This is a genomic window from Pseudomonas sp. JUb52 (assembly GCF_004341115.1).
Classification (GTDB): Bacteria; Pseudomonadota; Gammaproteobacteria; order Pseudomonadales; family Pseudomonadaceae; genus Chryseomonas; species Chryseomonas oryzihabitans.
In genome coordinates, this window is record NZ_SLYS01000017.1 from 1 (window position 1) to 56,087 (window position 56,087).

The 56,087-nt window shown below is 62.3% G+C and carries 57 protein-coding genes and 6 pseudogenes; 35 read left to right on the top strand and 28 right to left on the bottom strand.

Annotated features, from left to right (window positions below):
- The 18 genes and pseudogenes from EC839_RS21510 to EC839_RS21595 form a co-directional block, all read left to right on the top strand.
- Positions 1-162 (top strand): annotated as a pseudogene (locus EC839_RS21510) (IS3 family transposase); the annotation flags it as partial.
- A gap of 7 nt (positions 163-169) precedes the next feature.
- A pseudogene (locus EC839_RS21515) lies at positions 170-697 on the top strand (amidase family protein); the annotation flags it as partial.
- A 234-nt stretch (positions 698-931) separates the two neighbouring features.
- Positions 932-1,636 (top strand): annotated as a pseudogene (locus EC839_RS21520) (DeoR/GlpR family DNA-binding transcription regulator); the annotation flags it as partial.
- Positions 1,627-2,376 (top strand): annotated as a pseudogene (locus EC839_RS21525) (phosphotransferase); the annotation flags it as partial. The pseudogenes EC839_RS21520 and EC839_RS21525, both read left to right, overlap by 10 nt.
- Before the next feature lie 226 nt (positions 2,377-2,602).
- On the top strand, positions 2,603-2,848 hold the full coding sequence (locus tag EC839_RS21530; protein WP_017638722.1) for a hypothetical protein: 246 nt from the start codon (positions 2,603-2,605) through the stop codon (positions 2,846-2,848).
- Positions 2,845-4,383, top strand: coding sequence for a sodium:solute symporter (locus EC839_RS21535; RefSeq protein WP_017638721.1), 1,539 nt, complete (start codon positions 2,845-2,847; stop codon positions 4,381-4,383). Before EC839_RS21530 ends, EC839_RS21535 begins: the two co-directional genes overlap by 4 nt.
- Positions 4,384-4,449: 66 nt before the next feature.
- Complete coding sequence (locus tag EC839_RS21540) at positions 4,450-5,109, top strand: HAD family phosphatase (RefSeq protein WP_017638720.1); 660 nt, start codon at positions 4,450-4,452, stop codon at positions 5,107-5,109.
- 212 nt (positions 5,110-5,321) lie between these two features.
- Positions 5,322-7,109: an allophanate hydrolase gene (gene atzF, locus EC839_RS21545; protein WP_007162797.1), complete on the top strand. Its 1,788-nt coding sequence runs from the start codon at positions 5,322-5,324 to the stop codon at positions 7,107-7,109.
- 26 nt (positions 7,110-7,135) lie between these two features.
- Positions 7,136-8,245: a BMP family ABC transporter substrate-binding protein gene (locus EC839_RS21550; protein WP_007162798.1), complete on the top strand. Its 1,110-nt coding sequence runs from the start codon at positions 7,136-7,138 to the stop codon at positions 8,243-8,245.
- A 7-nt stretch (positions 8,246-8,252) separates the two neighbouring features.
- Positions 8,253-9,365: an ABC transporter permease gene (locus EC839_RS21555; RefSeq protein WP_007162799.1), complete on the top strand. Its 1,113-nt coding sequence runs from the start codon at positions 8,253-8,255 to the stop codon at positions 9,363-9,365.
- Positions 9,358-10,278 carry an ABC transporter permease gene (locus EC839_RS21560; protein WP_007162800.1) on the top strand — a complete coding sequence of 307 codons (921 nt, stop codon included), beginning with the start codon at positions 9,358-9,360 and terminating at the stop codon, positions 10,276-10,278. Before EC839_RS21555 ends, EC839_RS21560 begins: the two co-directional genes overlap by 8 nt.
- Before the next feature lie 12 nt (positions 10,279-10,290).
- A complete protein-coding gene (locus EC839_RS21565) occupies positions 10,291-11,298 on the top strand; it encodes a formamidase (RefSeq protein WP_007162801.1) in 1,008 nt (335 codons plus the stop codon).
- Positions 11,299-11,301: 3 nt separating this feature from the next.
- The gene (locus tag EC839_RS21570; RefSeq protein WP_007162802.1) at positions 11,302-11,991 is read left to right on the top strand and encodes a cysteine hydrolase family protein; all 690 of its coding nucleotides are present in this window, start codon (positions 11,302-11,304) and stop codon (positions 11,989-11,991) included.
- 3 nt (positions 11,992-11,994) lie between these two features.
- Positions 11,995-13,527 (top strand): ABC transporter ATP-binding protein, encoded by a 1,533-nt coding sequence (locus EC839_RS21575; RefSeq protein ID WP_007162803.1) that lies wholly within the window; start codon positions 11,995-11,997, stop codon positions 13,525-13,527.
- Positions 13,524-14,198: a cysteine hydrolase family protein gene (locus tag EC839_RS21580; protein WP_007162804.1), complete on the top strand. Its 675-nt coding sequence runs from the start codon at positions 13,524-13,526 to the stop codon at positions 14,196-14,198. Before EC839_RS21575 ends, EC839_RS21580 begins: the two co-directional genes overlap by 4 nt.
- Complete coding sequence (gene hpxZ / locus EC839_RS21585) at positions 14,195-14,608, top strand: oxalurate catabolism protein HpxZ (protein WP_007162805.1); 414 nt, start codon at positions 14,195-14,197, stop codon at positions 14,606-14,608. The genes EC839_RS21580 and hpxZ overlap by 4 nt, the downstream gene beginning before the upstream one ends.
- Complete coding sequence (locus EC839_RS21590; RefSeq protein WP_007162806.1) at positions 14,605-15,309, top strand: GntR family transcriptional regulator; 705 nt, start codon at positions 14,605-14,607, stop codon at positions 15,307-15,309. The genes hpxZ and EC839_RS21590 overlap by 4 nt, the downstream gene beginning before the upstream one ends.
- A 646-nt stretch (positions 15,310-15,955) precedes the next feature.
- Positions 15,956-16,801 (top strand): HipA domain-containing protein, encoded by an 846-nt coding sequence (locus tag EC839_RS21595; RefSeq protein WP_007162807.1) that lies wholly within the window; start codon positions 15,956-15,958, stop codon positions 16,799-16,801.
- Between the two features lie 132 nt (positions 16,802-16,933).
- Here the strand turns inward: EC839_RS21595 and EC839_RS21600 are convergent, their stop codons facing one another.
- The 4 genes and pseudogenes from EC839_RS21600 to EC839_RS21615 form a co-directional block, all read right to left on the bottom strand.
- Positions 16,934-17,515 carry a hypothetical protein gene (locus tag EC839_RS21600; protein WP_007162808.1) on the bottom strand — a complete coding sequence of 194 codons (582 nt, stop codon included), beginning with the start codon at positions 17,513-17,515 and terminating at the stop codon, positions 16,934-16,936.
- Between the two features lie 555 nt (positions 17,516-18,070).
- Positions 18,071-19,048: a trans-acting enoyl reductase family protein gene (locus tag EC839_RS21605; RefSeq protein ID WP_017638719.1), complete on the bottom strand. Its 978-nt coding sequence runs from the start codon at positions 19,046-19,048 to the stop codon at positions 18,071-18,073.
- Complete coding sequence (locus tag EC839_RS21610; RefSeq protein WP_007162811.1) at positions 19,045-19,446, bottom strand: VOC family protein; 402 nt, start codon at positions 19,444-19,446, stop codon at positions 19,045-19,047. Before EC839_RS21610 ends, EC839_RS21605 begins: the two co-directional genes overlap by 4 nt.
- Before the next feature lie 18 nt (positions 19,447-19,464).
- A pseudogene (locus tag EC839_RS21615) lies at positions 19,465-20,208 on the bottom strand (SDR family NAD(P)-dependent oxidoreductase).
- 138 nt (positions 20,209-20,346) lie between these two features.
- On the opposite strand from EC839_RS21615, the gene EC839_RS21620 reads away from it, so the two are divergent.
- From EC839_RS21620 to EC839_RS21630, 4 genes are all read left to right on the top strand, one after another.
- The gene (locus tag EC839_RS21620) at positions 20,347-21,237 is read left to right on the top strand and encodes an AraC family transcriptional regulator (protein ID WP_026083558.1); all 891 of its coding nucleotides are present in this window, start codon (positions 20,347-20,349) and stop codon (positions 21,235-21,237) included.
- 213 nt (positions 21,238-21,450) lie between these two features.
- Complete coding sequence (locus EC839_RS21625) at positions 21,451-22,590, top strand: hypothetical protein (RefSeq protein WP_007162813.1); 1,140 nt, start codon at positions 21,451-21,453, stop codon at positions 22,588-22,590.
- A gap of 111 nt (positions 22,591-22,701) precedes the next feature.
- Complete coding sequence (locus EC839_RS24260; RefSeq protein ID WP_007162814.1) at positions 22,702-22,878, top strand: hypothetical protein; 177 nt, start codon at positions 22,702-22,704, stop codon at positions 22,876-22,878.
- A 6-nt stretch (positions 22,879-22,884) separates the two neighbouring features.
- Positions 22,885-23,226, top strand: coding sequence for a hypothetical protein (locus EC839_RS21630; protein WP_007162815.1), 342 nt, complete (start codon positions 22,885-22,887; stop codon positions 23,224-23,226).
- A 45-nt stretch (positions 23,227-23,271) separates the two neighbouring features.
- Here the strand turns inward: EC839_RS21630 and EC839_RS21635 are convergent, their stop codons facing one another.
- From EC839_RS21635 to sppA, 4 genes are all read right to left on the bottom strand, one after another.
- Positions 23,272-24,465: an ATP-binding protein gene (locus EC839_RS21635; RefSeq protein ID WP_026083557.1), complete on the bottom strand. Its 1,194-nt coding sequence runs from the start codon at positions 24,463-24,465 to the stop codon at positions 23,272-23,274.
- A 330-nt stretch (positions 24,466-24,795) separates the two neighbouring features.
- Positions 24,796-24,957: a hypothetical protein gene (locus tag EC839_RS24265; protein ID WP_017638716.1), complete on the bottom strand. Its 162-nt coding sequence runs from the start codon at positions 24,955-24,957 to the stop codon at positions 24,796-24,798.
- Between the two features lie 244 nt (positions 24,958-25,201).
- Entirely contained in the window at positions 25,202-25,771 is a 570-nt protein-coding gene (locus EC839_RS21645) for an HNH endonuclease (RefSeq protein WP_177416780.1), read from the bottom strand.
- A gap of 23 nt (positions 25,772-25,794) precedes the next feature.
- Positions 25,795-26,739 (bottom strand): signal peptide peptidase SppA, encoded by a 945-nt coding sequence (gene sppA, locus EC839_RS21650; protein ID WP_017638714.1) that lies wholly within the window; start codon positions 26,737-26,739, stop codon positions 25,795-25,797.
- A 181-nt stretch (positions 26,740-26,920) separates the two neighbouring features.
- Here sppA and EC839_RS21655 point away from each other — a divergent pair, with 181 nt between their 5' ends.
- From EC839_RS21655 to EC839_RS21665, 3 genes are all read left to right on the top strand, one after another.
- A complete protein-coding gene (locus EC839_RS21655) occupies positions 26,921-27,514 on the top strand; it encodes a hypothetical protein (protein ID WP_017638713.1) in 594 nt (197 codons plus the stop codon).
- Positions 27,515-27,949: 435 nt separating this feature from the next.
- The gene (locus EC839_RS21660; protein ID WP_017638712.1) at positions 27,950-28,267 is read left to right on the top strand and encodes a hypothetical protein; all 318 of its coding nucleotides are present in this window, start codon (positions 27,950-27,952) and stop codon (positions 28,265-28,267) included.
- A 26-nt stretch (positions 28,268-28,293) separates the two neighbouring features.
- The gene (locus EC839_RS21665) at positions 28,294-28,935 is read left to right on the top strand and encodes a DUF6012 family protein (RefSeq protein WP_017638711.1); all 642 of its coding nucleotides are present in this window, start codon (positions 28,294-28,296) and stop codon (positions 28,933-28,935) included.
- Positions 28,936-29,063: 128 nt separating this feature from the next.
- On the opposite strand, the gene EC839_RS21670 is transcribed toward EC839_RS21665, so the two are convergent.
- The 11 genes and pseudogenes from EC839_RS21670 to EC839_RS21725 all read right to left on the bottom strand — a co-directional run bounded on the left by EC839_RS21670 (position 29,064) and on the right by EC839_RS21725 (position 38,552).
- On the bottom strand, positions 29,064-29,627 hold the full coding sequence (locus tag EC839_RS21670) for a hypothetical protein (RefSeq protein ID WP_007162819.1): 564 nt from the start codon (positions 29,625-29,627) through the stop codon (positions 29,064-29,066).
- A 161-nt stretch (positions 29,628-29,788) separates the two neighbouring features.
- Entirely contained in the window at positions 29,789-30,046 is a 258-nt protein-coding gene (locus EC839_RS21675; RefSeq protein ID WP_178121687.1) for a hypothetical protein, read from the bottom strand.
- Entirely contained in the window at positions 30,036-30,290 is a 255-nt protein-coding gene (locus EC839_RS21680) for a hypothetical protein (protein ID WP_017638710.1), read from the bottom strand. Before EC839_RS21680 ends, EC839_RS21675 begins: the two co-directional genes overlap by 11 nt.
- A 173-nt stretch (positions 30,291-30,463) precedes the next feature.
- Positions 30,464-31,066 (bottom strand): annotated as a pseudogene (locus tag EC839_RS21685) (DNA cytosine methyltransferase); the annotation flags it as partial.
- 715 nt (positions 31,067-31,781) lie between these two features.
- A complete protein-coding gene (locus EC839_RS21695) occupies positions 31,782-32,426 on the bottom strand; it encodes an RraA family protein (protein WP_007162830.1) in 645 nt (214 codons plus the stop codon).
- Positions 32,423-32,800, bottom strand: coding sequence for a RidA family protein (locus tag EC839_RS21700; protein ID WP_007162831.1), 378 nt, complete (start codon positions 32,798-32,800; stop codon positions 32,423-32,425). The genes EC839_RS21695 and EC839_RS21700 overlap by 4 nt, the downstream gene beginning before the upstream one ends.
- 41 nt (positions 32,801-32,841) lie before the next feature.
- Positions 32,842-34,107, bottom strand: coding sequence for an MFS transporter (locus EC839_RS21705; protein WP_017638709.1), 1,266 nt, complete (start codon positions 34,105-34,107; stop codon positions 32,842-32,844).
- A gap of 180 nt (positions 34,108-34,287) precedes the next feature.
- On the bottom strand, positions 34,288-35,511 hold the full coding sequence (locus EC839_RS21710; RefSeq protein WP_007162833.1) for a Zn-dependent hydrolase: 1,224 nt from the start codon (positions 35,509-35,511) through the stop codon (positions 34,288-34,290).
- A gap of 27 nt (positions 35,512-35,538) precedes the next feature.
- The gene (locus tag EC839_RS21715; RefSeq protein WP_007162834.1) at positions 35,539-36,468 is read right to left on the bottom strand and encodes a glyoxylate/hydroxypyruvate reductase A; all 930 of its coding nucleotides are present in this window, start codon (positions 36,466-36,468) and stop codon (positions 35,539-35,541) included.
- Positions 36,465-37,220: a class II aldolase/adducin family protein gene (locus tag EC839_RS21720; protein ID WP_007162835.1), complete on the bottom strand. Its 756-nt coding sequence runs from the start codon at positions 37,218-37,220 to the stop codon at positions 36,465-36,467. Before EC839_RS21720 ends, EC839_RS21715 begins: the two co-directional genes overlap by 4 nt.
- A 33-nt stretch (positions 37,221-37,253) precedes the next feature.
- Entirely contained in the window at positions 37,254-38,552 is a 1,299-nt protein-coding gene (locus tag EC839_RS21725) for an MFS transporter (RefSeq protein WP_007162836.1), read from the bottom strand.
- A gap of 190 nt (positions 38,553-38,742) precedes the next feature.
- On the opposite strand from EC839_RS21725, the gene EC839_RS21730 reads away from it, so the two are divergent.
- The 10 genes from EC839_RS21730 (at position 38,743) to EC839_RS21775 (ending at position 46,415) form a co-directional block, all read left to right on the top strand.
- Positions 38,743-39,705 carry a LysR family transcriptional regulator gene (locus tag EC839_RS21730; protein ID WP_007162837.1) on the top strand — a complete coding sequence of 321 codons (963 nt, stop codon included), beginning with the start codon at positions 38,743-38,745 and terminating at the stop codon, positions 39,703-39,705.
- A gap of 186 nt (positions 39,706-39,891) precedes the next feature.
- Positions 39,892-40,260, top strand: a complete 369-nt coding sequence (locus tag EC839_RS24350) for a hypothetical protein (RefSeq protein WP_177416782.1) — start codon at positions 39,892-39,894, stop codon at positions 40,258-40,260.
- A gap of 299 nt (positions 40,261-40,559) precedes the next feature.
- The gene (locus EC839_RS21740; RefSeq protein WP_231893056.1) at positions 40,560-40,802 is read left to right on the top strand and encodes a DUF1654 domain-containing protein; all 243 of its coding nucleotides are present in this window, start codon (positions 40,560-40,562) and stop codon (positions 40,800-40,802) included.
- A 111-nt stretch (positions 40,803-40,913) separates the two neighbouring features.
- Entirely contained in the window at positions 40,914-41,642 is a 729-nt protein-coding gene (locus EC839_RS21745; protein WP_231893055.1) for a hypothetical protein, read from the top strand.
- Positions 41,643-41,649: 7 nt separating this feature from the next.
- Positions 41,650-42,066 carry a hypothetical protein gene (locus tag EC839_RS21750; RefSeq protein ID WP_007162841.1) on the top strand — a complete coding sequence of 139 codons (417 nt, stop codon included), beginning with the start codon at positions 41,650-41,652 and terminating at the stop codon, positions 42,064-42,066.
- Positions 42,067-42,366: 300 nt separating this feature from the next.
- Positions 42,367-42,999, top strand: coding sequence for an SOS response-associated peptidase (locus tag EC839_RS21755; RefSeq protein WP_007162842.1), 633 nt, complete (start codon positions 42,367-42,369; stop codon positions 42,997-42,999).
- A gap of 480 nt (positions 43,000-43,479) precedes the next feature.
- The gene (locus EC839_RS21760) at positions 43,480-44,124 is read left to right on the top strand and encodes a hypothetical protein (protein WP_007162843.1); all 645 of its coding nucleotides are present in this window, start codon (positions 43,480-43,482) and stop codon (positions 44,122-44,124) included.
- Positions 44,121-44,828 (top strand): nucleotidyl transferase AbiEii/AbiGii toxin family protein, encoded by a 708-nt coding sequence (locus EC839_RS21765; RefSeq protein ID WP_007162844.1) that lies wholly within the window; start codon positions 44,121-44,123, stop codon positions 44,826-44,828. Before EC839_RS21760 ends, EC839_RS21765 begins: the two co-directional genes overlap by 4 nt.
- Positions 44,828-45,514, top strand: coding sequence for a PP2C family serine/threonine-protein phosphatase (locus tag EC839_RS21770; protein ID WP_132833155.1), 687 nt, complete (start codon positions 44,828-44,830; stop codon positions 45,512-45,514). The genes EC839_RS21765 and EC839_RS21770 overlap by 1 nt, the downstream gene beginning before the upstream one ends.
- Positions 45,515-45,866: 352 nt before the next feature.
- A complete protein-coding gene (locus tag EC839_RS21775) occupies positions 45,867-46,415 on the top strand; it encodes a hypothetical protein (protein WP_169854969.1) in 549 nt (182 codons plus the stop codon).
- 534 nt (positions 46,416-46,949) lie between these two features.
- Here the strand turns inward: EC839_RS21775 and EC839_RS21780 are convergent.
- The 9 genes from EC839_RS21780 to EC839_RS21820 form a co-directional block, all read right to left on the bottom strand.
- A complete protein-coding gene (locus EC839_RS21780) occupies positions 46,950-47,279 on the bottom strand; it encodes a four-helix bundle copper-binding protein (RefSeq protein WP_007162846.1) in 330 nt (109 codons plus the stop codon).
- Between the two features lie 226 nt (positions 47,280-47,505).
- A complete protein-coding gene (locus tag EC839_RS21785) occupies positions 47,506-48,885 on the bottom strand; it encodes a heavy metal sensor histidine kinase (protein WP_017641151.1) in 1,380 nt (459 codons plus the stop codon).
- Positions 48,882-49,568 (bottom strand): heavy metal response regulator transcription factor, encoded by a 687-nt coding sequence (locus tag EC839_RS21790; protein ID WP_007163124.1) that lies wholly within the window; start codon positions 49,566-49,568, stop codon positions 48,882-48,884. The genes EC839_RS21785 and EC839_RS21790 overlap by 4 nt, the downstream gene beginning before the upstream one ends.
- Positions 49,569-49,623: 55 nt before the next feature.
- Positions 49,624-50,556, bottom strand: a complete 933-nt coding sequence (copD, locus tag EC839_RS21795) for a copper homeostasis membrane protein CopD (RefSeq protein WP_017641152.1) — start codon at positions 50,554-50,556, stop codon at positions 49,624-49,626.
- Between the two features lie 2 nt (positions 50,557-50,558).
- Positions 50,559-50,936: a copper resistance system chaperone CopC gene (copC, locus tag EC839_RS21800; RefSeq protein ID WP_007163121.1), complete on the bottom strand. Its 378-nt coding sequence runs from the start codon at positions 50,934-50,936 to the stop codon at positions 50,559-50,561.
- 53 nt (positions 50,937-50,989) lie between these two features.
- Positions 50,990-52,000, bottom strand: a complete 1,011-nt coding sequence (locus tag EC839_RS21805) for a copper resistance protein B (RefSeq protein WP_017641153.1) — start codon at positions 51,998-52,000, stop codon at positions 50,990-50,992.
- A 5-nt stretch (positions 52,001-52,005) separates the two neighbouring features.
- Entirely contained in the window at positions 52,006-53,850 is a 1,845-nt protein-coding gene (locus tag EC839_RS21810) for a copper resistance system multicopper oxidase (protein ID WP_017641154.1), read from the bottom strand.
- Between the two features lie 94 nt (positions 53,851-53,944).
- Entirely contained in the window at positions 53,945-54,172 is a 228-nt protein-coding gene (locus tag EC839_RS21815; protein WP_064308076.1) for a co-regulatory protein PtrA N-terminal domain-containing protein, read from the bottom strand.
- Positions 54,173-54,488: 316 nt separating this feature from the next.
- On the bottom strand, positions 54,489-55,895 hold the full coding sequence (locus EC839_RS21820; RefSeq protein WP_064308075.1) for an ISNCY family transposase: 1,407 nt from the start codon (positions 55,893-55,895) through the stop codon (positions 54,489-54,491).
- Positions 55,896-56,087: the final 192 nt, after the last annotated feature.

Consider the following 56,087-nt stretch of genomic DNA (forward strand, 5'->3'; position numbering starts at 1 on the left):
CGGGAGCGCGTTGCCCATCAGTCGTATCGAACTCGTGATGAAGCACGGGCGGATTTATTCGACTACATCGAGCGGTTTCATAACCCACGAATGCGTCGTAGAGTCGCCCGGCAAGATCTGAAGTTTTCAGCCCTTTTCAAACCGTCCGTGGAAACGAGGTAGAACCCGTCTGACCCTGGACTGGCGCGATCCGCTGACGACCTTCGAGACGCTCTGGGTAGCAGGGCGCGGCATCGCCTATGGCAAGACCTTGGGCGGCCGACTGGGCGAGCTCGATCCCGGCTTCGCCACCTTGATCGAGAAGGCGCGTCAGTACGATCTCGCCGACTATCTTGCGGCTTCCCAGCAGCGCGCGATGTTTGCCAACCAGGTCCACGCGTTGTTCGAGTCCTACGATCTATTGCTGCTGCCGACCTTGCCGATTTTGCCTTTTCCCGCCCACCTGACCGGGCCGGAGGAGGGCTACGAGGCAGCCGGCAGCGGCACCCCTTGGGCGCGCTGGACCCCCTTTACCTATCCCTTCAACCTGTCGGGAAATCCTGCGGCGAGCCTGCCCTGTGCCTGGAGTGCCGACGAGTTGCCCATTGGCCTGCAGGTGGTGGGGCCCCGGCATGCGGATGCCGCGGTCCTGCAGTTCTGCGCCGCCGTCGAGGCCCTGCTGCCTTGGGCTCATAGAGTACCACCCCTGCTGCGTTGACCTGATCCACACGGCGCTCGCCCGCTAAAGAGGCTGGCCCGTTGCACCACCTTTCCAACCTGCCTTTCACCGCTCCATCCGTGAAAGGAACGTTCCATGGCTTCATCCGTCCCGCTATCGCCTCGCCTGTTCTCGCCGCCCAAGGTCGCGGCGAGGCTGCACGCACGCCGCGCGAAATCAGCCGGAGCAGCCCGTTACACTGAGCGCTTCTCTCTGTTGCGGACGACTCCTGCCATGCTGAACCAGCCTCGCCTTGACGAAATCTTGCGTCTCATCAACCTGCAGCAGCGCGTCAAGGCCGCAGACCTGGCGCAAGCCATGCAGGTATCGGAAGAGACGATCCGGCGTGATCTCAAGCACCTTGAGGAGGCCGGCAAGCTGCGTCGGATCCATGGCGGTGCGGTGCTGCCCAAGCCCAACGAAGAGCAACCCCTGCAGGTGCGTAGCCGCATCCAGACGCGCGCCAAGACCCGTCTGGCGGCCTGTGCGGCGGAACTGGTCCAGGACGGCATGGCGCTGTTCCTGGACACCGGTACGACGACCCTGGCGCTCGCGCAGCAGCTCACCCGGTTCAAAGCCCTGCGGGTGGTGACCAACTCCCTGGATATTGGCCTGCTGCTCACACAGCACAGCGCCAATCAGGTGCTGATGACCCCTGGGGATATCCGCCGCAACGATAACGCCCTGATCGGCCCGCATACCCTGGCGTTCGCCGCGGGCTTTCACTACGACATCGCCTTCATGGGGATCGGCGCGGTGGATGCCGAGCTGGGGCTCATGGACTACGAGGAACCCGAGGCGCATCTGCGTCGCACGCTGACGGTGAACTGTCGCCGCAGCGTCATCCTGGCGGACGACGCCAAGTTCGGTCACCGCACCTTCATCAACACCCTGCCGCTCTCGGCGGTGGATACGCTGGTCAGCAACAGGGCACGGAGCTCTTCATCGACCGGCGTACCGCCCACGATGCCAGCCTCAAGGCCGCGGCCACCGGTTATGGCGCCCCGGTGGTGGCCTTTCTCGAGGCACACGGCGTGGAGGTCTTCGAGTTCATGGAGGGCTGGCGCGCCTCGTCCAATCGTGACTTCCTCGATCGCGACGTCCGCCACCGGGCGCTGCGTGCACTCAAGGCCTTCAACGACCAGCCGTTGCTGATCCAGACCAAGACGGCCTTCGACATGATCGACGAGCACCAGCGCCAGGTGCATGAGCTGGGCGGGCAATGGCCCGATGACCATGCCTGGCTCGACCGCCAGTATCGCCGTGCCCGGCAGGCACTGGAGGCGTCCGGGGTCGATCTGGCGCCCTGCATGAACGACACCCTGGCCGGTAATTTCATGCTCAACGCCGCGGCCGAGGTGCGGCTGGTGGACTTCGAATATGCCTCCAACAATGATCGCCACTATGAACTGGCGCTCTGGTTCGGCGAGATGTTCTTCGCCCCGGACATGGAATTGGCCTTGCTCGAAGACTATTTCGGCGCCGTGACCCCTCAGACGCTGGCGCGGGTGTACGTCAACAAGGCGCTGGCCGACCTCAAGTGGTCCACCTGGGCCATGGTGCAACACGCCGTCTCGCAGATCGACTTCGACTTCTACAAATACGGCGCGCTCAAGCACAGCCGCGCCCGCAGCGTCATCCACGATTCCCGCTGGGAGACCTGGCTCAGGCAGGTCTGACGGATCCCCGAGCCACTTCGCAGAAGGTGGCCGACAACGATAGGAAACACCGGCGTCCCCCTGCAGATGACCTGTTCATCGCGCAGGCGCGCCCCTCGACTGCCTCGCGAAGCCTCTTTCGATCAACCGTCGGCCTGCCACAGGAACCAGCCCTCGTGAACAGTCTCATTTCCCCTCGTGTACCTTCCGCAGCGCTGCTCTGCGGCGTCCGGAAGGGGGTGTCGTCATGACGTCCTCCCGTCCTTTCTCGCTCAAGACCTGCGGTTTCGGTCTGTACTTCTGCGCCCTGCTGCTGATGGCGGTCTTCCCGCCGTTCTATCTCAGCGTGAGCGGCAGCACTCAAGTGGTACTGGGCATTCCCTTGCCGATCTTCTACTGGATCCTCATCGCCGTACTGCTCGGCGTCGGCGTAGCGGCGCTCTATCTCGTCGAATCCGCCAATGGCGACATCCCCAAGGAGACCCAGCCATGATCCCTGCCGGTAGCTCCTTCGATATGCTCATCAGCTTCGGCGTCATCGGCCTGTTCCTGGCCGGGATGATCGCCGTGCTCTATCTCACCAACAAGCAGAGCCATGACTTCGCCGACTACGCGGTCGGCGGTCGTTCCTACGGGCCCTGGTACATCGCCATGTGCTACACCAACTCCTGGTGGCCGGGCGCTACCTTCACGGCGTTCTTCTCGTTGTCGGTGGGCGGGGCCCTCGGCTTCTACGGCATGGTCTATTCGACCCTCGGCGTGACCGCCATGTACCTCATGGCCAATCGCGCCTGGACCTGGGGCCAGAGATTCAACCTCACCACCCAGCCTGACCTGCTGGGCATGAGATTCGACAGCCCGGCGGTCAAGCGACTGGCCTCCATCATCGGCATCATCTCGGTATTCCCCTGGGTGGTCATGGGCATCCAGGCACTGGCCATGCTGTTCCAGTTCGCCAGCTTCGGCAGCTGGGGCATCACCGCCTGCCTGACCGCGGGCGTGCTGGTGGTGCTGATCCGCCAATACTGGACGGTGAGCATGGGCATGCGTGGCCTGATCATGACCGACATGTACCAGGGCCTGATCGCCTACGTCCTGGCCGCGGCGCTCTGCGTCTTCCTGCTGGGGGGCAGTGAAAACGCCTCCTTCGCCAACCTGGCCGAACTGCCGGCCAAGATGCTGCTGATTCCCGGAGACACCGGCACCGGCTATGGCGCCTGGTACATGTTCAGCCTGATCTTCACCGGGGTGATCGGCTCCATGTGCTGGCCCATGAGCTTCCAGCGCATCTACACCGCCAGCGGCGTCCGCTCGGTAAAGAAGGGCACGGTCTATACCATCCTGCTGGTGGGCGGCTTCTACGGCATCCTCATGCTGTTCGCCGCCGCGGTCAGCCAGGACCCGAACGTGGCGGCCCATCCGCAGCAGGGCTGGTTCCTGTCCCTGTTCGATATCGGCGGGCCGTGGCTGTTGGCGCTGGCCATCGCCATCGTCCTGGCCGCGAGCATCGGTCACGTCGACGGCTGCGTGCAGGTCTGCGGTGTGCAGTTCGCTAATGATCTCGCGACCTGGACCACGCCCCGGACCGACCGCCAGCTCACCGCGCTGGCCAAGGGCGGAATGATCGTCTTCATCGCCGCCGCCGCCGTGGTGGCCTACCTGACGTTCAACTACTCACGCCTGCAGCTGCTGGCCCAGATCTCCTACCAGGGGATCATCCAGCTGGCCGTGCCGCTGTTCTTCGGCATCTTCACCCGCTGGGGCAACAAGCAGGGCGCCATCCTGGGGATGCTCACCGGCATTCTCATCGCCATCGTCCTGACGGTGCTCTACCCGGACGACATCGCTGCCCTGGGTTCGCTCACCAGCGGGATCGTCGGCGTGATCTTCAATGCCCTGGTGTTTGTGGGTTGCGCTCTGGCCATCAAGCCCAGTGAGGCGGAAAGCCGGCGGGTCGCCGATCTGTTCGAGCTCGGCGTGGCCCCGCGTCCGGCCGCCAAAGGTGCGGTAGCGCCGGCAATGGGCTGAGCCGTCCCTCCCGGCCGCCAGCGCGCTGTTGGCGGCCGCGTCTCTTCAACACGCTGGAAAATTCCCATGGCTCTTGCTTTGTTCGACCTCGACGAAACCCTCATCCACGGCGATTGCGCCAGCCTCTGGAGTGCCTGGATGGCACGCATCGGCTGGGTAGACGCCGAGGACTTCCCGCGCCGCGACCAGGTGCTCATGGCCCTGTACGGCCAGGGGCAACTGGCCATGGAAGACTACATGGCGTTCAGCCTCGAACCGCTGGTTGGCCGGACGCCCAAGGAGGTGGCCGAGGTGGTGCACGGTTACCTCGATACGGTCATCGCACCGCGCTTCTATCCCGACGCCCGCAGCACCGTGGAGGCCCACCGCCAGGCGGGCGACCGTCTGCTGGTAATTTCGGCCTCGGCGGCCTTCCTGGTCCAACCCATCGCGGCCTGCCTCGGTATCGACGAGGTGCTGGCGATAGACGTGGAGGTCGTCGCAGGTCGGTATACGGGGCGCACCTCGGGCGTGCTCACCTACCGTGAGGGCAAGGTGATCCGTCTCGAGCAGTGGCTTCAGGAGCAGCACGAGTCCCTGGCGGGCGCCAGTTTCTACTCAGACTCCCGTAACGACCTGCCCCTGTTGAGCAAGGTCGAGCACCCGGTGGCGGTCAACCCCGACGAGGTACTGCTGGCTCAGGCCCAGGCCGCAGGATGGAAGGTGCTCGACTGGCGGCCGGCGTAACCGCCCAAGCGGCGCCAACCAAAGCGGTGCGTGCATCAGCCGACTGCACGCTACCGGTGCACGGGGCGCACATTGGGCCGTCACCTCCGTTCTTTTAGCTGGTGTCTGAAGGCTCAAGGACGGGGAATAGAAGCCGCCCTTGGACACCAAGCACAACTTGGCACAGAGCATGCAAATCTTGAATTCACACTTGTATACAGGAATGGATGCTCATGAATCCGTACCCCATCAGTACCCTGACCCAGCGCTATGCCGCAGGTGATCTGACGCCCAGCCAGACCGTACAGACCTTGCTCGAGATGCTGGAGCTCAGTGATCGACCGGAGGTATGGATTCACCGTCTGCCGCAGGCGGCCCTGCAGGCGCGGGCCCGGGAGTTGGAGCAGCAGGCCAACGAGCTCGGCGGCGCGCTGCAGGAGCGGTTTCCACTCTTTGGCATTCCCTTCGCGGTCAAGGACAACATCGATGTGGCAGGACTCCCCACCACGGTGGCCTGTCCGGAGTTCGCCTACGTGGCCCGGGAAAACGCCTACGTCGTCCAGCGTCTGCTGGATGCCGGCGCCATCCTGGTCGGCAAGACCAACCTCGATCAGTTCGCCACGGGCCTGGTGGGCGTCCGCTCGCCCTATGGCGCCGTGCGCAACGCGGTCGATGAGCGCTACGTGTCCGGTGGCTCCAGCTCCGGCTCGGCCGTCGCCGTCGCCCTGGGCTATGTCGCCTTCGCCCTGGGGACGGATACGGCCGGCTCCGGGCGGGTGCCCGCCGGATTCAATGGGATCGTCGGGCTCAAGCCGAGCCTGGGACTGCTGAGCAGCCGCGGCGTCGTGCCGGCCTGCCGGAGCGTCGATACCCTGTCCATCTTCGCCGCGGATGCCGCCAGTGCCTGGCAGGTCATGCAGGTGGCGGCCCACTACGATGCCGAGGACGCCTATGCGCGCCAACCCCTGACCCGGCCCGTGCAGCGCCGGCGGCGTAGGGTGGCGGTACCGGCGCAGCCGGAATTCTTCGGCGACGGCCAGGCCGCGCAAGCCTACGCGCAGAGCCTGGCGCGGTTGCGCCAGGATCCCAGCGTCACGATCGACGAAATACCCTATGCCGTCCTGGCCGAAGCAGCCGCACTGCTTTATCAGGGACCCTGGGTGGCCGAAAGACGGGCTGCCGTAGGGCAGTTCTATGCTGAACGACCGGCTGCCCTCCATCCCGTGGTCAAGGGCATCCTGGCTGGCGCGGATCGTTTTACCGCGGTCGATACCTTTGAGGCGCAATACCGGCTGCAAGCCCTGACCCGGGACGCCGAGCGACTGCTGGCGGGCTTCGACCTGCTGGTGGTGCCCACGGCGCCGTGCATGCCCACCATCGCCGAGGTCATGGCGGATCCCGTCCAGAGCAATGCGCGCCTGGGCTACTACACCAATTTCGTCAATTTGATGAACATGGCGGCCTTTGCTTTGCCAGGGGTACCCCGGGGCGATGGTCTGCCGGCAGGTATCACCCTGATCGGCCGGGCTGGTTCGGACCAGTACCTGGCCGAGACCGCCGCCCGCTGGCAATCGCTATTCGGAGGCGAAGACCAAGGCGACGCCATCGCCCTCGCGCCGCTGGACGCCGGTGAACCCCAGGTGGAAGTGGCCGTCGTGGGCGCGCATCTCTGGGGCCAGCCGCTGAACTGGCAACTGCTCGAAAGCGGTGCCCGGCGCCTGTCCAGCACCACCACCAGTGACCACTACCGACTCTATGCCCTGGCCAATACCCAGCCGGCCAAGCCTGGCCTGGTCAGGGTGGCGGAGGAGGGCGCGGCGATCGACCTCGAGGTCTGGACCATGCCACTGCGCCTCTTCGGCGCCTTCGTCGCCGCGATTCCCGCGCCGCTCGGCATCGGCTCGGTCGAGTTGGCCGATGGACGCTGGGTCAAGGGCTTCATCTGTGAGCCTGCCGGCCTCGATGGCGCCCAAGACATCACCCGCTTTGGAGGCTGGCGCGCCTATCGCGCTTCGCTCTGATCCCGACACCCACCGAGGACCTTGACATGAATCCTATCGACCGTCGCAATTTCATCAAGCTGGCAGGGCTGATCGGCGCCAGTGCCGCACTCCCGTTCAGCCTGGCCCGGGCTGCCGACAAGCCCCTCGTCGTCGGCTTCATCTATGTCGGCGCCCGCGATGATTTCGGCTACAACCAGGCCCATGCGCAGGCCGCTGCGATCATCAAGACCCTGCCCAACGTCAAGGTGATCGAAGAGGAGAATGTCCCGGAGACGGTGGCGGTGCAGAAATCCATGGAGGCGATGATCCGCCAGGATGGCGCCACCCTGATCTTCCCCACCTCCTTTGGCTACTTCGACCCCCATGTGCTCAAGATGGCGAAGAAGTATCCGGATGTCCGCTTCGCCCACTGCGGTGGCCTCTGGCAGGAGGGTAAGGATCCGCTCAATGCGGGCAGTTTCTTCGGCTACATCGATGAGGGTCAGTACCTCAACGGCGTGGTGGCGGGCCATATGAGCCAGTCGAAGAAGCTCGGCTTCATCGCGGCCAAGCCCGTGCCCCAGGTGCTGCGCAACCTCAATGCCTTCACCCTCGGTGCGCGCTCGGTCGATCCGAGCATCACCGTCACGGTGATCTTCACCGGTGACTGGTCGCTGCCGGTCAAGGAAGCCGAGGCGGCCAACAGCCTGATCGACCGCGGCTGCGACGTCCTGACCTGTCACGTGGATGGTCCCAAGGTGATCGTCGAAACCGCCGAAAAGCGGGGCGTCATGACCTGCGGCTACCACGCTAGCCAGGCGGCCCTGGCGCCTGAGGGCTATCTCACCGGTGCCGAGTGGAATTGGGAAACCCCTTATCGCGCCCATGTCGAGGCCGCCCAGGCCGGCAAGCCGATGATCAACTTCATGCGTGGCGGGCTCAAGGACGGCTTCGTGAAGACCTCGGCCTACGGCCCGAAGGTGAGCGACGCGGCCAAGCAGCAGGCCGACGCCATCAAGGCCCAGATGCTCGCGGGCAGCTTCGTCATCTTCAAGGGCCCGATCAAGGACAACAAGGGCACTGTCGTCATCGCGGAAGGTACCAGCCAGCCGCAGACCGACGTGGTGCTGGAGCGGATGAACTACCTGGTCGAAGGCGTCCAGGGCCAGATCTGAGGGTGGCATGAATAGCCTCGAACACAAGCTGCAACGGCTGGCGGCCAGGGCGCTGCCCGGACTGCCCACGCTGCTCGCCGTGCTGTCCTCGGGCGCACTGTTTCTGCTCTTCCTCGCCGTGCAGAACAAGCCGGCGCTGGCGGCGGGCGCCTTGGTCTTCGAAGGCGCCTTCAGCTCTTCCTTCGCCTGGGAAAATACCCTCCAGCGCGCCGCGCCCCTGATGCTGACCGCCCTGTGCGTCGCGCTGCCAGCCCGGGCCGGGCTGATCATCATCGGCGGGGAAGGGGCCCTGGTACTGGGCGGTCTGGCCGCCGCGGTGCTGCCCCTGTGGCTACCCGCGCTTCCCGGGCCTTTGATGCTGGTACTGATGGGCCTGGCGGCCATGCTGGTCGGCGGTCTGTGGATCGGGCTGGCGGGCTGGATGCGGCAGAGCCGCGGCCTCAACGAGACGATCGGCAGCCTGCTGCTCTCCTACATCGGCATCGCGCTGTTTCGGCAATTGGTCGAAGGCCCGCTGCGCGATCCGGCGAGTCTGAACAAGCCCTCGACCGTACCGCTCGAGGATACCTATCTCATCGGTACCGTGAGCGACGCCTTTGCCGTGCACTGGGGATTGGTGGCGGGCGTCATCGCCTGCCTGCTGGCCTATGTCCTGTTGCGCCATAGTGTCAGCGGCTTCGCCCTGGGCATCGTCGGCGGCAACGTGCGAACCGCGCGGATGCTGGGACTTTCCGTCAATCGCCTGGTACTGATGACCTGCCTGCTCGGCGGGGCGGCGGCGGGGCTCGCCGGGATGTTCGAGGTCGCGGCGGTGCAGGGCAGTGCGAACGCGGCGCTGATCGCCGGCTATAGCACCAGCGGCATTCTGGTGGCCTTCGCCGCCCGGCATAACCCCCTGGCCATCATCCTCTGCGCCACGCTGCTGGGCGGGGTAGAGGCCAGCGGCAGCCTGTTGCAGCGGCGCCTGGACCTGCCCGATGCGACGACGCTGATCCTCGAGGGCATCCTGTTCACCAATCTGCTGGCCTGGGAAGCCCTGAGCCCACGCCTCACGGCCTGGCGTCTGCGGCTGTTGGCGAAGGCGGCAACCCCGGTCGGAGGCGTTCCCGAACATGGCTAACCTCGATTGGCTGACCTTCTTCCTGGCGCTGCTGGCCGGCGCGGTGCGGGTGGGTACGCCCTTTCTGTTCGTCAGTCTGGGCGAGTGCCTCACCGAGAAAGGCGGACGCATCAACCTGGGCCTGGAAGGCATCCTAGTCGCGGGGGCCATGACCGGCTATGCCGCGTCCTACCTGTCCGGCTCACCCTGGCTGGGCGTGCTCGCGGCAGGCTGTACCGGCCTGCTGTTGGGGTTGCTGCATGGCATCGTCTGCTCGCTACCCAAGGTCAACGACATCGCCTTCGGTATCGCCCTGATCCTGCTGGGAACGGGCCTGGCGTTCTTTCTCGGCAAGGCCTTCATCCAGCCGCAGGCACCCATGCTGCCGTCGTTTTCGCTGGGGCACTGGTCCGCGGATGAGCGGGTGCGCTCGGCACTGAACATCAATGTGCTGTTCTTCCTGGGTGTAGCCCTGGCCATCCTGCTGCACTGGGGGCTGCGCAGCACCCGCTGGGGCCTGATGCTGCGCCTGGTCGGTGATCATGCCGAATCGGCCCAGGCCCTGGGCTATCACCCGATCAGGGTACGCATCTGGGCGACGTCGGTCGGCGGCTTTCTCGCCGGCGTCGGCGGCGCCTATCTCTCGCTGTATTACCCCGGCAGCTGGAACGAGGGGCTTTCCAGTGGCCAGGGGTTGATGGCCGTGGCCCTGGTGATCTTCGCGCGCTGGCAACCGCTGAATTGCCTGTGGGCCTCCTTGTTGTTCGGCGCGGCCGGCGCCATTGGCCCCGCCCTGCAGGCAGTGGGTATCAGTACGGGTTACTACCTGTTCGCCGCCGCGCCCTATGCCCTGACGCTGCTGGTGATGTTCGTCACCTGCCGGCCAAATCGAACCCTGACTGGCGCTCCCGGCGAGCTCAGTCTCACCCGCTAGAGGTAAAAGCTCATGTCCAGTGGTCTTGGTGGTTTGAACAAGTCGCCCAATGGCGTCGTGATCGGTCTGGCGCAGCTGTCGCTGCCGGATCCCCATACCCGGGAGGCCCTGTGGGCGCAGACCCAGAGGGTGGTGGAAATGGTCGGCAAGGCCCGGCGGGGCATGCCGAGCCTGGATCTGATCGTCTTCCCGGAATACTCGCTGCACGGGCTGTCCATGGATACCTCACCGGAGATCCTCTGCTCCCTGGAAGGGCCGGAAGTGGCGGCGCTACGCCAGGCCTGCGTCGATAACCGCATCTGGGGTTGCTTCTCCATCATGGAGGCCAATCCAGCGGGCAACCCTTTCAACAGTGGTCTCATCGTCGACGATACCGGCGAGATCCGCCTGTACTACCGCAAGATGCACCCTTGGGTGCCGGTCGAGCCCTGGGAGCCGGGCGACCAGGGCATTCCAGTCTGTGACGGTCCGCGTGGCAGCAAGCTGGCATTGATCATCTGTCACGATGGCATGTTCCCGGAAATGGCGCGCGAGTGCGCCTACAAGGGTGCCGAGATCATGATTCGTACCGCGGGCTATACCGCCCCGATCCGTCATGCCTGGCAGATCACCAACCAGGCCAATGCCTTCTGCAATCTGATGCAGACCGCGAGCGTCTGCATGTGTGGGTCCGATGGCACCTTCGACTCGATGGGCGAAGCCATGTTCGTCGATTTCGACGGTAGCGTGATGAACCAGGGCGGCGGTCGTGCCGACGAGATCGTCTGCTGTGAAATGCGTCCGGACCTGGTGCGTGAAGCGCGAGTGCACTGGGGCGTGGAGAACAACATCTACCAATTCGGCCACCGTGGCTATTCCGCCGTCAAGGGCGGCGCCCAGGATTGCCCCTACACCTACATGCATGACCTGGCGGCGGGTCGCTATCGGCTGCCGTGGGAGGACCAGGTGGTCCACACCGATGGCACCTCCTGCGGAATGCCCGCACCGGAGCGCCCGTTCACGCCCTCAGCTCAGGAGTGACCCATGAGTCCACGTCTGCTCGCCTCAGCGCCTTACCCCTGGCCCTATGACGGTCGGCTCGATCCGGCCAACACCGCCCTGGTGATCATCGACATGCAGACCGACTTCTGTGGCGTCGGCGGCTATGTCGATGCCATGGGCTACGACCTGTCGCTGACCCGCGCGCCCATCGAGCCAATAAGGTCGGTGCTCGAGGTCATGCGGGCCCAGGGATTTCCCATCATCCATACCCGGGAGGGCCATCGTCCCGACCTGTCCGACTTGCCGGCCAACAAGCGCTGGCGCTCGCGGAACATCGGCGCCGGCATTGGCGATGACGGTCCCTGCGGTCGCATCCTGATCCGGGGTGAGCCGGGGTGGGAGATCATTCCGGAGCTGGCGCCGCTACCCGGCGAGATCGTCATCGACAAGCCCGGCAAGGGGTCGTTCTACGCCACGGATCTTGAACTCATCCTGCGCACCCGCGGCATCGCCAACCTGATCCTCACCGGGATCACCACGGATGTCTGTGTCCATACCACCATGCGCGAGGGCAACGACCGCGGCTTCGAATGCATCCTGCTCGAAGACTGCTGCGGCGCCACGGACCACGGCAACCACTTGGCCGCGCTCAACATGGTCAAGATGCAGGGTGGGGTCTTTGGTGCGGTGGGCGACTCGTCCATGCTGCTCGCCGTGCTGGCAGGGGACTGAGCCATGCGCGCCCTGGATCTGGAGATCATCGGTGCCGGCAAGACCTTCGGCAGCTTTCGCGCCCTGGCTGAGGTCTCCCTGAAGGTCAGGGCCGGGACCGTGCACGCTTTACTGGGCGAAAACGGGGCGGGCAAGAGCACCCTGGTTAAGGGCATCGTCGGCTATGGCCCGCTCGACGAAGGCGCGATCCTGGTGAACGATCGCGAGCGACAGATCCGCACGCCGAGGGACGCCCACGCCCTCGGAATCGGCATGGTCTATCAGCACTTCACCGTGGCACCGGGGCTCAGCGTCGCGGAAAACCTGGTGCTGTCGCGCGGCGACCTGGCCTGGCGTATCGACTGGTCGCAAGAGCGCGAGCGGCTGGCCGCTTTCATGGCGGGCATGCCGTTCCGCCTGGACCTGGAGCGTCCCGTGAGCAGCCTGGCGGCGGGTGAAAAACAGAAGCTCGAGATCCTCAAGCAGCTGTACCTGGAAAGGCACCTCATCATCCTTGATGAGCCGACCTCGGTCCTGACGCCCCAGGAGGCCGATGAAGTCTTGGGGTTGATGCAGCAGATGGCCCATCGAGGAGATATCTCGGTGCTGATGATCACCCATAAGTTTCGTGAAGTGACCGCCTTCGCCGATGACGTCACGGTCCTGCGCAAGGGCCGGCTGGTTGGTAGCACAGCCGTTGCAGACACTTCGCCCGAATTCCTGGCCAGCTGGATGATGGGCGAGGCGGGCGCCGCCGCGGCCAAGCTCGAGCGGTCCGGCGTGATCGAGGCGGCACCTCGCCTGGAGGTGGTTAAGCTGGATGTGCCAGGCGACAAGGGGACGCTGGCGGTCAGCGGGCTGTCGCTGGCCGTACGCCCCGGCGAGATCGTGGGTATCGCCGGGATTTCCGGTAACGGCCAGCGTGAGCTCACCGAGGCCCTGCTGGGGCAGCGCAAGGCCGGTGCCGGCGAGATCCGGGTGAACGGCCAGCGCTATCACGCCACCCGCCGCGAGATGCAGCACCTGCGCCTCTACAGCCTGCCGGAGGAGCCGCTGCGCAATGCCTGCATCGCCAGCCTGAGCGTGGCGGAGAACCTGGCCTTGCGCAATTTCGACCAGGCACCGCTGTGCCGCCAGGGCTGGCGCCTTGATCGCCGAGCCATCCGTACTCAGGCGCGCGACCTTATCGCGCGCTTCCAGGTGACGCCGGCCGATCCGGAGCGGCCCATCGGTACCCTGTCGGGGGGGAACGTCCAGCGTGCCGTCCTGGCGCGGGAGTTGACCGAGGGGGTCGCGGTACTGATCGTCTCCAATCCGGTGTTCGGACTGGACTTCGCGTCGGCGGCGCTCATTCACCAACGGATCGTCGCGGCCAGGAATTCCGGTGCGGCGGTGCTGCTGTTGAGCGAAGACCTGGATGAACTGCTGGAACTGGCCGACCGCATTCTGGTGATGCATGACGGCCATATCGGCTTCGAGACCGCCATCGCCCAGGCCGACCGGGCCGTGCTGGGTCACCATATGGCGGGCGGTGCGACGCAGGCGGAGGCCGTATGATCCAGGTGAGCGCCCGTCCCGACACCTTCGCCTTCGAGCCGGCCAGTACGGCGCTCGTGGTGATCGACATGCAGCGGGATTTCATCGAACCTGGCGGCTTCGGCGCGGCGCTGGGCAACGATGTGACGCCGCTGAAAGCCATCATCCCAGCCGTGCAGCGGCTGCTGGCGTTGGCCCGTCAGCACCGGGTGCTGGTGGTCCATACCCGCGAATCCCACCTTCCCGACCTGTCCGATTGCCCCCCTGCCAAACACGCCCACGGACTGCCCGGACTGCGGATCGGCGACCCCGGGCCGATGGGGCGCATCCTGGTTCGTGGCGAACCCGGCAACCAGCTCCTCGCCGAGGTCGCCCCGATAGAGGGCGAGTGGGTGATCGACAAACCGGGCAAGGGCATGTTCCATGCGACCGGTCTGCACGAGCGACTGCAAGCCGAGGGCGTCAGTCACCTGGTGTTCGCCGGCGTCACCACCGAGGTCTGCGTGCAGACCAGCATGCGGGAAGCCAATGATCGCGGCTATCGTTGTCTGCTGATCGAGGACGCCACGGAAAGCTATTTCCCGGCGTTCAAACGCGCGACACTGGACATGATCGTCGCCCAGGGCGGCATCGTCGGCCGGACGGCCTCTTTGGCGGCTCTGGAAGCCGCTCTGCACAAGGACCTGCCATGACTTCGGTTTCCGCAATCAATCTTCCCGAGGTAGTGGCCGCGGTAACGGCGGCCTTTCGCGATTACGAGCGGGCGCTGATCGCCAACGAGCTGGAAACGCTCGACGGGTACTTCTGGTCGTCGCCCCACACGGTGCGCTTCGGGGTGGCGGAAAATCTCTATGGCAGCGAGGCCATCGCCGCGTATCGACGGCTCTGCCAACCGGTCGGGGCGGGCAGACGTCTGCACCACACGGTGATCACCACCTTCGGCGAGGACTGCGCCACCGTCAGCACCGAATTCAGCGATGGCGTTACCGCACGGGTCGGACGCCAGATGCAGACCTGGCTGTGTCTGGAAGGGGAGTGGAAGGTCGTCGCCGCCCACGTCAGTATCGACCTGGACACCTTGGACACCCGGGATAACCCATGACCCAGTTCCAGACCAACGCCCTGGGCGAGCAGATCTACCTGAGAATCAAGCAGGAAATCTTCGATTTCTATCTGCTGCCTCATGACCGCTTCACAGAGACGCAGATCGCCGAGCGCTACCAGGTGTCCCGTACGCCGGTCCGCGACGCCCTCTATCGCTTACAGCGCGAAGGCTATCTGGAGGTGGAGTTCCGCCGCGGCTGGATGGTCAAGCCGCTCGACTTCGCCCGTATCGACGAGCTCTACGACCTGCGCATTGTGCTCGAGTCCGCCGCCGTGGATCGGCTGTGCGGGCTGGTCGACCTGCCGGAAATGCTGGAAGCCCTGTGCCAGGTCTGGATCGTGCCGCAGGAACAGCGCCACACCGACATGCAAACCGTTGCCGAACTGGACGAAGCCTTTCACAGCGGGCTGGTGGCCGCGACGGGGAACCGGGAGATGCTGCGGGTGCACCGCGAGGTGACGGAGCACATCCGCATCGTCCGGCGTCTGGACTTCTCCCAGCGCGCCCGCATCGAAGAGACCTACAACGAGCACGTGAGCATCCTCAAGGCACTGCGCCTGCGCAAGCGCGATGACACCCTGCTGATGCTGAGGGCCCATATCGAGCAGAGCAAGATCGAGGTCCGCAAGCTCAGCCTATCGATGCTGTCCGAGGCGCGTCGCCGGTTCGAGCGTCCACCGGTAGCGTCCGACGCGTGAGGGCCGCACGAGTTCCTAAAAGAGATCGGCCACCACTGCGACGTACTCCCTCATAAATAGGTGATAAGCATTCATGTAAGTGCATAAGCGAATAAGTGCTTAAGTAAGCACGTAGTGGCTAGAAGTTGTTACGCATTGCCCGGCTTGCTGAGGTTTCTTGCTCCAGTACCGCTGCCATCGATAGGTGGCTGGCCTAGTAGCGTTTAGGAGCGCCGCAAGAAATTTTAGCGCTTCCAACGAGTCATCACGAGAGCTCGGGCGTGCGCTCCAAAAATAGATAGTGGGTACTCGCCTGACGTTAGACAGAGTCCTACCCGTGCTCCCGGCAGCTACAGCGCCACAAACACTTAGACGGCTGATTATGCTTTGTCGTATGCATACGACAAAACGGTCAATCGCTTCGCTGAGCTGACCACGTCCGCGCTCGACGCACAGGATCTGTCGTATGCATACGACAAAATCGTCATGGCTTCCGACCTGCACCAGGTGTCCGATCAGGTTGCTTCGGATTTGTCGTATGCATACAAACTGGATGGCCTTGCTTATAGCGAGTTGTGCCACCGGCAATTGAGGCTAACCACGATTGGCCTCCATCGCCAATCAGCGGGCTATGCGTCCGCTCCGCCCCTGTCCGCAAGGTGTCCCCTTGGGAAGCGCCACCGGCGCCGGAGGCAATGCGCCAAAGCTGCTGCTGACCGAGGGTAATCAGGGCGAGCTTCGCCTGGACGGAACGCTTGCTGATGACTTGGCCGCTCGGCACTGGCTCGTCAAATTTCCCCGCAACCAGGGGCGCGCTTCTGACCAAAACGTGCTTCGTAGCGAATACCGCTACTACCTGGCGCTCGATAGCCTGGGGCTGGAGACGATCCCCGTTAATGGGCTTGCGCTTGAGGAGGGTAGGCAGACGAGCCTATGGTTGCCGCGCTTCGACCGCCGGCCAGGTGCCGCGGGTCTTGAGCGGGTCGCTGTCGAGTCAATCTATTCGTTGACGGACACGCTGGTGCCCGGGAGCTACCTAGGGTACCTCGACGCTATTGAGGCGCTGGTAAGGGTGTGGCGGGCTTCCGGCCAGGAAGCGGCCATTCCAGGCCTACTTGATGAGTACCTTTTGCGAGACCTTCTGAATCAGGTGGTCGGCAACACGGACAACCACGGCCGCAATACCGCCATCCTGCGCGACGGAGAGGGCGTACGGCTGGCGCCGATCTACGACCTGGCGCCAATGGTGATGGATGAGCAGGGTGTAACCCGGGCGACAAAGTGGCCGGCGCCGGTGGAGCAGGCCGGCACCATCAACTGGCGGGAGGTCTGCCAGCTTTTGGCGGTATGGGACGACCCGGAGAGGCTATGGCTGGCGTTGAGGGAAAACGCCGAGCGACTGCGTGCGCTGCCTGACCTCCTCCAGCCGGTGCTGCCGAGGGGTACCTGGGAGCATCCTCGGATCCCGCTGCGGTGGCTAGAGGGTTACCTGCAGAACGCGGATCTGCGATAGCGAGACCCGGCACCGTACGATGGTAGGTAGGTGCGAGACAACTCGCCGGGTGTGCCGGCGAGAGGGTAAGCAAGAGGACAGGCACGTGCGACAAGGGCCTGCTGAGGCGGGGGCTAGGGTCGGTCGGAATGGCTAGCTGGCGAATGCCGCGGCGAGGGCTGTTGCGTGAGCTGACACCTTCAGCTGGCGCAGCTCGGCGTTTTCGATGGCGAGAGCGCAGATGAGCCCCTCAGCCAGCTGGTCGGCAGTGCTCAGATCCGCCTGGTCGAAGTCCAACTCAAGCTCTTTGTACTTGCTATAGGCGCTGACCTTCGAAGCGACCGCCTGGATGGCGAGAGGCCCGTATGCATCCGGATCCTCGTGATAGAACGCGAAGTCGCCGACGGCCAGGTCACCCGCTTGGCTGTGCGCTCCATAGGCCTCAGCCAAGGTACGAGCGTAGGCCGCCAACTGGTCAGCGCTCGCCGGTGTCGCCGCTTTGCCGGCGAGATCAATGATGACTTCGGCCAGCTGCGCGGCAGTGAGGAGCGCCTCCGGCTCAAACGGTAGGATCTGGTGCTGCTTCATCGAGAGGCCCTTCACCAGGCCATCCTGACTCATTACTTCAATGGCACCGAAGCGGGACGGCTCGTCGCGATGAAAGACCAGGCGGCCCGGTACGACGGTGCTCTGTGCCGTATCGGTGGTAGAGGAGGGGAGGGTTTCGCTTTTCATGGTAAGGCTCCTGGTTGATATCTGGCCTCCACCCTGACACAGCTTTTCAGAACGCAAGCAGGCGGCTACCCAGCGCCTTGCGACAATTTCCAGGATTGCCGCGACATTCTGAAGCTACCCAAACCTGAAATAGCCACTGACAGCAATCGACCCAAAGCGGACGGTTTCGGCAGGCTGTTTACGGCCAAAATCTGCCTTTGACGAGCGCCTAAATACTTCGCGGGCAGATCAATGATTCAAAAAAAGCCATTCGGCAGTAGCGGTATCCGAGCCAAACCTGTCCGTAGAAATTTGGTAAAAGCCGTTCAAGTCGGACGCGCTTCTGTATGTCCCAAGTGAGACAAGGGAACAGCATGTTGATCAAGCGCCGCTCGATGTATCGCTCGTCAGGAAGAGCGCGGCCTGACCGATCTCATATGCCTGGCTGATCCGACCGAGCGTGCTCCCCCTCGCTGAGGGCATCAATCACCTCCTAGGCACGCTCACCTAGAACGTTGCGCAGGGACGGGGTGTTCACGGGGCCAGGGCTGAGCAGATTGATGCGTACTAAGGAAGTCAGCGATCAGTGATGATCGTTCCGGCAATACTCTCGGCAAATTCACCGCCGAAAATGCGAGCTGGCGTTTCAAAACCAGGCTTGCGCTCGCCGCTTAACACCCGGCGCGCAGCTTCAATGGCGGCCAGCGGCGTGTAGGAATATCCGTTTACCGTTTCGATCATGGATATGGCAACGCTGCCATCCGCCCCGGTGACTTCTGCAACCGCGCAAGCCCGGTGGGTGTCCCGCTCATGGGCGCTGGGACCATCAGGCAGTTGTGATAAGTCACCCTTGGGAAAAGCCTCGCCCGAGATATGCACGAACATCGCGATGTTGGGGATGCCTGTCGAATGCCACCCCGTCACTAGATCACCGAAAGATAACGGCTGGCACGTCACCGGCCCGTCGCCAAAATCAAACTGGCGTGACTGCGCATCAGGCGTTACCACGAGTTCCCCGTCGACCCTTGCGAGCAACCCTGCGCCGATAATTTCGCTGACGCTCATCGCCGAACCCCGCGACATGGACCCGGGAACCTGCAGCGCAATGTTCAGCGCATGAGGGTCCGCAACCCGCTGGGCCACATGCATGGCTAGGCAGTCCGTGGGGACAACGTCCCAGCCGACGCCAGGCAGAAGCATCACGCCCGCCTCGCCAGCTTGAGCACCCAGCCGCTCCGCGAGCCTGTAGACATTGATCTCGGCCGTGATGTCTAGGTAGTCGACACCAGCCTGCATACACGCCCGCATCAACGCCTCAGCCGTTTGCGCGAAAGGCCCTGCGAAGTCCAACAGGACGTCTATACCATCCAGCGCCTCTGCCGCCTGAGCATCTGCTCCGAACACGCGGTAAGAAACATCCAGTTGCGCGGCAAGATCTTCAAGTCGATCAACAGTACGTCCCGCTATTTCGAAAGTTAGACCTAGTGCTTTCGCTCGCTCAGCGGCCATGCGCCCGGTGTAACCCGTCGCGCCGTAAATCAGTAGTGTCTTCATTGCGCGTGCTGCCAGTTTTTGTAGACGAATTCCACACTGTAGCCATCCGGGTCTAGCACGTTCGCGGCGTAATAATTCGGGTCGTAATGCAGCCGGGCACCAGGCGCGCCATTGTCAACGGCCCCATGGCTCATAGCGGCGGCATAGGCAGCCTTGACCTCGGCCTTGCTGCTCGCGACAAATCCGACGTGAGCAGCCCGTCCCTCGACCACACCCTCGCGCAGCCAGAAGAACACTCGGCCATTGGCGCCGAAGCCTTTGAGATCCGGATGACCTGGCGGGCCGTTCTTGCCGTCATAGTCCAGACGTGCGTTGATGCCAAGCGGCGACAGTGCCGCTTCGTAAAAACGAATGGAGCGTTCGATGTCGCTAACCGATAGGAAAACATGATCCAGCACGTCATAGTCCTCGCTTGTTCAGATGTTGTAGCCGCCTGCCACTTCGATGGTCTGGGCATTGATCCAGGCGCCGTCTTCGGACAACAGCATGGTAATGACCTGCGCTACATCTTCAGGCTCACCCACCCTGCCCAGAGCGGTTTGCCCAGCCAGCATCGCCTCGAACTCGTCGTTGAGCCCGCCTCCCAACTCAGTTCGAATCGCTCCAGGTGAAACCGCATTCGCCCGTATACGCCGATCACCGAACTCCTTGGCCATATAGCGCGTGAGCACTTCCAGCCCACCTTTAAAAGCCGCATAAGGCGCCACCCCGGCCGTGGCGACGCGGGTGGTGGCGCTGGTCAGGTTGACGATGCTGGCGTTTTCTTCCAGCAATGGAAGAAGTGCCTTGGTCAGGAAGAACGGACCTTTCAAGTGAACATTGAACAAGCCGTCGAACTGGGCTTCGCTGACAGTCTGCAGCGGGTTGAATAGGCCATACCCCGCATTGTTGACCAAGCCAGTGAGCGTGCTGATGTTCCAGACGTCTCTTAAGGTCATCACGACCGCTTCTCGAAACGCTTCGAAACTGCCCGCGTTGCCAACATCGAGTTTGAGCGCAACGGCTTTACCGCCGGCCTATTCGATACTCCCTACGACCTCCGCCGCTGCTTGGGGATTGTTGTTGTAAGTCAGGATGACACCCGTGCCACGCTGGGCAATGTGCCGTGCCGTACTGGCACCGATACCACGGCTGCCGCCGGTAATGACGATCACGCTCATATGGTGCTCCGCTGTTGATGTAATGAGTCACCACAGTAGCGACACACCGCTTCGCCGACGCAGCCTTTCCTACTCCAAACTTGCCTGTTTCTGCTTTTTTCTTGTACGGCGCGTCGGTCTCCAGTCAACATCCCTTCCATGAAAAATCAACTGAATGAGCTACGCATTTTGGCCGCCAAGGCCGAAAATCGCCGCACCGAGACGGGCATTCCGCGCGTCGCCATGGTTCAGGGCGATATCCCCGAGCACATGCTCGCTGCCGTCTACGACCCGATGATCAACCTGATCCTGCAAGGCAGCAAAACGATGACGGTGGGCGACCGCACCCTTCGGTATGACCCTGCGACGTATTTTGTGATGTCCATCGAGCTGCCCGCGGTAGGGGCTGTCCACCCTGCGGAGACAGGCGAGCCCTACCTAGCCGTTAGCCTGACCCTCGATCCGACAGTGCTCGCTACATTGCTGGCTGACCTTCCGAAACCTATGGGGCGGTACGAAAGCGACCCCGGCTTTTCGGTTGCTGCCATCACGCCAGAGTTGATGGACGCCTGGGTGCGCATGCTTCGACTCATGGGCAACCCTGATGCTATTGCCGCGCTCGCCCCAGCGTACGAGCGCGAGATATTGTTTCGCGTTCTACAAGGCCCGCATGGCTGGATGTTGCGAGAGATCGCCGCACCAGACACTGCCATGGCCCGCGTGAGCCTGGCCATTCAGTGGATTCGGCGGGACTTTGCTGAACCGATCAGAGTAGAAAGCCTGGCGCAAAAGGCGGCCATGAGCGTCTCAGCGTTTCACCGGCATTTCAAAGCCGTCACTACGCTGAGCCCATTGCAGTACCAGAAACGGGTTCGCCTGCTACAGGCCCGAACCCTCATGGTCGCCAGCGCCAAAAGCGTCACGGCCGCCGCGTTCGAGGTGGGCTATGAAAGCGCCACGCAATTCACGCGGGATTATGCACGGGTGTTCGGCCTGCCTCCTGCGCGGGATGCTGCGAGAATCTTGAGCGAAACGAGAGCCGATTTGTGACCTTAGCGAGATCCGACGCCGATCAGCGTGCTGCCGATAGCGGTGGTCATTATCGGAGTTGACCGTCCTCCACGAGCCCGGCTTAACTTGTTTGCGAGCTACTACTATTGGCCGGTACTTGCCCTACTTCAACGTCCGCTTTGGGTCGAAAGCTGACAACTTGCGTTCTATCGATTCTCCGTACGCTGGCTGCATCAACTGCAGGAAGCCAAGATGAGATCTATAGAACCCCTCGGCCCGGAACGGGCATCCTTCCCCCTCGAGCACTACCGCCAGGCGATCCTGTGCAAGGAGGCCTATCCCTGGGCGCGGCGGTACCTCGCCTCCCTGCAGTCGGGAGGTGTTCGCGATGTACTGGGCGCGGTGTCCTTTAACCTGCAGCAGCCCGTCCAGCTCATAGCCGAAGCTGTCCAGTGTGGTTGGTTCGTAGTGCCGAACGGCAAGAACGGGACGTTCAGCGCTCGCCACTTTGCCGAGCGCGGCCGGATGGCCGCAGCGCTGCCGTGGCTGCCGGACATCCTGCAGCGGGCGCTACAGGCCGAATCACGGGCGCGGCACCACCGCCCCGCGGAACGCTACACCTTCGGCGTTCGGCGGCTGCCCGGGTTCGTGGATCTGGCCCTGGCCCTGCCTCACCGCCTGTCTCGGCTCCCGCTCGATCACCAGGTTGGCGCCACCACGGGGGAGCTGTGGTTCGAGGTACTGGCTGACGTGCACGCTGTGACCGCCGCGCTCGCGGCGCAGATCGAGTGCTTTGCGCCGGCGTGGATGTGGGCTCCGGCCGCCTCACTTGAACACCAGGTTGAGCGCCTGCGGCAGCATGGGTGCGCGAACCTGCTGATTGCCTACGTGTCGCAGACCCGAGACCGCTGGATCGATAGTCCTGAGCAAAAGAAGCTCGAGGATGTGTTGTACCGAGGGTTACCGGTGGTGGAGTACGAACGGTGGTACCTGGAGAGGGCTGCGCGAGCGCGAGCAGATGAGGAGGGACGCTGGCGCGCGCCCTTCGCCCGGATCCGTGAGCTCGCCGGAATCTTCGATGACGCTCGCAGCTTTGCGCGGATACCGCTGGGGCGGCTGATCCGCGAGCTTTCGGGCGGCCGCTTCACACTGCAGCGCGAGGCAGATTCAAATCCCGGGCTGGTCGTCGAAGTCGCGCCAAACTACCTGGTCGGCGGGGGAGAGGGGATAGACGAGCCCTTCGCGCTCGCAAACTTTTGCCAGGCGCTTGCCGATGCGCTGGCCGATGTTCCGTGTTCCTTTCCTGGGTGCCTTGAGGCGTGCCGCCAGGCGCGCGCCTCGCTCATCGCGTTCCAATCCGACACGGCTGCGCCCTGCGAGCGTGCCGGCTAGCGCCTGAGACGAGCTAACTGCAGGTTCACACCCCTGGCCGGCGTGAACCTCGCCCGCGGCAGTACTGAGCTATGCGAGGATGACGGTCATCTGGCCTATAGGAGACCAATGATGAAGGTACGCATTGAGGTAACGACGGACGAGCTCGAGGACATGGGGTGCGACTCGGTCGACGAGCTTGCAGCCCGCCTGCGTGAGCAGCTGGATAGCGGCATTGTGGGCGAGGCCGGTGAGGCGGTTAGCGATTGGCTCGTTTCCTACGAGCTGACGGCTAAGCTCGCGGGGTAGTGGAACATGGAAATCGTTCCTGCCTTCGGCGCCGACGTCATGTATGCACTGATGTGGCTCTGCGTGATAGCCAGCGTCTGCAGCGCCGGTTCGTGGCTGTGGAAGCTCCTCATCAACCTAGATATCCGGCAGGACTACGCTCCGGCCCTGTGGGCGATAGGCCTGGCGTTGGGCGCCTTGTTGCTGTGGCGGGGCCAGGGCGCGCTTGGCAGTGAAGCGCCGCGCTATGAACGAGGCGAGGCGTCGTTCATCACCTTCTGGATGTTGCTTTCAGCCTTCTGCCTCTTTGGCCCTTTCGCGCTCCTATTCCATCGCTCGCCGGATTCACCCAAAGGGCCCAGTGCCTAGCCCTTCAGCCAGCCTCTTGCTGGACGCCCGCCCAGGCGGTTCGTGTCACGTGGCATCCCACTCATCCCCCGGCATAATCCGCTTCATGAACTCGTCAAAGAGCGGCACGGTGAACGCAGTATCACCATGGTTAGGGCTCCAGATCATGCCTTTGGCAATCAGGCTATTGCGGGTCGGCCCAAGGGCTGTCACACGTCGCCCGAGCTTTTCTGCAATATCCCCTGACCTATGCGGCCCTGCACCAAGCTCAGCCATGGCGCGGAGGTACTTTTTCTCAGCTGGTGTGAGCCGATCAAAACGAACCCGGAAGAAGCTCTCATCAAGAGCGGCTACGGCCTCGCCAGTGGCGCGCTCTACGTCCATCTTCGTGATGGGGCTCTGCTCTGCCACATCCCACGCATGCTTACCCCACTCCTGAAGGAAATAGGGATAGCCCCTGGTCTGATCCACAACAAGCCCCACAGCCTCGGCTTCGAACTTGACACCCTCGTCATCAGCCGGCTTTACGATAGCTATTGCCGCTTCAGCCTGGCTCAGCGGGCCAATTTCCGGGTAGTCGAAAAGCCGCTCTGCATAGGACTTTGCGTTACCAGCTCGCCCGCGCAGTTGAGGCAGGCCAGCACCTACCACAGTCACTGGCAGCCGGCTCTGAGCGCACCGATGGAGAGCAGAGATTAATGCGGCAAGCTCACCTTCACCCACGTACTGAAGTTCGTCGATAAAGATGACCAGCGCGGTATCGCCTTGCCGAGCGGCTGAGCCTGCTTGCTCAAGCAAGGCAGCCAAATCGCTTTCGAGATCACCGTTGTCGGCAAGGCCTGGCTCAGGGTCGAAGTCCAGCCCTACCTCAATGTCGTTGTAGGTCACCTTCAAGGCCTTGGCGAAGCCTGCCAAGGCGCGCAGGCCACGCTGAGCCATGTCTTTCGCTGCCTCAACCCGGCTTAACCGAAGTAATGCGAGGCGCAATTGGGGGGCCAGCAGCGCTGGCAGGGAGCGACCTTCAGGTGCCTCGATACGGATCGTATGAACCCCTGCGGCCTCGGCATCTGTACGCATTTGGTCGAGCAACACGGTCTTGCCCACGCCGCGCAACCCGACCATCAAAACGCTTTTGGCCGGGTTTCCTCGGCGCAATCTTGCAATGCCAATCCTCACGCGCTCACGAAGTTCACCTCGGCCAGCCAACTCGGGTGGCGGCGTGCCGGCCCCCGGAGAATAAGGATTACTGATAGGGTCCATAGCTATACAAACCTTTGGAGGTTTATCGGATTTAGATAAATCTACATAAATTCGCTACAAGCTGCAAGGTGAGTGACTTCGAACAGCCAACTCGAATGCCCGGCGAATCGTCGCCAGATCTACCGTCAAATAAGGCTTTGAGTGGTTGAGGTGCTGGTGGCCCACGATCGTCTGCACCATCTCCCGTCGCCGGCCGCGAGTACGCGAGCAGCCAGGGAGCGCCGCCCACTAACCGACACGTAGCGCGGCAAGGTCCTCGGGCTCGCCTTTAGCATCAAGCTCACGAGCCGATGCAGCAGGTTCACGGCCCATGAGTCGTTTTGCCTGGATTCAGTAACCGAGCCAGATAAGCACATCGCAGGCTTTGTACTCGGGGTGGTCGCCCAGCTCTGCGAACATTTCAGACGGATCGAGCGTGTGCTTCCGGCATTCACGTTCCGCGTCTTCACGGGTCACCATTCTTTCCTCATCCATCGCTTCATCGAGCGTCATTATGCTTGCTACCTGTTTGGGTTATTCGGCCACGCTTTGAAACTTGGCCGCCTAAGAGGCCCCCTTCCAGGGGATATTTACCTGGGGCTGCTGATCTCATGCCATGCCTTGTAATGCGGTGTAGCGCATCTGTATGGGGGGGACGATTAGGTCATTAGCCAGGGCAAGCATTTCGAATTGCCCATTCAGATTCTCCACGCCGTCGACGATCACGCCGTCTTCGATTGTCGCGTCCGGGTACCCGTCAGTTCTCCACCGGCATGATCTTCAGCTGCTGCAGAAGGCGATGGGTAAAGTCAGGGCCGGCAGTGAGCAGAATGCGGGCGAGGTTGCGTTCTCGTACGCGGACTTTCTCCGCAATGCGGAGATGCCCGACCGCCTTGTTGCACCGCGCGTGGGCGAGCACAAGATTTTCATTGCGGTCAGATCCGCCCGTATGTGAAGCGAGCAAATGCTCGCGCGTCATTTCCTCGCGCGTCATCTCATTCAGGCAGTAGAAGCACAGATCCCCATCGCGTTTACGCAGTGTGGCTACGTTATGTCGACGGGCCCTCGCCGACTTCGTTTCTCCCATCTGGTCCTGGGTAGGATCGACCTGCGCAACGATCATGAACGGTACGTAGGTCAGTTGGAGTGCGGAAAGCTCGCCTTCGCCCCGACCTGGCATCCATTCGGCTCGATTGCTGAGCACCAGCTCTTCAGCACGCTGCCAAGAGGTGCTGGGGTATTGAGTGCCCATCGGATCGAATACCTGAACCAGACGTACTTCATTTGCCGGGGCTAGCGCTGGTGCGATAGAGGCCTGAAGCAGCATTGGGGACATCTTCACCATGTGACTCATCGGAGCGATACGCCACTGAAGCCGAGCGCCATCGACAGCTGCTGCGCGGCGGAGGCGCCCAGGCGCTTCGCGAAGCGATCGAAGGCATTGTCCTTGACGGTGAAGTCGACCTGGCTGGTGGCGCCCACCAGGTCCCGGGCGACATAGTCGACATCCCCCAGCTTATCGATCAGGCCCAGCTGCTTGGCCTGCTCGCCGGTCCAGATCAGGCCGGAGAACAGCTCCGGATGATCGGCATCCTTCAGGCGATCGCCGCGGCCGGTCTTCACCGACTGGATGAACTGCTGGTGTGTCTGCTTGAGCACGTCATTCCAGAAGACGGTCTCTTCGGGGTTTTTCGGCTGGAACGGATCCAGGAACGCCTTGTGCGCGCCGGAGGTGTAGGCCCGGCGTTCCACCCCGACGCGGTTCATCAGGTCGACGAAGCCGAACGACGCCGCCGTCACGCCGATGGAGCCGACCAGCGAGGCTTTATCGGCCACGATCTCGTCGGCGGCCGCGGCGATGTAGTAGGCACCTGAGGCGCCCAGGTCCTCGATGACGGCGTAGACCGGCACCTTCGGATGCAGGCCGCGCTGGCGCTTGATCTCGTCGAACACCTGGCCGGCCTGTACCGGGCTGCCGCCGGGCGAGTTGATCTTGAGAACCACGGCTTTGGCGCGCTCGTCATCGAACGCGCGTCCGATGGCCTTCTTCAGCGCGGCGGCGTTTGCCTCGGCGCCGTCGGCGATCTCGCCCCGCACCTGGATGACGGCCGTGATCTGCTTGGCTTCATCCACCTCGTCGAGTTGCAGGTGCTCGACCAGTACCGCGCCTGCAATCAGCAGCAGGCCGGTACCCCAGAAGGAATACTTGAGCAGCTTCAGCCGGCGGGAAGCGCGCCGCTCTTTGATGAGGTCGCGGATGAGTTCGGGAAGCAGCGTGGTGTCGTGTTCGGACATTGGAACCTCGTGGCGGGTATCAGACCGCCAGTGTCGCGAGAGCAACGCCGAAAAAGTCGCGAGTTTGCCCCTCTAAAGGGCGTGTACCGGCCCGGTTCCCGCCCAGGACGGGCGTGAATCACCAGCCCAGAGAGTAGTAGCGCGATGATACTGATCCCTTCTTCCAGTCGGGATTCCAGGCATGAAATACGCGCTCGAGCACAGGGGCGGTCGCACCCTGCCAGTCGATCCGGCCATTTATCTCAAGGCCATCAAGGCCCGCCTGGCTTGCGCCCAGGCGCAAGGTGCCAGGAGCATCTGGATCGACCACCGCGACGGGCTGTGGCATGGCAAGGCGACCCATACTGCGCTGATCAGCGCCCTGGAGCAGCTTGCTGCAGAAGGGTACGGATTGAGTTGGGACGAGATGCGCGGCATCCAGATGCTTCGGTTGGACGTCGATCCGAAAGTATCTCTGGCGCCGGCGGCCGTCCGCAGCGCGCTGGGCCTGGTCGAGACCTGGGACACCACTCCCTTTAAAGCCCCGGAGCCAGTGGCTCCGCCGGTGAGCCATGGCAGCCAGATGGGCGACTACCTTCTTTTCCTCGCGCTGATTGCATCCCTGGCCGGCGCCCCCTTCGGGTTGGCACGTATGCTCGACGCGCCTACACCGGGCCCCTGGCTACTCGCCTTCTACTACGGGGTGTTTGGACAGACCCTCTACACCTGGGGCTCGGTTCTGGTGAAGGGCTTCCTGGCTGCGGAACGTTCGCGCCGGCACACGCCGCCGGCCTGATACGCCCCCGGCGCCTGTCGAAGGCGCCCGGTGCCGGCGGCTGGCTAGATGTCCTCTTGACGTCGCGTGCTACCGGAATGACAGTCAGCGGCCCACGTTTCGGAGGGTGAACATGACTCAACCTCGTGCACGGGCATTGGGCCCAACAATCGATGGGCCAGCGCGCGCTCGGTCGGCGCCGACGGCGGATCACGATGCGCACGCGTTGGCCCGGCAGCTCCTGGCAGAGCTCACCGGCACGCCTGGTGAGCTCCAGGCCGAGCTCGATGCAGCATCTCGGGCAACCCCCGAATCCCCTACCAAGAAGGGCGTGAATCGCCGCTTGCGCTAAGGGCGCCAGCTGCACACTAGGCCGACCGCCCGGGTCGACGCCTTTGCTGCCAAGTGGGAAAGCGCGTTGATCTGGGACGGACCACTTCTATCGAGGACGGCCCCATGCTCGACCTGTACAACATGATCGGTGCACTGATCCCCACGGCTGGCCCCACCAAGGCCCATCCAGATGACGCTTACCGTGAAGGCTATGCCGCCGCGATTGACGACGCGTTGAAGAAAGTCGACCAGGCACCTGACGCATCCACGGCCGCGATCGCTTTCGCGCTGGAGACCGACGAGGGCATGACTTTCCTGCGGTGCTGGAATGAAGGCGACTTCGACGCCATCCGCCGCGAGTGGCCGGAAGCGCCGGATGACGTCTTTGAGGGCGCCGATCCGCTGTTCAAGCGAACGAGCTCCCAACTGCCGGCCGGCTAGCACCCCGACGCACGAGGCAGCCGCTAATGCTCATTCATCTGGTACCGCGGTTCCTGACCTGTCCGGTTTCGGGGCCGCACGTCCAACTGATCGACCTGCGGATCGACTCCATCGGCCTGCTCCTGCGTGATCGGGTGGACCTGGCCACGCGCCGGCCGATGCCGAACAAGCGCATGGCGATCGGCTGCAGCAAGCGTGGCCGCCTGGCGCGGGTAGGTCTGCTGATCGATACGCTCCGGCCGGCCCAGCCATTCACCGTGGTGTATCGCTGGGCGGTAGCGGCGGAGCAGCTGATCGTGCATCGCGTGCACTATGAGCTGCTGGGCGAGCCCGACGCCTACCAAGTCGTCTCAGACAAGATGGCGACCTGGCCGCAGCGGCCGATGGAGTACCAGGATTCGATCCCAACCTTTTTGCAGCCGCGGCTGGAGGCGACGTGCCTGACGCCCCGCGACAAGGTCGTCAACCAGCAAGTAGGAAGCAACGGGCTGCTGCTCGAGCGCGAGGAGTCGTTCCAGGTCCCGCTGCTGGACTGCGGTGATTGGTTCAAGCGGCTGAACGAGTCCCTGGGTGATCGGGCGCCGCGCCTCGCGGACGTCGTGGCCTGTCCGCTCGATACCGCTGACCAAGGGATCGATCCCTATCCCCTTGCTGGTGGTGAGGACTAGGCCAGAGAGCCGGCGAAAGATTCTTTCGCTCCCTGGATACCGCCTGGCCGGACCTCTGCTGCCGCTACGCCTTTGTAAGATTCTTACACGGCGAAACCGCCTATAGCGTGCCACCGTGCATAGGTGGCCTAGGCCTCGGCCGCCTGGCGCAACCGCGCGAAATTGCCACTGGACCGCACCAGCTGCCTGAAGCGTCTTTTGAATGCCAGCCGCGTGAAGGCCGGCGCCCAGGGCACTATCTGGTTGGGAAGCGGCTGGATCCCCTCGAGTGACGGCCATGGGGGGCCTGGGGGTAGCAGGTCGCGGCGCTCGGTTGCCATCAGCACCAGGTCTGCCTCCTTGATGCTGGCCGGCATCTGCGCAGCGATCTCGAAGCGCGCTGCGATGGCCATCCAGATCCGCGCCTCGATTGCCTTGAAGCCTGGCAGCAGGTCCTTGAGTGGACTCACCATGTCGCCGACGTAGGCCTCGGCGGCATCATGCAGCAGCGCGTGAAGCGCGTCCGCCGGCGGTACCAGGTGGCTGGCCAATACGCTGTGCTGGCCAACGCTGTAGTGGGTCTGGGTGTAACCCGCGAATCTGCAGATGTTCGCCAGTGCATGGGCGATGTCATCCATCACCACCATGTCGGCTTCAGGCGCCAGCAGGTCAAATTGCTTTCCAGACTGGGTGAGGATCCAGCTTGCGCTCATTCGCTACTCCGGTGAGGCGAAGGTCTAGGTAGTGGCCACCGTAACCCATCTTCATCGACGCGCTAGCGCCAATACCGCCTGCGGCGGGGCCTCAATAGCGAGGAGCGCTCCTCCGCACGCGCAATTCTCTACGCCGCGGGATCGTGGACCACAGCCGACGCTCAACCGGCGAGCTGGGCGCAGCGCAGTGCCAGCTTGTGGTGGTAGTCGGCACCGGTGCAGGTGCGCTCCAGGCGGATAACTTCGTCGAGCGCCACGTCGCGCCCGCTGCACTCAGCAGCGGCCCGGGCCAGCGCTGCGCACATTCGGACGACATAGCCGGGCGCGAGATATCTCGGATCGCGGGCGAGATCACCCTCCGCGGTACCGCGTGCTTGGAGCGCCCGCTGGATGATTCCTGCAAACGGTTCATAGTCCATCTGGGGCACGATTTTCTCCTTTAAGGGTTTCCGCGTAGCGTAGTGCGGTCTGAACGAGACGACGGCCGCCGGCGGCACGTGCGGCCTTCTGCGTTTTTCCGATCACGCGGCGAAGGCCATCGCGCGCGAGTTTTAGACTGGTCGCCTCAGCGTCGGCGGCTTCGAAAAGCGCGTACAGAATACCGTCGGCTTCCTGCAAGGCATCCAGGTCCTCGGCCGACACGTAGATCGTTGCGCCGCTCATGGCTGGTCCGCCCGGGGGCTCTGGGCTGTGTTCATCACTAAGCGGCGACGGCGCTGCGCCGCCTCCACCGTTGCGCCTTGAAATGAGTCGTTCACGTCGTTCTTCTCCTGAGCAAAGGGTGTTGCACCGATCGGCCAGGCGGCGCTGCCACCGGCCGGATCGGTGACTTGACGCTACGCCGCAGCTGTTCGCCGCGGAGTCGCCACTGCGGCGCGCCAGGGGTCGTTGGCCCGGGCAATGGCCGCCATGTGCGGCGGTGAGACGCTGTTGCCGCACATGTGGACCTGCTCGGACTTGGTGAACGGCTTGCCGTCGTGGCCAAATTCGATCTGGTAGGAGTCGGGGAAGCCCTGGGCGCGGTACAACTCTCGCGGCTGCAGCATGCGCAGGCCGATGTCGACCACAACGTAGGGGATGCCTTGGATCGTGACGGTGACGAGCGCAAGGCGGTCCTTCGTGGTGACAGTAGGGGAGGGCTCATCCGGCCGGCTCGTGTTGTCCGCACCGTAGTAGCTCATCAGGAATGCGGCGACGCGCAGGCCACCGGCTTCGACCTCGGGCGAGAGCTGCAGCTCGACTACCGAGGTCTTGCCCCCGCCGCCGGCGGTGATGGTCGGTGCCGGCTCGTCGACGCGTTGGCCAACGGAGCCGCCGAACTGCCGGGATAGGAAGGCGGTGACCGCGCCGTGGTGCTGGCCGGAGGCGCTGATGGTGTGCAGCGGTTCCTCGAGGGAGCGGGCATCGCAATTACCGCGCAGATGAGCGAGGGTGGCCGCCGGCCGCCTGGCTGTGGTGGGTGCAGTCGGGCGACATGTGAAACCAGCCCACCCGGCGGCCGCCGCACTCGGTGTCTGGGTCGCCCTCGAAGACATCTGTGGTGAAATGCCTAGCCGCCGGATGGTTGGCGGTGTGCATGCTGATGGCTTTTGCAGAGTGGTTCTTGGCCACGGCGACCGGGCGACCCAGAGCGTGAGAAGCCAGGGCCAATCCATGGCTAGCTGCCGGCAAAATGCGGTGAATGTGCCGGAGTCGACGAAGACTTTACCGCCCTGTCCAGGTGGTCAGGTAGGGCCCGCAGCTGCTGCCTGAGCATCACTTGATCGGCGACGACCCCAACTGCTATCCCAACGTCGAGTGCGGCTTGAAGGTCGCTGTCGGCAGGAAAGCCAGAGTGGAACGCGATATTCCAGGTGAAAGGGGAGGACATGGTCGGCGACTCGCTTAAGAAAATGCCTACCCTGTCTGCCTTTTGAAATACGCAAGTCACAAGCGCACTAAGCGAGGCTCTAGGGTCTGTACGAAAAGTCGCCGAGCGAAGGTCAGGCTGCGTTAAAATTAGCTGGATCGCCAGTCCGGCCAAGGTAGCGCCGTCGGAATGCTCATTGATCATTCGTAAACCCGCTCTCGAGCCCGGTCGAGCGCGAGTCCGATCCGCTTCTTCAAAGATCATTACCTTGCCTGACCTTCGCTCGGCTACTGTTCAGACACGCCCTAGTGGCTAGTGTCGACGGTGGAGCAGGTGATGGCGAGCACCTCGGCGAGGGGGTTGCCGTCACGCAGTCGTTGTAGCAACTGCGGCTCGGCGGCGTCCGTCGCGAGCGCCGCGATAACGGTCGCGGCCAGGTCGGCACTGGGCGATAGGAACAGCACTCCGTTGTCGTCGCCCAGTACTAGGTCGCCCGGCCGGACCTTGACGCCAGCGCAGTGTATCTCGACTCCAAAGCGGCTGGTACCAAGGTCGCGCAGCTTGGTTGTACACAGGCTGGTACCGTAGGCGAACACCGGCAGGCCGAGATCGACAAGTTCGCGGCTGTCGGTCACCAGGCCGTCAACCACCAGGCCATGGGCGCCCGCCACTAGGGCCGCGCTGGCGGTGACCAGGCCGATGCAGGCATGGCGCCTGTCGCCGCCGGTGGCGATGACCAGGACCTCCCCAGGCTGTAGGCGAAGCAGCGCGTGGTTGACCGCGCAGGCATCGTGATCGGCCAGTTGCAGGGTGGCGGCGCGGCCCAGTAGGCGCCGGCCGGGAGTTTGCTGGCGTAGCAGCGGATCGGCGAAACCCTCCTCGAGTACGTGGCCGAGGGTGGGAAAGCTGACCTGGGCGAGGTCGGCGAGCAGGGCGGCCACGTCGCTCATGGCGCCTCCCGCACTGCGGCCACGCAGTCGATTTCGAGGGCCACGCCCCAGAGTTGCACGCACACGGTGGTGCGGGCCGGCGGAGCGTGCCCGAGCAGTTCGCGGTAGACGGCGTTGAAGGGTTCGAGCTGGGCGGGATCGGTGAGGTAGGCGTTGACCTTGACCAGGCGATCCAGGCCGGAACCGGCGGCTTCGAGCACGGCGCCGAGATTGCGCAGTGTCTGGCGCACCTGGTCGCTGAAGTCGGCGGGGATCTGTCCATGGGGGTTGGCGGGGATCTGCCCGGCGGTGAACACCAGATGGCCGGTGACGACGGCCTGGGAGTAGGGACCGACCGGTTGCGGGCCGGCGAGGGCGGCAGTGATGCGTTGCATGGCGACTCCAAGGGCCCACTTGGGGCGGGCCAGGTAGGGGATCAGGCGCGGGCGTCGAGCGGGCGCTTGAAGGTTTCGGTGAGCAGGAGCAGGGCCACCAGGGACACGCCGGCCGAGGCCATCAGGTACCAGGCGACCGAAGAGCCCTTGCCCGTGGCGGAGAGCAGGGCGGTGGTGACGATGGGGGTGGCGGCGCTGCCGAGCAGGCCGGAGAGCATGTAGGCCACCGACAGCCCGGAATAGCGTACGCGGGTGCCGAACAGCTCGGCGAGGAAGGTGGCGATGGGGCCATAGTTGGCGGCGAAGGCGGTCATCAGCAGGCAGTAGCCGAGCAGGGCCAGGCTCCAGACGTGGGTGTCCATCAGCCAGAACAGCGGCAGCGCCACCAGGGCCTCGCCCAAGATGCCAGCGACGATCACCGGCTTGCGGCCGATGCGGTCGGACAGCGCGCCGAACAGCGGCAACAGGGCGATGCAGAGCAGGCAGGAGAGCAGCACGATGGCGAGCATGGCGCTACGGGTGAAGCCCAGGGTCTGGGTGCCGTAGGTGAGGCCGAAGGCGACGATAATGTTGAAGGCGGTGCCGGTGGACAGGGTGGCGACGCCGCCCAGCAGCACCTGCCAGCCGTGGTTGCGCAGCACTTCGAGCAGCGGGATGCGCGACACCTCGTGCTGGGTGGCCTGGCGTTCGAAGGCGGGCGTTTCGGTGATGTTGAGGCGGATGTACAGGCCGACCACGATCAACAGCGCACTGGCCAGGAACGGCAGGCGCCAGCCCCAGTTTAGCAATTGCTCGTCGGACAGCCCGCTGGCGATGAGCAGGAACACCAGGTTGGCGATCAGGGTACCGGCTGGTACGCCGATCTGTACCCAGGAGCCGTATAGGCCGCGTTGTCGCGCGGGTGCGTGCTCCACCGCCATCAGCACCGCGCCGCCCCATTCGCCACCCAGTGCCAGGCCCTGGATGATACGCAAGGTCAGCAGCAGGATCGGCGCCCAGACGCCGAGGGTGGCGTAGGAGGGCAGCAGGCCGATGAGAAAGGTGGCGCCCCCCATCAGCAGCAGCGACACCAGCAGCATGGATTTGCGTCCCAGGCGATCGCCGAAGTGGCCGAACAGCGCCGCGCCGATGATGCGCGCGCCATAGGCCGAGGCGAAGGTGCCAAAGGCCAGCAGGGTGCCGACCAACGGGTCGAAGCCGGGAAAGAAGATTTTGTTGAAGACCAAGGCCGAGGCCGTGGCGAAGACGAACAGGTCATACCATTCGATGGTGGTCCCGATGACGCTGGCGACGGCGACGCGCTTCATGTCTGTGGGGGCCTGCGCGGGCAGGCTCTGGCTGGAGCTAAGCGTGGTGGTGGTCACGGTGAATCCTCCGGGCATAGGGGTTGGCGTTGTTGTCTTGGCAGGAGGCAAGGGCGTGGCGCCAGGCACCACGCCAGGCCGCGCCCGTGGCCGGGGCGGAGGGTGTTGTTTATTGGCGCGGGATCAGTGCCCCGCTTGCGCCAGGACGGCATTGAGCAGCACGGCGGCGCCCTGGGCGATGTGGAAGGGCTCGGCCCACTCGGCTTCGTTGTGGCTGAGGCCGTCGCGGCAGGGGATGAAGATCATGCTGGTTGGGCAATGACGGGCCAGATGGATGGCGTCGTGGCCGGCGCCGCTGATGATCTCTTGGTGTCCATAGCCCAACCCCTGCACGGCGTCGCGCACCGCCTGCACGCAGTCGGCGGCGAAGGGCGTGGCTGGACTCAGCCAGTGGCGCTCGATGGCGAGCGTCAGCCCGCGACGGGTGGCGATGGCGGCCAGCCGTTCGCGGGCGGCGACTTCCAAGGCGGCCAACTGGGCGTCGTCGGGATGGCGCAGGTCCAGGGTCCAGTCCACTTGGCCGGCGATGGTGTTGCGCGAGGATTGGGCGATGTCCACCTGTCCGACCGTGACCAGCCCGGCGGGGGCGAACTCAGAGGCCAGAGTTTCCAGCGCCGCGAGCATTTCGCCGACGCCGAACAGGGCGTCCTTGCGCATCGCCATGGGCGTGGTGCCGGCGTGGGCCGGGGTGCCGCCGACGCGCACGTCGAGCCAGCAGATGGCCTGACCCCCAGTGACTACGCCGATTGGCAGGCCAGCGGCTTCCAGCACCGGCCCCTGCTCGATGTGCGCCTCGAAGTAGGCGGCCAGCGGCCGCTGCAAGGCTCGCTCGCCGGCTTCGCCAGTGCTGGCCAGGGCCTGGGCGATGCTGACGCCCTGGCGATCCTCGGTGGCCAGGGCGCGCGCCAGCGGCAGCGCCCCGGTGAATACCGCCGAGCCGAGCATGGCCGGGGTGAAGCGCGCGCCTTCCTCGTTGGTCCAGACGGCGATTTCTAACGGCAGGCGGGTCTCGAGGTTTTCCTCGTTCAGACGGCGGATCACCTCCAGGGCGGCGAGCACGCCAAAGATGCCGTCGAAGCGACCGCCCTTGGGCTGGGTGTCCAGGTGGCTGCCCATCACCACTGGCGCCGCGTCGGCGTCGCGGCCTTGGCGACGGGCGAAGAGATTGCCGATGGCGTCGCGCTGCACGCTCAGGCCGGCGGCTTCGCACCAGGCGACGAACAGCGCCCGGCCTTGGCGATCTTCCTCGGTGAGCGCCAGGCGGCTATTGCCGCCGCCGGCGGTGGCGCCGATCGCGGCCATCTCCATCAGGCTATTCCAGAGGCGTTCGCCGTTGACTTCGAGCATGAAAAATCTCCTTTCAGGGCGCGCGACCTAGTAGCCGAGCGCGGGATCGACGGTGTGCAGCAGGGGCTCGCCCGCGGCCAGGCGCCGGGTGTTCTCGGCGACCTGGGTGGCGATGCAAGGGTAGGACGCGGCCGAGGCCATGTGCGGGGTGACGGTCACGCCCGGCAGGTGCCAGAGCGGGTCGGTGGCGGGCAAGGGTTCGTGGGTGAACACATCCAGCAGCGCGGCGCGTACTTGGCCTTCGCTAAGCGCCGTGGCCAGCGCCTGGGCGTCGAGATGACCGCCACGGCCGCCGTTGACGATCACCGCGCCGCGCGCCAGCCGGGTGAAGGTGGCGTGGCCCAGGATGCCGGCGGTGGCCGGGGTCAGCGGCAGCAGGTTGATTAGCAGATCGAGACCGTCGAGAAAACGGGACAGCGCGGCGTCGCCGGCCTGGCAATCTACGCCGCGCAGGTACTTGGGCGTGCGTGCCCAACCGCGCACGGCATAGCCGGCGTCGGCCAGATCCTCGGCCACGGCCGCGCCCAGGGAGCCCAGGCCCATCACTCCGACGCGGTAGTCGCCGGCCGGCACCTGGGGTGGGCGGCGCCAGGTCTGGCTGGGCTGGTGCGCGAGCACCTGATCGAAACCGCGCTGGTAGTGCAGGACCGCCCAGCGCATGTATTCGAGCATGCCCTGGCGATGCGCCGGATCCACCACACGGCAGACCGGCAGTGCCGGATAGGGGCCGGCGGCGACGAGGTGCTCGACGCCCGCGGCCACCGAATGCACCAGTTGGAGCCGTGGGAGCGCGGCGAGACTGCCGACGGGGGGAAACCAACAGGCGGCGACAGTCGCCGTGCTCGCGCGGGCATCGTCTTGCGTCACCACCGTGAGCTGCGGGGCATGGGCGGCGAAGGCGGCCTGCAATTCACCGATGAGGTCGGCGTCTCTAGTGAGCAGGACGACGGTAGTCATGCGCAGTAGTCCTCGCGCTGATGGGCGATCAGACTCAGCGCCGCCGTCCAGGTGAGGCAGACGATCTCGGCGGACTCGTCGCGCTCAAACTGTTGCGCCACCAGGTGCCGCACCGTCTCGCTGGGATAGACCAGCGGGGTGCCGCCAGCCAGCGCCTGGATCTGCGCCTGGCAGGCACGTTCGAGGAAGTGGATCTGATGGAAGGCCTCCGCCACGCTGCTGCCACCCGCCAGCAGGCCATGGTTGCGCAGGATCATCGCCTTGTGCGGTCCTAGGTCGGCGATCAACCGCTCGCGTTCGTCCAGCGACAGGGCGATGCCTTCGTAGGTGTGGTAAGCCAGCTTGCCGTAGAACTTCAGGGCATGCTGGCTGATGGGCAGCAGGCCCTGCTCCTGGGCTGCCACCGCCATACCGGCGGCGGTGTGAGTATGGATCACACAGGCCATGTCAGGGCGCGCCAGGTGGATCGCCGAATGGATGACGAAGCCTGCCGCATTCACCCGGCGCGGGCCGAAGTGTTCGTCGACCACCTCGCCATGCTCGTTGATCAGCACCAGATCGGAGGCCTTCATGTGATCGAACAGCACGCCATAGCGATTGATCAGGAAGTGATGTTGCGGACCGGGCAGGCGCAGGGTGATGTGGGTGTCGATCAGATCGGTCATGCGGAAATGGGCGACCAGCCGGTACAGCGCTGCGAGTTCGCAGCGGGCGGTCCATTCGGCATCGGTCATGGTGGAAGGCTTGTTCATGGTCACTCCAGGGCTAGACAAAGGCGAGCCTGCTCAGGCCACGCGCGGCAGCGTAGCCGGCCGTCTGGTCTCGTCGCGCAGACGGGCCAGGCCGATTACGCCGATCAACGACAAGGCGGACAGGGCGCTGAAGAACAACGCCAGCGGCAGCCACTGCCCGGCGTATTGCTGCGCCAGCAGGGTGCCGATCAAAGGGGTGGTGCCGCCGGCCATGGCGCAGATCAGTTGGTAGGCCAGCGAGATTCCGGAGTAGCGCAGCTCGGCGGGAAAGGCTTCCGCCAGGTATCCGGCGATCACCGCATAGAGCGCCGACAGGGTGACCACGGCCAGGGCGATGCCAGCGGTCATCGCCACCAGGTTGCCGGTCTGCACCAGCAGGAACATCGGATAGGGCACGGCGATGCAGGCCAGGGCCACCGCGCGCAGGAAGCGGGCGGTGCCGATCCGCTCCGCCCATAGAGCGGCGAGCGGCTGGGTAAGGAACTGGCAGATCGTCACCAAGAACAGGCAGTCCAAGATGGTGGTGCGAGCGATGCCCTGGTACTGGGTGACGTAGGAAATCATGAAAGTATTGGTGAAGAAGAAGCCGGCCGAGCCGATAGTGACGGCGGCGGCGCCACAGAGGATCTGCCGCCAGCAGCGGCGGATCACCTGGGCGACCGGCTTGTCCACCTTGCGCCCGGCGCGTTCTAGCGCCGCGAACTCGGGAGACTCCTCGACCCCGCAGCGAATCAGCAGGCCCACACACATCAGCACGCCACTGGCCACGAACGGTAGGCGCCAGCCCCAGCTATGAAAGTCAGCCGGGTCCAGCGAACTGACCAGGCGAAAGGCGATCAGCGCCAGCAACAGCCCTGCGGGGCTGCCGAGCTGGGCGAAGGAGGCAAAGAATGTCTTGCGTCCGGCAGGAGCGTGCTCGCTGGCCATCAGCACCGCGCCGCCCCACTCGCCGCCCACTGAGATGCCCTGGATGAAACGCAGGGCGACCAACGCGATGGGTGCCCAGATTCCGGCGCTGGCGTAGGTGGGGAGAAGACCGATGGCAGCAGTAGCTAGGCCCATCAGCGTCATGGTGAACAACAGCATCCGCTTGCGGCCCAGGCGATCGCCCAGATGACCGAAGACCATGCCGGCCAGTGGCCGGGCGACGAAGCCCACGGCGAAGGTGCCGAAGGCGGCCAGAGTACTCAGTGCCGGATTGTGGCTGGGAAAGAACAGCGGACCCAATACTAGTGCGGCCGCCGTGGCGTAAATGTAAAAGTCGTAGAACTCGATGGTTGTGCCGAAAAAGGCGGACGCGGCGGCACGGCGGGATTGCGGCGAACGAGACATACGAGAGGCCCTGTTGTTGAAATCGTTATACGAAACCGGCGACGGCACGTGGCCCGGCGAGCAGTTTCTAGGCAGGTATGGTTGGCAAGGCAGATCACGGTAGCGCTCTGGGGCGCTTCCCATCGTTATCGCGCCAGACCTAGAATTAGTCAATTTTCTAGTTTTAATGTCTGGTATTAGAGGATCTAATATGGGAGAGATATTTGATCAGCGACAGGCCATCCACAGCGATCCCCGGCGCGTGCTCAATGATCGGCTGGACTGGAGCCTGTTGCGTACCTTCCTGTTCATTGGCCAGGAGGGCAGTATCAGCAAAGCGGCGGCGCGGCTGTACATTACCCAGTCGGCGGTCAGCCAGGCGCTCAAGCGGCTCGAGGAACAACTCGGCGCCACCCTGATCTTGCGCCGGGGCCAGCGCTTCGACCTGACCGGGACCGGTGAGGAAGTCCTGCGGATCGCCGCTGACATCTATGGCAACGTCTCGCGGATCGGTGCGGCCCTGGGCGAAGAGCGCGATAGCGTAGTGGGCAAGGTCCGCTTGCTCAGCGTCAGCCGTGTCGAGTCATCCGCCTACGATGGCTATCTCGCGGAATTCCACCGGCGTTTTCCACGCGTGGAAATCGAGGTGGAGGTCTTGCGCAGCGCGGACATCCTCAGCGCCCTGCAACAAAGGACCGCCACCTTGGGGCTGGGACTGTGCCGCCGTGTGCCGCCCAGGCTGGAGCAGCGGCGCCTGGTGCCGCAGCGTTACGCCTTCTTCTGCGGTCGTCCACATCGCCATTTCGGTGTGAAGGGGCTGACGGTGGACGACCTGCGTGGGGAGTCCTTCGTCAGCTTCACCAGTGACCAGATCGGCGGCAATCTTTCCCCGCTGGCGATTTTTCGTGATCAGCAGGGCCTGGAAGGACGGGTAGTGGCGTCTTCCTCCAGCGTCGACGAGGTGCGCCGGCTGGTATGTGCCGGTTTCGGGATCGGCTGCCTGCCCGAGCACCTCGCCGCCGACGATGTGGCTCGTGGCGTGCTCTGGCGCCTGCCTCCGGATGACGGCGTGATCGACGCCGACATCCATGTGCTCTGGAACCGCGAGCAAAAGATGAGTTCGGCGGAATTGGCCTTTCTCGAAGGACTCGCGGCCTTGGCTGATCCGACGTAACGGACCGCTGATAAACCCGTGTTGACGAGAAGCAGCGCCTTGGATTGCCCTTTTAAAGTCCAAACCGCGGCTTCTAGGGAATTGCCATAGCAGCCTACTAAAAGTGCCAAACGGAACGTCCGGATCATTAACGAGAAAATATTACGCGTACCTGCGGAAGAAGCGGCTAAAGCCGAGACGCTTCAGGTGACGGTGGAAGCGCTCTTCCCGGAGCGTTATGGCGTACCGTGGTCGGAGGTCGCACAGCAGGCCTTCGATGCGCTGCTCGAACAGCTGAGCGGCGCCACAGCAGCACAGGCCGGTATGGAAGGCTTCGGGAAGCATGTCGCCCAATGGGAGACGCGCCCGCAGCCTTTGCAGGAATGTCCTCGCACTGAGCCAGGCCGGCTTCGTTGGATCAAGGCAAGGCTGCAGCAGCGGCAGTTCGTCCTCGAGCACCTTGCCCATCATGCCAGTGTGACGCGGAAGGTCTTCGATAGCCTCGGCCGTTTGCCGCATGTCGGCCTGCAGTCGCTCATCGCGCGCTGCCTCGGAGTGTCACCCCGCGAGCTCTAGCCGGAGCGATATGGCCGCGATGGGCGAGCGCTTGGCAGTGACACCCCTGATGGTGAGCGCCAGGAACGCCAGGTTCCGGAAGCGTCGCGCTTGAGTCTGGGTACCGGCCTTTGGCTCAGCTCATCATCAACACCTTGTTCGGTCAGACCGAACACCCTGAAAGGGTCAGCGCACGCTGACCCTTTTTTTTGCCTCGCGATCAACGCAGATGCCTTTCGTCTCGCCAGGCACGCACCGGTTGCCAGCAGGCCGGCCGGTTTAATACTGTATAAAAGAACATCCCCATGGGACCTGTGGAGATGGCCCGCACCCCACCGCCGGCATTGACGCCCTATGACCAGCTTGCCGCTAGGGTTCATAGGCAAGTCATGAGCGCGCCTGGCGTCCGAGAAAAGCACGTCCACGTTGAACGACGCGACGCGAGAGATCAGGACTGGGACCAGCTGCTCGAGGCGATCAGCGAGATGGAGGGCGTCATCATTGCCCACCGCGATGACGGTAGCGTCGACCTGTTCTGGAAGGTCAGCTACGACGACTTCTGAGTGATCGTATGACGCACTGGAAGGTTCGACCCACAACCGCGCTAGAATCGGCGTTTGCAATTTTCGAAAGGCATGGAGACTAGGTTCCAGTTACCTGCCGAGATCCAAACGATGACCTATAAAGTTTGCAAAGTGAGCACCGCGGCCACGGACGCGCCAGGCGTCTACAGCGTCCTGTTCAATGGTGACGACCGCTTTTTCCGCCGGATCGAGGTCCACCTGAGCCGAGACCTCGGCGACAACGTGCTCGACTTCATCGAGCTCTACGGCTTGTGGTGCGCCCTGGTGCAATTCGAGCTGGCCGGGCACCAGCGTAACTGCGGAAACCTGAAGCTTGTGGTGTCACGCGGTGCGGTGAAGCGCCTGTTGCTCTCAGACAGCTCCAAGGGCGAGCTCTACGAGACGTCGAACGCGCTGCGCACCCAGTTCTTCGGCCTCAGCGGTATCAGCGTCGAGAAGAACAAGCCCTGGACCCGTGGGGATCACCAGGCCTTCTGCGTTAAGTGGGACGGAACGCCCCCTCCGCAACCGTCGGTAGAGAACCCGGTATTCGGCAAGATCTATCTGACCCATCACACCCTGGTCGAGTACCTGGACGAGACGAAGGGTGAGTGCAAGCCGGAGAACGTCTTCCCGCGGCTGGCGCGGGTGGTCCGTGACCTGAATCGCGAAGTGACGCTCCCTGCCGAGGTACTTCGGCATAAGCAGCATCGCCACGCAGGTAACCAAGACGGCGTGCGGTACCTTGGCAGCATGGCGGGCTGGCAGCTCGTGACGAGGCCCGCGCTGGACCGGTCCGGTCTGCTAGCGATCACCGTATACCAGCGACAACAGATCTGAGGTCCCAATGTCCCACCGGCTGAACAGCTACATCGCGCGGCTGCGCACCGAGCTGATGAGCGTGCTCATGATGGCGGAGCCGGAAGTCTGGGAGCAGGTGCGCAACGCTTCACCTGAGGCGCAGATTGACGCGTTGTTCAAGAGCTCTGCGATCAGGCGCTTTATTTGCGAGCACGCGCTGGGGCAGGCTGGGTACGAGAAAGACGGGATTGTTCAGCGGCTCCGCAACGGTGTGCTGTACCAGCTGGAGCGCCTCTCGATCGACTGGGATCAGAATGGCTACCCGGCGAACGTATTGCTCTTCGGCCGCCCCCTCTCGAACACAGACGACGCCGCTGCATTCTTGGGCCGAATCAGCGATTTCGTGAGCGTCCCTGCTGGCATTCCAATTTCAGGACCTGAGATCTTGGATCTGGTGAAGTAGGGCCACATTTCGCCCGGAGAATTGGGGAGCAGCTTAGCTATTGCCCCGCTTCAGAGGACCGCGATGCTATCGGTGGAACTCAGATATCTGCTGATGATCATGCTCGAATCCCATGGTGGGTGGACCCACTCACCTGTCCCTGGCGCTGAGCCTGCGGCTGGGAGGCGGGGGTGCTTGCGGCTCCTTGACCGATAAGGTGGCAGCAGCCCATCTGGAACGCAGCGTGGCCAACGGGTCAAACAAGGTGGCGCGGCCAACAAGGCGGCTGCACCAGGTTAGATTTCCCGGAGGCGACAGGGCATGTGCAGTCACTATGAGGCGCCGACGCCGGCGCGGTTGAAAAGCGCATTCGGCGCTTCCGTCGACGAGCAATACCAAGGCGAGCTCTGGCCCCTCTACATGGGACCCTTCGTTCGGCTGAACCCAGCCGAGGCGCAGGATGACGGCGCACCGGAGTACGACATATCGGTAGGCCAGTTCGGCTTGCTGCCTGGTTGGGCAAAGGGCAGAAAGCTCGGGCGCAGCACCTACAACTGCCGCTCCGAAACGGCTGCCACAAAGAACTCCTTTCGCACCGCCTGGAAGAGGGTCCAGCACTGCATCATCCCTGCAGCAGCGATCTATGAGCCCGACTGGCGCAGCGGGAAGGCTGTGCCCACGCGGATCGAGCGTGCCGACGGCGGCCTGATGGCGATCGCTGGGCTGTGGGAGGAATGGAGCGATCCAGATGGCAAGGGGCGCTTCAGCTTCACCATGCTGACCGTCAACGCTGACGATCACCCCTTCATGAAGAACTACCATCGGCCTGAAGATGAGAAGCGGATGTTGGCGATACTGCCGAATGGCTCGATCAAGGAATGGCTGCAGGCGCCAGCCGAAGCAGCGAGCGAGTTCCTTCGTCAATATCCCTCAGATCGCCTGCGCGCCACTTAGGTAAGGGCTGGGTCGACCGCCGCTGCTTCGATTGGAATACCTTCTTGGATAGCCTACTTGCGGCCGCTCAGCGGACCGGCTTTCCGCTCCTGCTGGTAGATTGATGCGAAGCACGGCGGTACTGGCGGCGTTACAGTTGCACCGGGGCCGAGGTCATCCGCATGCAACGTGCGCGCGAGGCTGACGCGGCGCTGTACAACGGCGTTGGCGAGCCGCTGGTAGCAGAAGATGGTGGAAGCGGGGGACCGACCCTCGCCTAACCCAGACCGGCCGTTACCGGTGTCGCCCAGCGTGTAGCCTAGAACTGGTCTTCTGCGGCACGCGTGCGAGCCAGCTTTTCACGCCCGCTCTAAGTATCTAAAAGCGCGCTGCAGGCCAATTATTCCCAACCTCGCCGACCTCGCGCGCTTGCGCAACAGGTAATTTGCTGTTCTTATTGTCCCGTGTCCTAGGACTTGGGACAAGTAGAGCGAGCAAAAAATGAAAGGTCAAGACGTAGGCGTGATGCTCAGACTCGTATGTCTGCAAAAACACGAGGCGAGAGACAAGGTTGTAGCGACGTGGCCACACGATTGGCGCGACTGGCACCATAATGAGGAAGATGCCGCCTTCTCGTATCAACCGGATTTCGATCTCGACGATATGTCACCAGGCGCCTCCTACTACACCGCACGCGCGTTGGAGGAACAGACCGGGATCAGCAAATCACAGATCGCCCTGGCTCTGAAGCATTGCGTAGAGATCGGCCTAGCTAGGGTGGATGTGCGCTCTCAGCTTCCCCGGGTCAACACCCAGGCTCTATTAGAGTTTCTCGTCTATGGACTGCGGTTCGTCTTTCCAGCTCGGTACGGCGAACTGACCAGAGGCATTGCGACCGGATTCGCCGCTCCTGTCCTTTCGCGCTCACTGATCAGCAGCGGTGAACATATCCCGGTGTGGCCATATGCCCGAGGGAAAACGATGGGAATGAAAGTTGAACCACTCTTCAAGACCGCAGTGCTAGCAGCTCGAAAGGATCCAGAGATGTACGCGTTGTTGGCGCTAGTGGATTCCATTCGTGTTGGCCAACCACGGGAGCGAAATTTGGCTATTGAGCTTCTGCGCGAACGCCTGGAGATGACATGAACGTCTTTCCGATTTTGAAAGAGATGATATGCAAGGTGGCGCACGCTCTAGGGCCTGATTTGTGCGAAGACATGACGTTCGTAGGAGGGTGTACAACCGGTCTACTGCTCACAGACGAGTTCATTCGCGATCAAGTGCGGGCTACGGATGACGTCGACTTGATCGTACCCGTAATGGGAGCGATTAAATATTTAGAGCTACAGAACCGCCTGCGAGCGTCTGGGTTTAGGACGCCCCACCTTGCGAAGCAAAACGTTCCAATTTGCACGATGATGCTTGGCGACCTCCGCGTTGATTTTATGCCGGCCGACGACTCACTGGGATTTACGAATCGCTGGTACCAAGATGCGATCAAGAGCTCAAGTCGATACCGATTGGACGAGCACACTTCAATCAAACTGGTCAATCCGGTGTACTTCATCGCGACCAAACTCGAAGCATGGAAGGGCAGGGGAAATGGAAAGCCGGTCGCCAACCGGGACCTAGAAGACATCTTTAATCTTATTGAGGGCCGCGAAGAGCTTTTGGATGAGATCCAAGAGGCAGGTGACGATGTTCGAAATTACATTGCTGCCGAGATCGGCCTTTTATTCAGCGACTGCCCCCAATTTCCAGAGGCCATCAGCGACCAAACCAGAAACGATCCCGAGCGTGAAAGATTGCTGTACGAGCGTATGCGAGCCTTGATCGGGGAAGTCGGCTGATGCACGTTACGTGGCAGAGCCGCCAAGGCGTAGGGCGCAGCAGCAATAACGATGCTGCTGCGGTAGGGTATACAGAATATGGCGTAATGGCGGTAGTAGTTGACGCGGCCGAAGATGGCGATGGGGCCGCATTTGCGCAGCACTGGGCAAGGTCTATCGTCATCGCTACACAAGAGTCTTCTTCGCCGCTTGATGGAGACTCACTCCGCGCGCTTATCAACGCTGAGCAAGACCGGCTGAGATCGAAGTTTTCGATTGAGAAAGCGGCTTATTGTTGCGTATTCGTTGACCTACGCGTCCTCCAAGTGGAGGTACTTTATGCAGGCGACTGCCAGCTAGGCATCCTGAAGACCGATGAGTCGGTTACCTGGATAACGGTTCCGCATACGCTCAGTCGCCAAGCGGAACTGCTGGGGATTTCAGCGCCGGTCGATGCACGGCATGTGCTGACGCGATGCTTAAAGGTGCATCGTGCGCACGTCCCAGAAAGCTGCAGCGTTACCTATGCTCAACCGGATCGGCTAATCGTATGTACAGATGGCCACTGGTACAAAAGCCATGCTGCGCAAGATGCGATAGCAGATGGATCAGATGACGCCAGCGTACTTACCCTTCAGTTCGGCGGCCGGACGCAGTATGTTGAGTCCGACTGCGAGAACTTTTTTCCTTGCGGCCCTCTTGAATAGCATGACGACGCCTAGGATGTATGGAGCCCGAGGAAGCTCGATAGCTTCCCCGTACAAGCCCCGCTTCGACGTTTTTTGTGCCTAAAGCTTTTCTATCTACCGCCGATAATCATGCCAGAACTCAGTATGGAAGGTGGATATGAACGGTAGGGCATGGAAATTTATTCTGGTATCGAGCGTGCTCGCTTGCAATTGGGCTCACGCTGACTTCCCAAGGACGTCCGTCGAGTGGAAAGCTCAGGAAGAAGGCGAAGCTCCCACCTCTCGCTACGATGTTTATATCGATACACTCCGATTCGAGTCTGACGATGGCAACGCCGATTCGCAGATTCAGCTCGCTCAAGAGCTACTGATGAGCACTAAGCTCAAGTCAGACGACCTTCCAAAAATCAAGCTTCTGATAGACGCAGCCGAAAGCAAGCTTGGAGCGGAAAAGGTAAGCATGGCCCGCAGTCTGCTAAAGGGTCAGGAGGGCAAGGTAGCGGGTACCACTATCATTTCTGAGCCTATCGTTGTTGGTCTATCACCCAAGCGTCCTCATAGCCCAGAAAAAGCGGAGTTTTATGCACGTTGCTCAGCAATGGCGTCTGTATTAAATGAAGAAATCGAAAAAGCCAAGGGTGCTACAGACCAGCTGTTCACTGATTTTTCTGTCAACTCCGCGGTCGCTTCGATTTTATACTCGGATTCCGCATACTTTCTAAAAATTTATCAGCCGAACGAATATAGCTACAAATACCAAATGGCCAGGCACCGGGCACAAACTATTTATGCATTGCAAAACACAATGAATGCCTGCATGGCGAGCATGAAGAAGGATATCGCCGAAATGAAGCCATTCGAGAAAAGTGCGCGTGATGATTTTTTTAAAATGGCTGATAACAGTGTAGGATTTAAATAATCCCGTCAGTTGTAAAAGTTTTCTAACCAGTAAGGCATTTTTCGTCATCCTTGCTGGCTGCACATCGTTTCGAACCGCGTGCACGGATTCTGGATCTGATCTTGCGCCATGACCGGTTGTAGGCACGCACGGCCGCCCTGCCCGGCTGCGCGTCCTGTCAAGGCTAAGTAGAGATGTCGCTCTGACAGCTAAGTAAAAATGTCATTATGACCTTACGTCCGAGCCTAACTCTTATCGGAGTGACATCAATAGTTGGTACCTAGCTGCAGGACTGCTGATAGTAGCCGCCGTCTTCTAGCTTCACGAAAGCAGCGATGACAATCGCAGCTCGGTACTGGCTTCTACCAGAGGCTTCGTGCTGTTCACGGTGGTTTCCGCCAGGTTTGGGCAGCTGAGTGCAGGCGTACATGGCCGGACCGGGACGCCCAATGCCCTGAAGCCGTTACAGGTCAGTGAAGTGACTGATGCAATTAAGTGTGACGGAGGCATAGATGGTGAGGGCAGCCGAGCCGCCCCACCTCTGACTGACCGATATCAGGCGGCCATTCGCTCGCATTCCTCGGCACAGCGCATGCAGGCCTCGGCACACGCCTGACAATGCTGCGCCTCGTGCTTGGCGCACTCTTCGCCACAGGCACGGCAGATCGTGGCGCACAGGGCACAGAACTGCTTGGCGTACTCGCTCTCGCGAGCCATTAGCGTGGCAGCCATGTAGCAAATGTCGGCGCAGTCTCGGTCGAGCTCGATGCAGCGCGCCATCATCTTCACGTCGTCTTCGCGCAGGCAGGCGGAGGCGCAGGTTTCACAGACGATAGCGCAGTTGGAGCAGGCCTGGATACAAGATTCGAACATAGAGTTTGTCATGGTAAATCTCCAGATTGGGAAAGAGTGACGAACCTGAGTGGCCCCGAAGTGAGTAGGCAACTCCACTCGCGTGAGCGGCTGCCGACCTCGGTCCAGAGGACCCAAAATATGCGACCGGCGCCTGCCGCAATTGGTTTTGCCTGGAACATTACAATTCTGTAAGCCATTCCCGATGGTAGTTTTGAAAGCGCCCGTAGGTATGGCCCGCTCACCGGTAGCCATCCGCTCAGGTTTGCATGCCAACAGGTCGCAAGAACGTCAGGGTGAAGGCCGTTCGGCCTCTTTGGGATGTACAGTTGATCGTGCCACCATGCGCCGTCATCAGCGACCGGGCGATGGCCAACCCGAGCCCCGCATTGCCGTCACCTTCGCGACGTGCTGGATCCACCCGATAGAACCGGTCGAAGATCCTCGCCTGGTGCTCCGGTGGAATTTTGGGGCCGGGGTTTTCGACGCGAAGCTCAACGCTGCTGCCGTGATCCTCGATGTTGACCTCAATCGTCGCCCCGGACGGTGTATAGCGCAGGGCATTGGACAGCAGATTCGACACGACACGGTCGATCATCACGCTATCCGCAAAGATCAAGGCGCTTCCCGATGCCTTGAGCTGGATACCCTTATCCTCAGCCAGAAGCTCGTAGTATCCGAACAGCTTGCCGATGACCCTACCCAAATCCAGCTCGACCGGTTCAGGTACGATCAGGCCGTTGTCGGACTTGGCCAGGAACAGCATGCCGTCGATGATTCCCGACAGGCGATTGAGCTCTTCCAGGTTGGAGGTCAGATTCTCCTCGTACACGTCCGAGTCCCGCTTTTGGGCCAGGATCACCTCGGTATGAGTCCGCAGGTTGCTGATCGGGGTTCGTAGCTCGTGTGCGATGTCGGCAGAAAAATTCGATAGACGTATGAACGAGTCGTCCAGGCGACCGAGCATGGAATTGAAGGCGGTGATGAGCTCGCGTAACTCATCGGGCACGGGCTCCAGAGGAATACGCTCCTTCAAGGAGCCTGCGGACATCGAGGCGGCTGTCTGGGTCACCTTGGCCACCGGCCGCAGCCCATTCTTGGCAACCAGCCAACCAAGTGCGGCACTCAGCACGGTGCTGGCTAGCAGAACGCCCCAGAACCAGCGCTCCAGCATGGCGAAGAAGTGCATATGCGTCGTGACGTCCAGTACCAACCACATGGTCAGCGGAGCAGTGGCTTCCGACGACGAGACTGGCGCCTTCAAGGCCCTGAACATGTGTCCGTCACTTTCCCACTCCCACACGCCATCGTGCTCGGTCGCCTGAGCAAGGGACGGCACCGATGATCTGGGAGGCTCCGCAAAAAAGAGGCTTCCGTCAGCCTGGAGAAACACCGCGCTGAGCTCGGAATGTGCTCCCAGCAGCGTATGCCAGCGAATCTTGAGCTGGTCCGAATTCGCGCCGGGCTCTTGAGCAATCTGGGTGATCGCTTCAAGCTTTTCTTCCAGCGCCTGCGCATCAAGCGCGCGGAAGTGGTGACGGCTTAACTCGTTGAAGGCAATGCCCACGATCATAAGGACGGCAGAAACTGCTACTACGAATAAGAGGCTCAAGCGTAGCGTGAGTGAACCTGGCTTCATCCTTCGTCCTGTGCGTCCAGCATGTAGCCCATTCCTCGGCAGGTGTGGAGCAGTTTCGCCTCGAAGTCATCGTCAATCTTGGCCCTCAACCGCCGAATCGCCACCTCGATGACATTGGTGTCGCTATCGAAATTCATGTCCCATACTTGTGATGCTATAAGAGACTTTGACAGAACCTCGCCTCGCCGACGCATCAGCAACTCCAGCAAGGCAAACTCCTTAGCCGTAAGGTCAATTCGCTTGCCGCCTCGCGTAGTGCGGCGCTTGAGTAGGTCAACCTGCAGATCTCCGATCTGCAGGTTCGTTTGAATCGGTGGGCTACCATGCCCGCGCCTTAATAGCGTTCGAACACGTGCCAGCAGTTCTGAAAAGGCAAAGGGCTTGACCAGGTAGTCATCGGCGCCCAGCTCTAATCCTTTGACTCGGTCATCCACGCCATCCCGTGCCGTCAGAAACAGCACCGGTACCGACTGACCTGCAGCACGCAGGCGTGTTACCACCCCCCAACCATCGAGGCCGGGCATCATCACGTCGAGAATCAGCAGGTCATAGGCTTCAGTCTGCATCTGATCGATGGCATCCGTTCCAGTGACCACTCGATCTACCGTGAAGCCAGCCTCTCGCAGGCCCTGCTGCAGATAGATTCCGGTCTTGGGTTCGTCTTCGGCTACCAGCAGTTTCATGCTTCACCCTCGGGGACACGATCTTGGCGAGACGGCACGACGGGGGAAGGCAAACTTACTTCCCCGCTTCCATCTCGGGAGACAGCGTACCAAGCCAAGCAATCAACCCAAGCACCAAAATGGCGGAACCCAGTTCTAAGGCCATGCTGTAGCGAATAGACCGTGCCGCACGCGTGTAATCGCCTTGGTGGACTGCTTGCTCCAATGCCGGGCTCAAGAGAAAGCGGTTGGCCGAAGCCAGCCCGATCATCACGCCGAAAAGGCCCAGCTTTCCCAGCAGCAGCAGGCCATAGGTGCTTTGCGCCAGTCCCCTGATTTGGGGTCCGACGATGAGCAGATAGTTCATCACACCTGTGAAGACGATCAGCACCACGATCACCGCCCCGGCTCGCTCGAAGCCGGTAAGCGTGCGCGATAGGATCTGGACTGATGCCTGCGTTTCCGATTTGCTGGGCCGCAGCAATAAGGCAAAAGCCACCAGCGCGCCGAACCAGCCACTGGAGGCCCATAGGTGAAGTATGTCTGCGCTGAAGTGCCAGAAGCGGCGGGAGCCTTCGTCCATGGCGCCGTGCCCGGCCCACGCCAGTGTGGCCAGCGCCACGCCTGCCAGCAGCGAAACCACGGTCAGGCTCGCCATTGGCCAACGAGGATTGAAGGCAATGGTCACAGCAGCGGCCACGAGGGCGGCCATACGGATAAGCCAGGCGGTGCCAAGCTCCGTCTCGGCGATCATCATCTCAACATGCGGTATGGCCTCGCCCCATTCCTCAACCCCGCTCATAGCCTTGGCCATTTGCACCATGGACACGACCGAGAGCAAGAGGCCCGTCGCCGCGCTTGTAGCCAGCAGAGGCAAGAACGGCAATACCATGCCCGAGCGGCGCTCAGGGCCACGCAAACTATAAAGGCCGAAGAGCGCCAGCCCGAACAGCATCATCAAATCGGCATACAACGCGAAGCGAAGTCCGATGCTGAACGGATCTTCCATACTTACTTGACCTTGAATGTCACGCTACCGGTGATGGGGTGGGTATCTGATGACACTGCCCGCCAATCGACCTTGTAGGTGCCGGCCGTCAACGGCGAGGCAGGTGCGATGACCATGGTCTTAGGATCACTGCCACCCGAAACAGCCGCCTTGACCGCCATCGGCGGATGCTCCATACCCGACATCGCCGTCATGACCAGCTTCGCGCCGGAAAACTGAGTGACCAGGTTTTCAGAAAAGTGCAGCTCGATCTTTGCCGGGGCGGCGCCTTCAGTTCCTTCGGCAGGCGTCGAAGACACCAGCTTGGGATGGGCTTGAGCCAGGGCGCTAAACAGCATTCCAGCGGCAAAGAGCGTGATGAAAGGTGCACGATTGAACATGCGAACTCCTACAGCCCAAGGGGCGTTCGTGGGGAATGAGATTTGGTGTCTGGTTAGAACCACATACGTACACCCAGGACCAGTCGGGCTTCGCTGCGGTCTTCCCCTTCCTCCCGGGCAAAATCGGCAGTGTTGCCATAGGAGCGGTTCCAGCTGACGCCAATGTACGGGGCGAACTCTCGGTAGATTTCGTACCGCAAGCGCACTCCGACTTCCGTCTCGGACAAGCCTGAGCCGATTCCGCGTTTGGGGTCGTTCTGCCCGTAAAAATTAGCTTCGGCGGTGGGCTGCAAGATCAGGCGATTGGTCAGCAGGATGTCGTAGTCGCCTTCCAGCCTCAACGCAGTTTGGCCACCCTCTCCAAGGAAAGCGGTCGCTTCGGCCTCGAAGTTGTATAAGGCCAGACCCTGGAGACCAAATGCGGCCCACGTCTGAGGCGGCCCTGGTTTGAAGTCCTGCCGTACGCCACCCACCACGTCCCACCACGGGCCGATCGAGTGGCCCCACAACGCTTGTAGCTCGGCGGATTCGGTTTTGCCGTTGGTGCGCTCCCCCTCGGAGCGAATCCACAGCCGATCAATATCCCCCCCTACCCAACCGTTGACGTCCCAACTCAGCACACTGCCGTTATCAGCGTCCTGCCACTCAAGCTGATCGAACAACAGGAAGTAGTTGAGGGCATCGTCATGGACCGTGTGACCTTTGCCGCTTTGATAGACGGCCGCCCGGTTGGCATCCGTGATGGGCGGAATAGGTGTGCGGCTTTGAGCGAGGGCTGCCGGCTTGCTGGGCGCCATGGTGGTCATTCCAGAGTCCATGCCCTGCATCTTGGAATGATCCATCCCCTGCATCTGGCTGTGGTCCATGCCCTGCATCTTGGAATGATCCATTCCCTGCATCTGGCTGTGGTCCATGCCCTGCATCTTGGAATGATCCATCCCCTGCATTTGGCTGTGGTCCAGGTCAGAACTGCCCGCTTCGGCAGCAAAGGCACCAACCGAAGCGATGCTGAAGCTGGTGATGGCAAGCAGCGAACAAACGTGGAGTCGATTCAACGCGGTCACTAGCTTCACTCCTCTACCCGGACTTCGCGGAACATACCCATCTCCATGTGGTACAGCAGATGGCAGTGATAGGCCCATCGCCCCAGGGCGTCGGCGGTGACGCGATAGCTGCGCTTGGATCCGGGTGGCATATCGATGGTGTGCTTGCGAACCAGGAAGTTGCCTTCCTCGTCCTCCAGGTCGCTCCACATTCCGTGCAGGTGAATCGGGTGCGTCATCATCGTGTCGTTCACCAGCACGATCCTCACCCGCTCCCCGTATTTGAGAACCAGAGGGTGAGCTTCGGAGAACTTGATCCCATCGAAGGACCAGGCAAACTTCTCCATGTGTCCTGTCAGGTGTAGCTCGATGGTACGGCTTGGCTCGCGGCCATCAGGGTCTTCAAAAGTGCTTTTGAGGTCGGCGTAGGTGAGTACCTTGCGTCCGTTGTTACGCAGGCCGAGGCCGGGATCATTCAATTTGGCGGTAGGCGTCATCGCCTGCATGTCGACCAGCGGGTTGTTCTTCTCACTCGTGGGATGACTTTGCATCGTCATGCCGCTCATCCCAGACATCGAACCGTGGTCCATCCCCGCCATAGCGCTGTGATCCATGCCCTGCATAGAGGACATCTTGCTGTGGTCCATGGCTGGCATAGGGCTGCCTCCCATGCTGCTCATGGTCTGCATATCATCACCGGCCACAGAATTCGTACCCTTCATGCTGCCGTGGTCCATGCCGCCATGGTCCATACCGCCCATACCCATGTCGTCCATCGTGACCAAGGGCCGAGGATCAAGCGGAGGGACTGGAGCCACCAAGCCATCTCGCACGGCAAGGGTGCCGCGGGCATAGCCGGTACGATCCATTGACTGGGCGAACACCGTGTAAGCCTCCCCTGTGGGCTCGACGATGACATCGTAGGTTTCGGCCACGGCGATACGAAGCTCGTCGACCTCAACCGGGTTCACGTAAAGACCATCAGACGCTACTACGGTCATTTTCAGGCCTGGGATACGGATGTCGAAGTACGTCATGGCGGAGCCATTGATGAATCGAAGGCGTAGCTTCTCGCCAGGACGGAACAGGCCAGTCCAATTCATGTTTGGAGCCTGGCCATTGAGCAGATAGGTGTAGGTTGCACCGCTCACGTCCGCAAGATCCGTGGGGTTCATCTTCATCTCAGCCCACATCTTGCGATCCGCCAGCGTCGCGGCCCAGCCCTTGTCAGCCACGTCGTTGACGAAGTCGCCAACGGTGCGCTTGTGGAAGTTGTAGTAGTCGGACTGTTTTTTCAGCGTGCGCATCAGCGAAGCCGGATCTTCATCCGTCCAGTCCGTCAGCATCACCACATGCTCACGATCGTATTTGAACGGCTCCGGCTCCTTAGCCTCGATGACCAAAGGCCCATACACACCGGCCTGCTCTTGGAAGCCGGAGTGGCTGTGGTACCAGTAGGTCCCGTTTTGCTGGAGCTTGAACTGGTAGACATACATGCCGCCTGGCTCGATACCCGCGAAGCTCAGTCCCGGTACCCCGTCCATATTTGGAGGCAGGATGATGCCATGCCAGTGTATGGAGGTAGCCGCATCAAGCCTGTTGCGCACGCGAAGCGTCACCGTGTCGCCCTCCCTCCAACGCAACAGGGGGCCCGGCAATCCGCCATTGATCACCATCGCCGTACGGCGCTTCCCGGTGATGTTCACCGGCATCTCGCCAATCGACAGATCGAACTCTGTACCCGTCAGTGTGCGGGGCGTTGTCGACCCAGCCGCCGCCCAACTGGGCGAACGCCACAGACCCAGCCCACCAAGCATGCCAGCAGCCGTGAGGCCTTTGACGAAGGTACGTCGAGAGGTTCTTGATTCCATACGAGCAGGTCCTGGTAGCGAGGACGGCACCGGTGCCGTGTACAGGAGTTAGAAGACTAGTCAGGAAGATGTCACAGCGCTTTGTAGGGTGTGATTACATTTCTGTAAGCATTGGGTAGGCCGCTTCGCTAGCAGCAAGCCTTGCCGTCTTCATCTTTTTTTCTGCAGACGTGCCAGCTAGCCTCGGCTCGGCTTTCTTGCTTTGCGCTGCTTGTTGGGCGTCCATCATGCGAGTGAAGACGCGATCGGCACCGCCTTCAGCAAAAGCAGACGAGGAAAGGGTTAAAGCAAGAGCGAGGAACACAGCTTTAGAAAGGTTCATGACGAAGCACCTCAGGCAAATACAGCGGCACATGCCGCGGACCACAAGGTAGCGCTGGAAAGCTTTCAGTTGACTGAGCCGAGGATTACAAAAGAGTCAGGTTTCGATCCTGAACCCTCGTATTCCAATACCCTGTGCATACCTATTGAGCGCATCGAGTGACCGAAACACCCTTATTAATTCGCGCCGGGAGCGGAGAGGAAAATGTCGGCTCTCTTTGCTATAACGCACCTGCAATTGCCACCCATGGCCCTCGGGACCTGGAATTGCGCGCACGTCGTATGCGGCCCCGGCCGCTACAAGCGCACTGAGCCCTTCAGCGCTGATTGACTGACGCATGACGGCTACGCTTCGGAGACCGCCTTTTATCGAGGGCGGCCACGATGTCCTCCGGTGTGAAATCTTTCGCCTTCTTCTTCGGCGGCTCTTGGCGCTGCGCTTTGGTTGGCTTTGGATTGCCAGGTACCGCTTGGGAGCGACGGTTATCGCGCTGCTCTTGCATCCGCTTCGCGACCTGCAGGACGTGGCCCAGCCGCTTGTTTTCCACGATGGTGCCTTGGCTGACCTCAGGCAACTGATCCAACGTCTCGTAGGAAAAGGTAATCCCTGCTGATCGGACCTCAATCCGGCCGTCAGGGTAGTGATAGATCTCTGCGTACCGGCCTGGTAAAGCTCGTGCTTGTACCGTGTCGTGCAGGACATAGAGACGTCTGTCGTACTGCAGCGTGAGGCTTTTCGATACCCGCCGCGGTTCGCGCCATGTGAAGATTAGAGATAGGTCCTCGTCGTCGCGTACTGGCCGGTGCGCATCGAAGTCCGAGCGGGCAACTTTACCGAAGCGGCGATTGTAATCGGCCATGAAGAGCGGCAGATAAGCGTTAGCGGGTTCGACGGTGCTGATGTTTCGTAGTCGCAGTTCCTTGACCAGACGATCCTGCAAGGTGAGGTGTGCTCGCTCAACACGCCCCTTGGCCTGGCTGGAGTTAGCGCAGAAGGTATCGATGTTCAGCTCGAACATGGCTCTGGCGAACTGGGTGTGGCCATCACCGCCCTGAGCATCCTTGCTATTGACTCGAAATACGCTGGCCTTGTCGCTGTAGAGCGCCAACGGCTTACCGTGATGCTCTAGATAGGCTTGGGTAGCCTGGAAGTAGCTGAAGGTCGATTCGCTGCGGGTGAATGCCAGGTGCATCAGGCGACTGGTGGCGTCGTCGATGTAGACCAGAAGGGTGCATGCCGGTGCTCGGTCCTCGAACCAGCGATGATCGCTGCCATCGATCTGGATCAGTTCGCCCAGACAGGCTCGGCGATTGCGCGGCTGGTACACCTTGGGCGGTCGCTGCCGACGCGGCGTCCATAAGCCGGCATCCATCATGATGCGCCGGACCGTTTCCTTGGCCAGGCGTAGGCCGTGACATTCAACGAGCTTTTCGGCCGCAAGTGTCGGGCCGAAATCCCGGTAGTGCTGCCGGATTAGAGCGGCGGCGCGCTGCTCAAGACCAGGCTTCAGCTGATGATTGCTGGGCTGGCCGCGCTTACATGAGATCAGGCCCGAAACGCCGGCGTCCCGGTAACGTTGCACCAGGCGGTGAACCTGCCGGGAACTCAGCTGCAGGCGCTGGGCGGCGCGTGTTGGCGTAAGGAACCCCTCGGTCACCGCCTGGATGACCTTGAGGCGACCAACTTCACGTAGGCTCATCGTGATCCGCTCGTAGGCTGACATCCTGATCGCTCCGCATCGGCTGCAAAGCCGGTAGGCTAGCTGCAATACGTGATCGGGACATTTCTATCTGGCTGGATCGCGACATTACTATTTGGCCGTAACACGTCCACTTCGCATAACACAACTTATGTTAAATTGGATATGGGTCTAGGCTAACGACTGCCCTTTGCCTTCCCATCCAGTCTTTAGCTT

Coding starts and splice junctions, on each gene's coding strand:
- EC839_RS21530 (WP_017638722.1), top strand. CDS start 2,603: ATGACGTCCTCCCGTCCTTTCTCGCTCAAGACCTGCGGTTTCGGTCTG.
- EC839_RS21535 (WP_017638721.1), top strand. CDS start 2,845: ATGATCCCTGCCGGTAGCTCCTTCGATATGCTCATCAGCTTCGGCGTC.
- EC839_RS21540 (WP_017638720.1), top strand. CDS start 4,450: ATGGCTCTTGCTTTGTTCGACCTCGACGAAACCCTCATCCACGGCGAT.
- atzF (WP_007162797.1), top strand. CDS start 5,322: ATGAATCCGTACCCCATCAGTACCCTGACCCAGCGCTATGCCGCAGGT.
- EC839_RS21550 (WP_007162798.1), top strand. CDS start 7,136: ATGAATCCTATCGACCGTCGCAATTTCATCAAGCTGGCAGGGCTGATC.
- EC839_RS21555 (WP_007162799.1), top strand. CDS start 8,253: ATGAATAGCCTCGAACACAAGCTGCAACGGCTGGCGGCCAGGGCGCTG.
- EC839_RS21560 (WP_007162800.1), top strand. CDS start 9,358: ATGGCTAACCTCGATTGGCTGACCTTCTTCCTGGCGCTGCTGGCCGGC.
- EC839_RS21565 (WP_007162801.1), top strand. CDS start 10,291: ATGTCCAGTGGTCTTGGTGGTTTGAACAAGTCGCCCAATGGCGTCGTG.
- EC839_RS21570 (WP_007162802.1), top strand. CDS start 11,302: ATGAGTCCACGTCTGCTCGCCTCAGCGCCTTACCCCTGGCCCTATGAC.
- EC839_RS21575 (WP_007162803.1), top strand. CDS start 11,995: ATGCGCGCCCTGGATCTGGAGATCATCGGTGCCGGCAAGACCTTCGGC.
- EC839_RS21580 (WP_007162804.1), top strand. CDS start 13,524: ATGATCCAGGTGAGCGCCCGTCCCGACACCTTCGCCTTCGAGCCGGCC.
- hpxZ (WP_007162805.1), top strand. CDS start 14,195: ATGACTTCGGTTTCCGCAATCAATCTTCCCGAGGTAGTGGCCGCGGTA.
- EC839_RS21590 (WP_007162806.1), top strand. CDS start 14,605: ATGACCCAGTTCCAGACCAACGCCCTGGGCGAGCAGATCTACCTGAGA.
- EC839_RS21600 (WP_007162808.1), bottom strand. CDS start 17,515: ATGAAAAGCGAAACCCTCCCCTCCTCTACCACCGATACGGCACAGAGC.
- EC839_RS21605 (WP_017638719.1), bottom strand. CDS start 19,048: ATGAAGACACTACTGATTTACGGCGCGACGGGTTACACCGGGCGCATG.
- EC839_RS21620 (WP_026083558.1), top strand. CDS start 20,347: ATGAAAAATCAACTGAATGAGCTACGCATTTTGGCCGCCAAGGCCGAA.
- EC839_RS21625 (WP_007162813.1), top strand. CDS start 21,451: ATGAGATCTATAGAACCCCTCGGCCCGGAACGGGCATCCTTCCCCCTC.
- EC839_RS24260 (WP_007162814.1), top strand. CDS start 22,702: ATGAAGGTACGCATTGAGGTAACGACGGACGAGCTCGAGGACATGGGG.
- EC839_RS21630 (WP_007162815.1), top strand. CDS start 22,885: ATGGAAATCGTTCCTGCCTTCGGCGCCGACGTCATGTATGCACTGATG.
- EC839_RS21635 (WP_026083557.1), bottom strand. CDS start 24,465: ATGGACCCTATCAGTAATCCTTATTCTCCGGGGGCCGGCACGCCGCCA.
- EC839_RS24265 (WP_017638716.1), bottom strand. CDS start 24,957: ATGACGCTCGATGAAGCGATGGATGAGGAAAGAATGGTGACCCGTGAA.
- EC839_RS21645 (WP_177416780.1), bottom strand. CDS start 25,771: ATGCTGCTTCAGGCCTCTATCGCACCAGCGCTAGCCCCGGCAAATGAA.
- sppA (WP_017638714.1), bottom strand. CDS start 26,739: ATGTCCGAACACGACACCACGCTGCTTCCCGAACTCATCCGCGACCTC.
- EC839_RS21655 (WP_017638713.1), top strand. CDS start 26,921: ATGAAATACGCGCTCGAGCACAGGGGCGGTCGCACCCTGCCAGTCGAT.
- EC839_RS21660 (WP_017638712.1), top strand. CDS start 27,950: ATGCTCGACCTGTACAACATGATCGGTGCACTGATCCCCACGGCTGGC.
- EC839_RS21665 (WP_017638711.1), top strand. CDS start 28,294: ATGCTCATTCATCTGGTACCGCGGTTCCTGACCTGTCCGGTTTCGGGG.
- EC839_RS21670 (WP_007162819.1), bottom strand. CDS start 29,627: ATGAGCGCAAGCTGGATCCTCACCCAGTCTGGAAAGCAATTTGACCTG.
- EC839_RS21675 (WP_178121687.1), bottom strand. CDS start 30,046: ATGGACTATGAACCGTTTGCAGGAATCATCCAGCGGGCGCTCCAAGCA.
- EC839_RS21680 (WP_017638710.1), bottom strand. CDS start 30,290: ATGAGCGGCGCAACGATCTACGTGTCGGCCGAGGACCTGGATGCCTTG.
- EC839_RS21695 (WP_007162830.1), bottom strand. CDS start 32,426: ATGAGCGACGTGGCCGCCCTGCTCGCCGACCTCGCCCAGGTCAGCTTT.
- EC839_RS21700 (WP_007162831.1), bottom strand. CDS start 32,800: ATGCAACGCATCACTGCCGCCCTCGCCGGCCCGCAACCGGTCGGTCCC.
- EC839_RS21705 (WP_017638709.1), bottom strand. CDS start 34,107: ATGAAGCGCGTCGCCGTCGCCAGCGTCATCGGGACCACCATCGAATGG.
- EC839_RS21710 (WP_007162833.1), bottom strand. CDS start 35,511: ATGCTCGAAGTCAACGGCGAACGCCTCTGGAATAGCCTGATGGAGATG.
- EC839_RS21715 (WP_007162834.1), bottom strand. CDS start 36,468: ATGACTACCGTCGTCCTGCTCACTAGAGACGCCGACCTCATCGGTGAA.
- EC839_RS21720 (WP_007162835.1), bottom strand. CDS start 37,220: ATGAACAAGCCTTCCACCATGACCGATGCCGAATGGACCGCCCGCTGC.
- EC839_RS21725 (WP_007162836.1), bottom strand. CDS start 38,552: ATGTCTCGTTCGCCGCAATCCCGCCGTGCCGCCGCGTCCGCCTTTTTC.
- EC839_RS21730 (WP_007162837.1), top strand. CDS start 38,743: ATGGGAGAGATATTTGATCAGCGACAGGCCATCCACAGCGATCCCCGG.
- EC839_RS21740 (WP_231893056.1), top strand. CDS start 40,560: ATGGCCCGCACCCCACCGCCGGCATTGACGCCCTATGACCAGCTTGCC.
- EC839_RS21745 (WP_231893055.1), top strand. CDS start 40,914: ATGACCTATAAAGTTTGCAAAGTGAGCACCGCGGCCACGGACGCGCCA.
- EC839_RS21750 (WP_007162841.1), top strand. CDS start 41,650: ATGTCCCACCGGCTGAACAGCTACATCGCGCGGCTGCGCACCGAGCTG.
- EC839_RS21755 (WP_007162842.1), top strand. CDS start 42,367: ATGTGCAGTCACTATGAGGCGCCGACGCCGGCGCGGTTGAAAAGCGCA.
- EC839_RS21760 (WP_007162843.1), top strand. CDS start 43,480: ATGAAAGGTCAAGACGTAGGCGTGATGCTCAGACTCGTATGTCTGCAA.
- EC839_RS21765 (WP_007162844.1), top strand. CDS start 44,121: ATGAACGTCTTTCCGATTTTGAAAGAGATGATATGCAAGGTGGCGCAC.
- EC839_RS21770 (WP_132833155.1), top strand. CDS start 44,828: ATGCACGTTACGTGGCAGAGCCGCCAAGGCGTAGGGCGCAGCAGCAAT.
- EC839_RS21775 (WP_169854969.1), top strand. CDS start 45,867: ATGAGCACTAAGCTCAAGTCAGACGACCTTCCAAAAATCAAGCTTCTG.
- EC839_RS21780 (WP_007162846.1), bottom strand. CDS start 47,279: ATGACAAACTCTATGTTCGAATCTTGTATCCAGGCCTGCTCCAACTGC.
- EC839_RS21785 (WP_017641151.1), bottom strand. CDS start 48,885: ATGAAGCCAGGTTCACTCACGCTACGCTTGAGCCTCTTATTCGTAGTA.
- EC839_RS21790 (WP_007163124.1), bottom strand. CDS start 49,568: ATGAAACTGCTGGTAGCCGAAGACGAACCCAAGACCGGAATCTATCTG.
- copD (WP_017641152.1), bottom strand. CDS start 50,556: ATGGAAGATCCGTTCAGCATCGGACTTCGCTTCGCGTTGTATGCCGAT.
- copC (WP_007163121.1), bottom strand. CDS start 50,936: ATGTTCAATCGTGCACCTTTCATCACGCTCTTTGCCGCTGGAATGCTG.
- EC839_RS21810 (WP_017641154.1), bottom strand. CDS start 53,850: ATGGAATCAAGAACCTCTCGACGTACCTTCGTCAAAGGCCTCACGGCT.
- EC839_RS21815 (WP_064308076.1), bottom strand. CDS start 54,172: ATGAACCTTTCTAAAGCTGTGTTCCTCGCTCTTGCTTTAACCCTTTCC.
- EC839_RS21820 (WP_064308075.1), bottom strand. CDS start 55,895: ATGTCAGCCTACGAGCGGATCACGATGAGCCTACGTGAAGTTGGTCGC.